The sequence below is a fragment of the Palleronia sp. THAF1 genome, from assembly GCF_009363795.1.
Taxonomy (GTDB): Bacteria; Pseudomonadota; Alphaproteobacteria; order Rhodobacterales; family Rhodobacteraceae; genus Palleronia.
On sequence record NZ_CP045420.1, the window covers coordinates 1 to 56,809 of the forward strand.

53 protein-coding genes, 1 tRNA gene and 1 pseudogene (1 of these 55 cut by a window edge) are annotated in these 56,809 nt (G+C 63.6%); 29 read left to right on the plus strand and 26 right to left on the minus strand.

The features are described from left to right. Positions 1–10: 10 nt before the first annotated feature. The 3 genes and pseudogenes from dnaA to recF all read left to right on the plus strand — a co-directional run. Positions 11–1,386: pseudogene (dnaA, locus tag FIU81_RS00005) on the plus strand (chromosomal replication initiator protein DnaA); the annotation flags it as partial. Positions 1,387–1,500: 114 nt separating this feature from the next. Beyond that, positions 1,501–2,619: a DNA polymerase III subunit beta gene (gene dnaN / locus FIU81_RS00010; protein WP_124110050.1), complete on the plus strand. Its 1,119-nt coding sequence runs from the start codon at positions 1,501–1,503 to the stop codon at positions 2,617–2,619. 68 nt (positions 2,620–2,687) lie between these two features. After that, on the plus strand, positions 2,688–3,755 hold the full coding sequence (gene recF / locus FIU81_RS00015; RefSeq protein ID WP_124110049.1) for a DNA replication/repair protein RecF: 1,068 nt from the start codon (positions 2,688–2,690) through the stop codon (positions 3,753–3,755). On the opposite strand, the gene FIU81_RS00020 is transcribed toward recF, so the two are convergent. Next, on the minus strand, positions 3,745–4,188 hold the full coding sequence (locus FIU81_RS00020; RefSeq protein ID WP_124110048.1) for a pyridoxamine 5'-phosphate oxidase family protein: 444 nt from the start codon (positions 4,186–4,188) through the stop codon (positions 3,745–3,747). The two genes, recF and FIU81_RS00020, sit on opposite strands and share 11 nt — an antisense overlap. A gap of 117 nt (positions 4,189–4,305) precedes the next feature. On the opposite strand from FIU81_RS00020, the gene FIU81_RS00025 reads away from it, so the two are divergent. Continuing rightward, entirely contained in the window at positions 4,306–4,926 is a 621-nt protein-coding gene (locus FIU81_RS00025; protein WP_124110047.1) for a LysE family translocator, read from the plus strand. A 78-nt stretch (positions 4,927–5,004) separates the two neighbouring features. Continuing rightward, complete coding sequence (gyrB, locus tag FIU81_RS00030) at positions 5,005–7,422, plus strand: DNA topoisomerase (ATP-hydrolyzing) subunit B (RefSeq protein ID WP_124110046.1); 2,418 nt, start codon at positions 5,005–5,007, stop codon at positions 7,420–7,422. Positions 7,423–7,549: 127 nt separating this feature from the next. Here gyrB and FIU81_RS00035 read toward each other — a convergent pair whose 3' ends face one another. Continuing rightward, the gene (locus tag FIU81_RS00035; protein WP_124110045.1) at positions 7,550–8,035 is read right to left on the minus strand and encodes a peroxiredoxin; all 486 of its coding nucleotides are present in this window, start codon (positions 8,033–8,035) and stop codon (positions 7,550–7,552) included. Positions 8,036–8,104: 69 nt separating this feature from the next. Between FIU81_RS00035 and FIU81_RS00040 the strand changes: the two genes are divergently transcribed. Together FIU81_RS00040 and rsmD are read left to right on the plus strand one after the other, a co-directional pair. After that, entirely contained in the window at positions 8,105–9,307 is a 1,203-nt protein-coding gene (locus FIU81_RS00040) for an NAD(P)/FAD-dependent oxidoreductase (protein WP_124110044.1), read from the plus strand. Next, complete coding sequence (gene rsmD, locus FIU81_RS00045) at positions 9,304–9,861, plus strand: 16S rRNA (guanine(966)-N(2))-methyltransferase RsmD (RefSeq protein WP_124110043.1); 558 nt, start codon at positions 9,304–9,306, stop codon at positions 9,859–9,861. Before FIU81_RS00040 ends, rsmD begins: the two co-directional genes overlap by 4 nt. Here rsmD and FIU81_RS00050 read toward each other — a convergent pair. From FIU81_RS00050 to sfsA, 3 genes are read right to left on the minus strand one after another with little or no spacing between them, the layout of a single operon-like run. Then, complete coding sequence (locus FIU81_RS00050) at positions 9,848–11,032, minus strand: MFS transporter (protein ID WP_172971354.1); 1,185 nt, start codon at positions 11,030–11,032, stop codon at positions 9,848–9,850. The genes rsmD and FIU81_RS00050 overlap by 14 nt on opposite strands. Next, positions 11,025–11,834: a type I methionyl aminopeptidase gene (gene map, locus FIU81_RS00055; protein WP_124110041.1), complete on the minus strand. Its 810-nt coding sequence runs from the start codon at positions 11,832–11,834 to the stop codon at positions 11,025–11,027. The genes FIU81_RS00050 and map overlap by 8 nt, the downstream gene beginning before the upstream one ends. 57 nt (positions 11,835–11,891) lie before the next feature. Beyond that, positions 11,892–12,605 (minus strand): DNA/RNA nuclease SfsA, encoded by a 714-nt coding sequence (gene sfsA / locus FIU81_RS00060; protein ID WP_124110741.1) that lies wholly within the window; start codon positions 12,603–12,605, stop codon positions 11,892–11,894. 46 nt (positions 12,606–12,651) lie between these two features. Between sfsA and FIU81_RS00065 the strand changes: the two genes are divergently transcribed. From FIU81_RS00065 to FIU81_RS00080, 4 genes are read left to right on the plus strand one after another with little or no spacing between them, the layout of a single operon-like run. After that, positions 12,652–13,383 carry a competence/damage-inducible protein A gene (locus tag FIU81_RS00065; RefSeq protein ID WP_124110040.1) on the plus strand — a complete coding sequence of 244 codons (732 nt, stop codon included), beginning with the start codon at positions 12,652–12,654 and terminating at the stop codon, positions 13,381–13,383. Beyond that, positions 13,380–14,081 carry a GNAT family N-acetyltransferase gene (locus tag FIU81_RS00070; RefSeq protein ID WP_124110039.1) on the plus strand — a complete coding sequence of 234 codons (702 nt, stop codon included), beginning with the start codon at positions 13,380–13,382 and terminating at the stop codon, positions 14,079–14,081. The genes FIU81_RS00065 and FIU81_RS00070 overlap by 4 nt, the downstream gene beginning before the upstream one ends. Continuing rightward, a complete protein-coding gene (locus FIU81_RS00075) occupies positions 14,078–14,644 on the plus strand; it encodes a peroxidase-related enzyme (RefSeq protein ID WP_124110038.1) in 567 nt (188 codons plus the stop codon). Before FIU81_RS00070 ends, FIU81_RS00075 begins: the two co-directional genes overlap by 4 nt. Beyond that, positions 14,641–15,540 (plus strand): OmpA family protein, encoded by a 900-nt coding sequence (locus tag FIU81_RS00080; protein WP_124110037.1) that lies wholly within the window; start codon positions 14,641–14,643, stop codon positions 15,538–15,540. The genes FIU81_RS00075 and FIU81_RS00080 overlap by 4 nt, the downstream gene beginning before the upstream one ends. On the opposite strand, the gene FIU81_RS00085 is transcribed toward FIU81_RS00080, so the two are convergent. The 4 genes from FIU81_RS00085 to ilvD all read right to left on the minus strand — a co-directional run bounded on the left by FIU81_RS00085 (position 15,541) and on the right by ilvD (position 19,532). After that, a complete protein-coding gene (locus FIU81_RS00085) occupies positions 15,541–16,446 on the minus strand; it encodes a LysR family transcriptional regulator (protein ID WP_124110036.1) in 906 nt (301 codons plus the stop codon). A gap of 131 nt (positions 16,447–16,577) precedes the next feature. Then, complete coding sequence (locus tag FIU81_RS00090) at positions 16,578–16,952, minus strand: hypothetical protein (protein ID WP_124110035.1); 375 nt, start codon at positions 16,950–16,952, stop codon at positions 16,578–16,580. 9 nt (positions 16,953–16,961) lie between these two features. Further along, the gene (locus FIU81_RS00095) at positions 16,962–17,726 is read right to left on the minus strand and encodes a DUF6478 family protein (RefSeq protein ID WP_124110034.1); all 765 of its coding nucleotides are present in this window, start codon (positions 17,724–17,726) and stop codon (positions 16,962–16,964) included. Positions 17,727–17,768: 42 nt separating this feature from the next. Further along, a complete protein-coding gene (gene ilvD, locus FIU81_RS00100; protein ID WP_124110033.1) occupies positions 17,769–19,532 on the minus strand; it encodes a dihydroxy-acid dehydratase in 1,764 nt (587 codons plus the stop codon). Positions 19,533–19,654: 122 nt separating this feature from the next. Between ilvD and FIU81_RS00105 the strand changes: the two genes are divergently transcribed. Genes FIU81_RS00105 through FIU81_RS00120 form a run of 4 tightly spaced genes read left to right on the plus strand, consistent with a single transcriptional unit; the run spans position 19,655 to position 23,688 of the window. Continuing rightward, positions 19,655–20,545, plus strand: a complete 891-nt coding sequence (locus tag FIU81_RS00105) for a CPBP family intramembrane glutamic endopeptidase (protein WP_124110032.1) — start codon at positions 19,655–19,657, stop codon at positions 20,543–20,545. Beyond that, entirely contained in the window at positions 20,542–21,417 is an 876-nt protein-coding gene (locus FIU81_RS00110) for a CPBP family intramembrane glutamic endopeptidase (RefSeq protein ID WP_124110031.1), read from the plus strand. The genes FIU81_RS00105 and FIU81_RS00110 overlap by 4 nt, the downstream gene beginning before the upstream one ends. A gap of 55 nt (positions 21,418–21,472) precedes the next feature. Continuing rightward, positions 21,473–22,411: an acetyl-CoA carboxylase, carboxyltransferase subunit beta gene (accD, locus tag FIU81_RS00115; protein ID WP_124110030.1), complete on the plus strand. Its 939-nt coding sequence runs from the start codon at positions 21,473–21,475 to the stop codon at positions 22,409–22,411. Then, a complete protein-coding gene (locus FIU81_RS00120; protein WP_124110029.1) occupies positions 22,411–23,688 on the plus strand; it encodes a bifunctional folylpolyglutamate synthase/dihydrofolate synthase in 1,278 nt (425 codons plus the stop codon). The genes accD and FIU81_RS00120 overlap by 1 nt, the downstream gene beginning before the upstream one ends. On the opposite strand, the gene tsaD is transcribed toward FIU81_RS00120, so the two are convergent. After that, positions 23,685–24,737 (minus strand): tRNA (adenosine(37)-N6)-threonylcarbamoyltransferase complex transferase subunit TsaD, encoded by a 1,053-nt coding sequence (gene tsaD, locus FIU81_RS00125; RefSeq protein ID WP_124110028.1) that lies wholly within the window; start codon positions 24,735–24,737, stop codon positions 23,685–23,687. The two genes, FIU81_RS00120 and tsaD, sit on opposite strands and share 4 nt — an antisense overlap. A gap of 76 nt (positions 24,738–24,813) precedes the next feature. On the opposite strand from tsaD, the gene FIU81_RS00130 reads away from it, so the two are divergent. The 5 genes from FIU81_RS00130 to FIU81_RS00150 all read left to right on the plus strand — a co-directional run bounded on the left by FIU81_RS00130 (position 24,814) and on the right by FIU81_RS00150 (position 29,076). Then, positions 24,814–25,497: a uroporphyrinogen-III synthase gene (locus FIU81_RS00130; protein WP_172971356.1), complete on the plus strand. Its 684-nt coding sequence runs from the start codon at positions 24,814–24,816 to the stop codon at positions 25,495–25,497. A 4-nt stretch (positions 25,498–25,501) separates the two neighbouring features. After that, complete coding sequence (locus FIU81_RS00135) at positions 25,502–26,599, plus strand: COG4223 family protein (RefSeq protein WP_124110026.1); 1,098 nt, start codon at positions 25,502–25,504, stop codon at positions 26,597–26,599. 17 nt (positions 26,600–26,616) lie between these two features. After that, on the plus strand, positions 26,617–28,233 hold the full coding sequence (locus tag FIU81_RS00140; protein ID WP_124110025.1) for a heme biosynthesis protein HemY: 1,617 nt from the start codon (positions 26,617–26,619) through the stop codon (positions 28,231–28,233). A 44-nt stretch (positions 28,234–28,277) separates the two neighbouring features. Further along, positions 28,278–28,353 (plus strand) — tRNA-Thr (locus FIU81_RS00145). Positions 28,354–28,470: 117 nt separating this feature from the next. Further along, entirely contained in the window at positions 28,471–29,076 is a 606-nt protein-coding gene (locus FIU81_RS00150; RefSeq protein WP_254695951.1) for a YrbL family protein, read from the plus strand. Here FIU81_RS00150 and FIU81_RS00155 read toward each other — a convergent pair. Genes FIU81_RS00155 through FIU81_RS00165 form a run of 3 tightly spaced genes read right to left on the minus strand, consistent with a single transcriptional unit; the run spans position 29,073 to position 31,528 of the window. Further along, positions 29,073–29,471, minus strand: coding sequence for a (deoxy)nucleoside triphosphate pyrophosphohydrolase (locus tag FIU81_RS00155; protein ID WP_124110024.1), 399 nt, complete (start codon positions 29,469–29,471; stop codon positions 29,073–29,075). The two genes, FIU81_RS00150 and FIU81_RS00155, sit on opposite strands and share 4 nt — an antisense overlap. Beyond that, entirely contained in the window at positions 29,468–30,682 is a 1,215-nt protein-coding gene (gene argJ / locus FIU81_RS00160) for a bifunctional glutamate N-acetyltransferase/amino-acid acetyltransferase ArgJ (protein ID WP_124110023.1), read from the minus strand. Before argJ ends, FIU81_RS00155 begins: the two co-directional genes overlap by 4 nt. A 6-nt stretch (positions 30,683–30,688) precedes the next feature. Then, entirely contained in the window at positions 30,689–31,528 is an 840-nt protein-coding gene (locus FIU81_RS00165; RefSeq protein ID WP_124110022.1) for a peptidylprolyl isomerase, read from the minus strand. Positions 31,529–31,697: 169 nt separating this feature from the next. Here FIU81_RS00165 and secA point away from each other — a divergent pair, with 169 nt between their 5' ends. Further along, the gene (gene secA, locus FIU81_RS00170; protein WP_124110021.1) at positions 31,698–34,400 is read left to right on the plus strand and encodes a preprotein translocase subunit SecA; all 2,703 of its coding nucleotides are present in this window, start codon (positions 31,698–31,700) and stop codon (positions 34,398–34,400) included. Positions 34,401–34,481: 81 nt separating this feature from the next. Further along, positions 34,482–35,867 (plus strand): phosphate ABC transporter substrate-binding/OmpA family protein, encoded by a 1,386-nt coding sequence (locus FIU81_RS00175; protein ID WP_124110020.1) that lies wholly within the window; start codon positions 34,482–34,484, stop codon positions 35,865–35,867. A 47-nt stretch (positions 35,868–35,914) separates the two neighbouring features. On the opposite strand, the gene radC is transcribed toward FIU81_RS00175, so the two are convergent. From radC to dnaK, 3 genes are all read right to left on the minus strand, one after another. After that, positions 35,915–36,646 carry a RadC family protein gene (gene radC, locus FIU81_RS00180; protein WP_124110019.1) on the minus strand — a complete coding sequence of 244 codons (732 nt, stop codon included), beginning with the start codon at positions 36,644–36,646 and terminating at the stop codon, positions 35,915–35,917. Between the two features lie 64 nt (positions 36,647–36,710). After that, positions 36,711–37,868: a molecular chaperone DnaJ gene (gene dnaJ / locus FIU81_RS00185; RefSeq protein ID WP_124110018.1), complete on the minus strand. Its 1,158-nt coding sequence runs from the start codon at positions 37,866–37,868 to the stop codon at positions 36,711–36,713. 71 nt (positions 37,869–37,939) lie between these two features. Continuing rightward, a complete protein-coding gene (dnaK, locus tag FIU81_RS00190) occupies positions 37,940–39,856 on the minus strand; it encodes a molecular chaperone DnaK (RefSeq protein ID WP_124110017.1) in 1,917 nt (638 codons plus the stop codon). Between the two features lie 174 nt (positions 39,857–40,030). Here dnaK and FIU81_RS00195 point away from each other — a divergent pair, with 174 nt between their 5' ends. Continuing rightward, on the plus strand, positions 40,031–40,657 hold the full coding sequence (locus FIU81_RS00195; protein WP_124110016.1) for an alpha-ketoglutarate-dependent dioxygenase AlkB family protein: 627 nt from the start codon (positions 40,031–40,033) through the stop codon (positions 40,655–40,657). On the opposite strand, the gene FIU81_RS00200 is transcribed toward FIU81_RS00195, so the two are convergent. Continuing rightward, positions 40,654–41,262 (minus strand): COG3650 family protein, encoded by a 609-nt coding sequence (locus FIU81_RS00200; protein WP_152460891.1) that lies wholly within the window; start codon positions 41,260–41,262, stop codon positions 40,654–40,656. The genes FIU81_RS00195 and FIU81_RS00200 overlap by 4 nt on opposite strands. Next, positions 41,259–42,080 (minus strand): ABC transporter permease, encoded by an 822-nt coding sequence (locus FIU81_RS00205; protein ID WP_124110014.1) that lies wholly within the window; start codon positions 42,078–42,080, stop codon positions 41,259–41,261. The genes FIU81_RS00200 and FIU81_RS00205 overlap by 4 nt, the downstream gene beginning before the upstream one ends. Before the next feature lie 130 nt (positions 42,081–42,210). On the opposite strand from FIU81_RS00205, the gene cysQ reads away from it, so the two are divergent. The 6 genes from cysQ to FIU81_RS00235 all read left to right on the plus strand — a co-directional run bounded on the left by cysQ (position 42,211) and on the right by FIU81_RS00235 (position 49,213). Continuing rightward, positions 42,211–42,990 carry a 3'(2'),5'-bisphosphate nucleotidase CysQ gene (cysQ, locus tag FIU81_RS00210; RefSeq protein ID WP_413816241.1) on the plus strand — a complete coding sequence of 260 codons (780 nt, stop codon included), beginning with the start codon at positions 42,211–42,213 and terminating at the stop codon, positions 42,988–42,990. 48 nt (positions 42,991–43,038) lie between these two features. Further along, complete coding sequence (galU, locus tag FIU81_RS00215; RefSeq protein ID WP_124110012.1) at positions 43,039–43,917, plus strand: UTP--glucose-1-phosphate uridylyltransferase GalU; 879 nt, start codon at positions 43,039–43,041, stop codon at positions 43,915–43,917. A gap of 1 nt (position 43,918) precedes the next feature. Further along, a complete protein-coding gene (locus FIU81_RS00220) occupies positions 43,919–44,974 on the plus strand; it encodes a glycosyltransferase family 2 protein (protein ID WP_124110011.1) in 1,056 nt (351 codons plus the stop codon). A gap of 97 nt (positions 44,975–45,071) precedes the next feature. Beyond that, positions 45,072–46,082: a glycosyltransferase family 2 protein gene (locus FIU81_RS00225; RefSeq protein WP_124110010.1), complete on the plus strand. Its 1,011-nt coding sequence runs from the start codon at positions 45,072–45,074 to the stop codon at positions 46,080–46,082. Beyond that, on the plus strand, positions 46,079–47,782 hold the full coding sequence (locus FIU81_RS00230; protein WP_124110009.1) for a beta-1,6-N-acetylglucosaminyltransferase: 1,704 nt from the start codon (positions 46,079–46,081) through the stop codon (positions 47,780–47,782). Before FIU81_RS00225 ends, FIU81_RS00230 begins: the two co-directional genes overlap by 4 nt. Before the next feature lie 9 nt (positions 47,783–47,791). Next, positions 47,792–49,213 (plus strand): nodulation protein NodH, encoded by a 1,422-nt coding sequence (locus tag FIU81_RS00235; RefSeq protein ID WP_124110008.1) that lies wholly within the window; start codon positions 47,792–47,794, stop codon positions 49,211–49,213. Positions 49,214–49,226: 13 nt separating this feature from the next. Here FIU81_RS00235 and FIU81_RS00240 read toward each other — a convergent pair whose 3' ends face one another. The 8 genes from FIU81_RS00240 to FIU81_RS00275 all read right to left on the minus strand — a co-directional run. Further along, the gene (locus FIU81_RS00240; protein WP_124110007.1) at positions 49,227–49,691 is read right to left on the minus strand and encodes a PTS sugar transporter subunit IIA; all 465 of its coding nucleotides are present in this window, start codon (positions 49,689–49,691) and stop codon (positions 49,227–49,229) included. A 39-nt stretch (positions 49,692–49,730) separates the two neighbouring features. Then, the gene (gene hpf, locus FIU81_RS00245; protein ID WP_124110006.1) at positions 49,731–50,309 is read right to left on the minus strand and encodes a ribosome hibernation-promoting factor, HPF/YfiA family; all 579 of its coding nucleotides are present in this window, start codon (positions 50,307–50,309) and stop codon (positions 49,731–49,733) included. A 220-nt stretch (positions 50,310–50,529) separates the two neighbouring features. Continuing rightward, positions 50,530–51,285, minus strand: coding sequence for an LPS export ABC transporter ATP-binding protein (lptB, locus tag FIU81_RS00250; RefSeq protein ID WP_124110005.1), 756 nt, complete (start codon positions 51,283–51,285; stop codon positions 50,530–50,532). Then, positions 51,286–51,768, minus strand: a complete 483-nt coding sequence (gene lptA / locus FIU81_RS00255; protein ID WP_124110004.1) for a lipopolysaccharide transport periplasmic protein LptA — start codon at positions 51,766–51,768, stop codon at positions 51,286–51,288. A 2-nt stretch (positions 51,769–51,770) separates the two neighbouring features. Then, a complete protein-coding gene (gene lptC / locus FIU81_RS00260) occupies positions 51,771–52,409 on the minus strand; it encodes an LPS export ABC transporter periplasmic protein LptC (protein ID WP_124110003.1) in 639 nt (212 codons plus the stop codon). A 38-nt stretch (positions 52,410–52,447) separates the two neighbouring features. Then, positions 52,448–53,059 (minus strand): ribonuclease D, encoded by a 612-nt coding sequence (locus FIU81_RS00265; RefSeq protein WP_124110002.1) that lies wholly within the window; start codon positions 53,057–53,059, stop codon positions 52,448–52,450. A gap of 11 nt (positions 53,060–53,070) precedes the next feature. Beyond that, the gene (locus FIU81_RS00270) at positions 53,071–56,208 is read right to left on the minus strand and encodes an efflux RND transporter permease subunit (RefSeq protein WP_124110001.1); all 3,138 of its coding nucleotides are present in this window, start codon (positions 56,206–56,208) and stop codon (positions 53,071–53,073) included. 3 nt (positions 56,209–56,211) lie between these two features. Beyond that, positions 56,212–56,809, minus strand: partial view of an efflux RND transporter periplasmic adaptor subunit gene (locus tag FIU81_RS00275; protein ID WP_124110000.1) — the 3' end only. 626 nt of this gene lie beyond the right edge of the window; 598 of the gene's 1,224 nt are visible here — the last part of the coding sequence; the start codon falls outside the window, past its right edge; the stop codon is at positions 56,212–56,214.

Consider the following 56,809-nt stretch of genomic DNA (forward strand, 5'->3'; position numbering starts at 1 on the left):
ATGACGAACGATGGCTGGGGGAAGGTCAAGACTGCGCTCAAGAGCAAGGTCGGTGGCAACAATTATTCCATGTGGATCGAGCCTTTGGAATTCCGGGATCTAAGCGGTGGCGTGATGACGTTCGCCGTCCGCTCGCCCTTCGTGGGCACATGGGTGGATCGCTATTTCCGCGATCCGATCCTGCGCGAAGCAGAGGCGGCGGGGTTCGATGTTCATCGGCTGTCTTTTGTGACACAGGATGCCGCCAACACAGGTGCCGCACCGAGCGCGCATACACCGGAAGCACCCGGCGCGCCGGAGGCCCTGCCCGCCGCGCCGACCGCCAACGCCCGCCCCCGATCCGGCGAAGCGCTTCCGTTCGATCAGGAAAAGTCGTTCGACACCTTCGTTGTCGGCAAGCCCAACGAGCTGGCCTACGCCGCCGCGCGCCGGGTCGCCAGCGGTGGCCCCGTCTCGTTCAATCCGCTGTTCCTGTATGGCGGCAGCGGTCTGGGCAAGACGCACCTGATGAACGCCATCGCTTGGGAGCTGCAAGAGCGCGACCCGTCGCTGAAGATCCTGTTCATCTCTGCCGAGATGTTCATGCACCGCTTCGTTCAAGCGCTGCGCGAGAAGGACATGATGGGCTTCAAGGCCCTGTTCCGCGCCGTCGATGTTCTGATGGTCGACGATGTGAAGTTCATCGCGGGCAAGAACAGCACGCAGGAAGAGTTCTTCCACACGTTCAACGCGCTGGTCGGTATGAACAAGCAGATTATCCTGAGTTCGGACACCTCTCCGGGTGAGATCGACGGGCTGGAGAACCGGCTGGTCAGCCGTTTCAACTCGGGCCTTGTGATCGACATTCATCCCACCAGCTACGAGCTGCGTCTGGGCATCCTGCAACGCAAGATGGACATCTACGCCCGCAAGTTCCCCGGTGCCGTCATCGGTGAGGGTGTGATGAAATTCGTCGCCCACCGCGTCACCTCGAACGTGCGCGAGCTTGAGGGTGCGATGACGCGGCTCTTTGCGCATTCCTCGTTCCTGGAGCGGGAAGTCGACACCAACATGGCGCAGGAGTTCCTGCACGATCTGCTGAAGGGAAGCGAGCGCAAGGCGTCCATCGACGCGATCCAGCGCAGCGTGGCCGATCACTATGCCATCCGTCTGGCCGATCTGGTGGGTCCGAAACGCAACCGCGTCTATGCGCGGCCCCGTCAGGTGGCGATGTTCCTGGCCAAGGAGATGACGGATCGCTCGTTGCCTGAAATCGCGCGCAAGTTCGGCAAGCGGGATCATACGACGATCATGTACGGTATCCGCAAGATCGAAGAGCTGATGGTGCAGGATCAGTCCCTGACAGAGGACGTCACCCTGTTGCGCCGGGCACTTTCGGGGCAATAGGCGGCACGGGGGCCACGATTCGCGGAAATCCGCGCGAAAGGCAGTTGCACGGACCGCTCCAGCGGGTAGCGTGGCGATCCGACGACGCCCCACGAGACTGCGCAGGAGATCGAGATGAAATTCAGTATCGAACGCGGTGCCCTTCTGCGCGCCGTGGCACGCGCCCAATCCGTTGTCGAGCGTCGGAATACCATTCCGATCCTGGCGAACGTGCTGATCGAAGCCGAGGGCGACGAGATCCTGTTCCGCGCCACCGACCTTGATATCGAGGTGGTGGACCGCGCACCCGGCAAGGTCGAGCGTGCAGGGGCCACGACGGTCAACGCCGTCACTTTCCACGAGATCGTCCGAAAGCTGCCCGATGGTGCGCTGGTGTCGCTGACTGACGATGGCGCCTCGGGCCGTCTGACGGTGGAGGCTGGGCGATCCAATTTCGCGCTCGCCACGCTGCCCAAGCAGGACTTCCCGGTGATGGCGAGCGCTGAGTACGAGGCCAATTTCGCAGCACCCGCGCCTGTGCTGCGGCGGCTGTTCGACAAGTCGAAATTCGCAATCTCCACCGAAGAGACGCGCTACTATCTGAACGGCGTCTACATGCACGTGGCCGAGGCCGACAGTGGTCGGGTTCTGCGCTGCGTGGCGACCGATGGCCACCGCCTGGCACGGATCGATGCTGGTTTGCCGGAAGGTGCAGAAACGATGCCGGGCGTGATCGTGCCCCGCAAAGCCGTGGGTGAGTTGCGCAAGCTGCTGGAAGACGACGAGACGCAGATCGCGGTGTCCGTCAGCGAAACGAAAATTCGGTTCGCCACGCCGGAGATCACGCTGACGTCCAAGGTGATCGACGGCACGTTCCCAGATTACACGCGCGTCATTCCCCAGAACAACACGCGTCGGCTAGAGGTGGATGCCTCTGACTTTGCCCGCGCTGTCGACCGCGTCGCCACCGTGTCGTCCGAGCGCAGCCGCGCCGTGAAGATGCAGCTGGAGGACGACAAGCTGATCCTGTCGGTCAACGCGCCCGATGCGGGCAACGCCGAGGAAGAGCTTGTCGTCGCCTACCAGGACGAGAAGCTGGAGATTGGCTTCAACGCCAAGTACCTGCTGGAGATCGCCAGCCAGGTGGATCGCGAGAACGCAGTGTTCCTGTTCAATTCTTCCGGCGATCCGACCTTGATGCGCGAAGGTACGGACGAATCGGCGGTCTACGTTGTGATGCCGATGCGTGTGTGATCGGGCGTTGATCGGGGCTCTGCCCCAAACCCCGAGGTATTTTTCGAACAGTGAAGGAGGGCGCGCGGATGTATCTGACGCGCCTTGAGCTATCGCATTTCCGCTCGCACCGCCGATCGGTGTTAGAGGTGGACGCACGTCCCGTGGCGATCCACGGGCCGAATGGGGCGGGCAAGACCAATCTGATAGAGGCGGTGTCTATGCTGTCGCCGGGCCGCGGTCTGCGGCGCGCGGCAGCGGACGATCTGATGCGGCGGCCCCAGCAGGTGGGCTGGCGTGTGGGTGCCGAGGTGGGCGTGCATGAGATCGACACGCGGGCCGAGCCGAACCACGGACGCTCGGTACGGATCGACGGAAAAGCCACGCCGCAATCGGCATTGGCGAGGATCGTTCGGGTGCTCTGGCTGGTGCCGTCCATGGACCGGCTGTGGATCGAAGGCGCGGACGGGCGGCGGCGGTTTCTGGATCGTATGACCATGAGCTTTCTGCCCGCCCACGCCGAAGCCGTCTTGGCCTATGAAAAGGCGATGCGCGAGCGGAACCGACTGTTGAAGGATCAGGTGCGGGATTCGGCTTGGTATCGGGCGCTGGAGGCTCAGATGGCGGATGCGGGCGCCGATATCATCGCTGCACGCACCCATGCCGTGCGTCTGATCGCGGGCGCGCAAGGGGCGGCGCAGACCGCTTTTCCCGTGTCCACTTTGGCCATCGAAGATCCAGAGGGCGCCGCACCATTCAGCCTGGAAGCGTTGGAACAGGGGCGGGGCCGCGACATGGCGGCGGGCCGGACGTTGACCGGACCGCATCGCGCCGATCTATCCGCCGTCTACCGCGAGAAGGGCGTTGCGGCGGCGTTGTGTTCGACCGGCGAGCAGAAAGCGCTTCTGATCTCGCTGATTCTGGCGAACGCGCGCGCGCTGGCGGCGGAGACGGGGGCGCCTCCGATCCTGTTGCTGGACGAGGTGGCGGCGCATCTGGATGCGAACCGCCGCGCCGCGCTGTACGACGAAATCGAGGCACTGGGCGCGCAGGCCTGGATGACGGGAACGGGGCCGGAGTTGTTCGCTGATCTGGGCGATCGCGCCCGCCATCTGGAAGTGACCGAGACAGCGGGCGAAAGCGTCGTTACAGGGTGAATTCACCCTGATCCATGCCGGACCAATACGTCACCCGATCCGCATGCACCTTGATGAGGATCATGCCCGGTGTCTCGATGCCGTCCTTGAACCAATATTCCAGGTCCGGAACCCAGTGTTCCGCGAAGGTGGATTTGTCATCTATAAGTTCCGCCTTGCCCTGAACCGCGACCATGTTGCCCGGCTTGCCGACCAGCCCCATCACACCCCCGGTGCCCTGAAAACTGAGCGAGACGTGGGGATCCGCGCGGATATCGCGTATCTTGCGACTGTTCTCGTAGCTGAAGAAATAGCTGTCACCATCGTAATCCACGTCGCCGTTGCTGGACATCGGACGCGTGGCGATCCGGTCGCCATCGGTTTTCGTTTCCATCATGCAAAAGTCGATGTCGGCCATCATCTCGGCCACATCCTTCATGGTCTTGTCGCTCATCCGGGCTCTCCTGACCGCCGATCCGGTACGGACCTGTGAGCGGACAACACCGGTTGGCCCCGACCGGTTCAGACGGGGTGCTATTTCCTGCGCTGCACAGATGGGGCATTAGGCGGAATGACGCTTTCGGCCCTTGATCTCGCTGTTTACGCCGCAGCCCTTTTCGCGCTGTTCCTGACGCCGGGACCGGTGTGGGTGGCGATGCTGGCGCGCACGTTGTCGGGTGGCTTTCACGCCGCGTGGCCGCTGGCGCTGGGTGTTCTGGTGGGCGATGTCCTCTGGGCGTTGCTGGCGATCCTTGGGGTGGGCTGGCTGGTCTCGGTCTACGGCGGGTTCCTCGACGTCCTGAAGTGGGTCGCTTGCCTTGTGTTTATCGGGATGGGCCTTCTGATCCTGCGCCACCGGGATGCCCAGGTCGGGCGGGACAGCCGCTTGACGCGCCCTGGAATGTGGGCGGGGTTCATTGCCGGTCTGGTTGTCATCATCGGCAATCCGAAGGCGATCCTGTTCTACGCAGGCATGCTGCCGGGCTTCTTCGATCTTGCCGCGCTGACGGTGTGGGATATCGCAGCAATCTGCGGATTGTCCGCCGCCGTGCCCTTGGTCGGCAACCTGATCCTGGCCGGAATGGTGGGGCAGGTGCGCCGTCTTCTGGCCAGTCCGGCGGCGGTACGTCGGACCAATACCATCGCCGGAATTTTGTTGATCGCGGTCGGTCTGGCAATCCCGTTTCTCTGACACCAAATCTGGGGGATTGGCGTGACATTCCCCCCCAGAAGCGGTAAAAATCGCCAACAATAGAAAGTTCAGGCGATCATGGCAGACATCTCGGCGAACGAGCCCGCATATGGCGCGGATTCCATCAAGGTTCTCAAGGGCCTGGAGGCTGTGCGCAAGCGGCCCGGCATGTATATCGGCGACACCGACGACGGGTCCGGCCTGCATCACATGGTCTATGAAGTCGTGGACAACGGCATCGACGAGGCTTTGGCCGGTCATGCTGACCGCGTTGTGGTGACGTTGCACGCCGATGACAGCGTGTCGGTGCGTGACAACGGGCGCGGCATTCCGGTGGATATGCATACGGGCGAAGGCGTGTCGGCGGCGGAAGTCATCATGACCCAGCTGCACGCGGGCGGTAAGTTCGACCAGAACAGCTATAAGGTGTCGGGCGGTCTGCACGGCGTGGGCGTGTCGGTCGTGAACGCGCTGTCCGATTGGCTGGAGCTGCGCATCTGGCGCGATGGCAAGGAGCACACCGCTCGGTTCGAAGGCGGCTTTACCACCCGCTCGCTGGCGGTCGTAGGCGATGCGAACGGCGAGCAGGGGACCGAGGTGCGCTTCATGGCCAGCACCGATACGTTCAGCAATCTGGAATACAGCTTCAAGACGCTGGAGGCGCGTCTGCGCGAGCTAGCGTTCCTGAACTCTGGCGTACGCATCCTGATCCGCGACGAACGCCCCGCCGAACCCATCGAGACGGAGCTTTTCTACGAAGGTGGCGTGAAGGAGTTCGTGAAGTACCTCGATCGTTCGAAGACCGGCCTGATCACCGATCCGATCTTCTTCACTGGAGAGCGGGACGGCATCACCGTCGAAGTCGCGATGTGGTGGAACGACAGCTACAACGAGATGGTGCTGCCCTTCACCAACAACATCCCGCAGCGCGATGGCGGCACGCATTTGGCGGGCTTCCGGGGTGCGCTGACGCGGACACTAAACCTGTACGCGGGCCAATCTGGCATCGCCAAGAAAGAGAAGGTGAACTTCACCGGCGACGACGCACGTGAGGGACTGACAGCGGTTCTGTCCGTGAAGGTGCCCGATCCGAAGTTTTCCAGCCAGACCAAGGACAAGTTGGTCAGCTCTGAGGTGCGCCCTGCTGTCGAAGGCCTGATGAACGAAAAGCTGGCCGAGTGGTTCGAAGAGAACCCGGCCGATGCGCGCACCATCGTCACCAAGATCGTCGAAGCGGCGCTGGCCCGCGAAGCCGCCCGCAAGGCCCGCGAGATGACGCGCAAGAAGTCATCTCTCGATGTGGCGAACCTGCCCGGCAAGCTGGCGGACTGTCAGGTGAAAGACCCCGCCCAGCGCGAAGTTTTCCTGGTCGAGGGCGACTCGGCCGGCGGCTCGGCCAAACAGGGTCGGGCGCGCTTCAATCAGGCTGTGCTGCCGCTGAAGGGTAAGATCCTGAACGTCGAACGCGCACGCTTTGACCGGATGCTGTCCAGCCAAGAGATCGGGACGCTGATCACCGCGCTCGGCACCGGCATCGGGCGGGACGAGTTCGATATCTCGAAGCTGCGTTACCACAAGGTCATCATCATGACCGACGCCGACGTGGACGGCGCGCACATCCGCACGCTGTTGCTGACGCTGTTCTTCCGCCAGATGCCCGAGCTGATCGAGGGCGGGTATCTGTATATCGCGCAACCACCGCTGTACAAAGTCGCGCGGGGCAAGTCCGAGGTTTACCTGAAGGACGAGGCCAGCATGGAAGACTACCTGATTCAACAGGGTGTCGACGGAGCCGTGCTGCGCCTGACCAACGGCGACGAAATCGCAGGCAACGATCTGCTGCGCGTGGTGGAAGAAGCGCGGACCGTGCGCCGGATTCTGAACCAGTTCCCGACCCACTACCAGCACACCATCCTGGAGCAGGCCGCCATCGCCGGAGCCTTCGCGCCGGGCGTGGCCGACAGTGACCTTCAGGGCGCTGCTGACCGCGTCGCCGCCCGGCTCGACCAGATCGCGACAGAATATGAAGTTGGCTGGCAGGGGCGTATCACGCAGGATCACGGTATCCGCCTGTCCCGCGTTCTGCGCGGTGTGGAAGAGTTGCGCACGCTCGATGGTGCGGTCCTGCGCTCGGGCGAAGCGCGGCGGCTTGGCACGGAAACAGAGGCACTGCGCGGGGTCTATACCGATCCTGCGAAGCTGGTGCGCAAGGACCGCGAACAGACGATCCACGGCCCGCTCGACCTGTTGAACGCCATCACCGACGAAGGCCAACGCGGCCTGACGCTTCAGCGCTACAAGGGTCTGGGAGAGATGAACCCCGACCAGTTGTGGGAAACCACGCTGGACCCGGAAGCGCGCACGCTATTGCAGGTAAAAGTGGAAGACGTGGCCGAGGCCGACGACATCTTCACCAAGCTAATGGGCGACGTGGTCGAACCGCGCCGCGACTTCATCCGTGCCAACGCGCTGATGGTCGAGAACCTGGATACCTAAAGATCAGTCGGGCAGAGCGTATGAGTAACAACGCGGATCTGCTGCAGCAGCCTATCGCGCGCCTATCCGAAACCAAACGGCCCCCCGACGCACTGGATCACAAGCGTCCCGCCGGTGTGCCGGTCGGCTACAACGCTTCAAGAATCGCGTCGCCGCCGGACATGTTGCAGGTGCCGGGCTCGTCCTCCTGAACAGTCTCTACCTTGCCGTCCCGGATCACCGCCGCGTAGCGCTTGGATCGATCGAAAAAACCGACGGGAGGCGCGGTGAAGGCCATGTCGGCAGCCTTGGTGAAGTCGGACGCCGGATCGGCCAGCATCGTGATCCCCGCATCATGCGCGCCGGTGCTGTCGCCCCACGCCTGCATGACGAACGGATCGTTGACGGCGACGCAGATCACCTCGTCCACGCCCTTTGCCTTCAGCCCGTCCATCGCGTTGATGAAGGACGGCACATGGGCGGTCGTGCAGGTGCCGGTGAAGGCGCCGGGCAGGCCGAACAGGACGACGGTGCGGCCCTTCAGCCGTTCGGACAGTTTCACCTCTTCGGGGCCGTTTTCGCCCATTCGCAGAAGGGTGGCGTCGGGCATCGTGTCTCCGGGGCGCAGCGGCATGGTGTCGTCCTTTGCATGGGGTCCGAGCCTCGTTATAGCCGCTTCAAGCGGGTTGGACAGGGGGTCGTCATGGCGCATTTCGTGGTCGTCGGAGCAGGGCAAGCCGGGCAAAGCTTGTGCGCCACGCTGCGCGCCGAGGGGTTCGACGGCCTGATCACGCTTGTGGGGGCCGAAGATGTGCCACCCTACCAGCGCCCGCCCTTGAGCAAGGGCTACTTGCTGGGCGAGATGGCGCGAGAACGGCTCTTTCTGCGGCCAGAGGCCTGGTATGCCGACCAGGATATCACCCTGCGGCTTGGGCAGCCCGCGCATGGGATCGACCCGGCAGCCAAGACGGTACGCGTGGGCGATGATGTGCTGCCTTACGATCAACTGGCGATTACCACCGGGTTGGTGGCGCGGCCCCTGCCTGCAGAGGTCGGCGGCGATCTGGACGGCGTCTTCACGATCCGCACTCTGGCCGACATCGACGCGCTGAATGCTCCACTGCGCGCGGCAGGGCGCGTGGTGGTCGTGGGGGGCGGCTACATCGGGTTGGAAGCGGCGGCGGTGGCCCGCAAGTTGGGGGCCGACGTCACGGTCATCGAGGCGGGCGAGCGTATCCTTGGTCGCGTTGCCGCGTCCGAAACAGCGGCCGAGATGCGGGCGATCCACGCAGCACATGGCGTGACGATCCGCGAGAATGAGGCGCTGGAGCGGCTGACCGGAACCGGGTCTGTCGACGGCGCGAAGCTGCAATCGGGCGAGGTTCTGCCCGCCGATCTGGTCATCGTCGGCATCGGAGTCCTGCCGCGTTGCCTGATCGCCGCCGAAGCGGGGCTTGAGGCGGATGGCGGCGTTGTCGTTGACGAACTGGGCCGCACGTCTGACCCCTCGATCTGGGCGGCGGGCGACTGCGCGCTGTTTCCGTTCCGGGGCGCGCATGTGCGCTTGGAGTCTGTGCAGAACGCCATCGACATGGGCGCTGCCGTCGCGCGCAACATGCTGGGAGCGGGCGCGGCCTATGTGCCGGAGCCGTGGTTCTGGTCCGACCAATACGACACGCACCTGCAGATCGCCGGGCTGAACACCGGGTATGACCGTTTGGTCACGCGCGCCGATACGGGCCGCTCGCATTGGTATTTCTGCGGCGAATCCCTGCGCGCGGTGGACGCGATCGACGACGCCCGCGCCTATATGGTCGGCAAGCGGCTGTTGGCAGCGGGCGCGCAGGTCTCTCCCGAAGAGATCGCCGATCCCGACACGGATCTGAAAGCGCTGTTGAAACGATGAGGATCATCGCCGGTCGCCATCGCGGACGGGCCTTGGCCGATGTGGGCAAGGGCGACACCCGCAACCACCTGCGCCCGACCACGGATCGCGTGCGCGAAAGCCTGTTCAACGTGCTGACAGGCGGGCGCTATGGCGATCCCATCACGGATGCGCGCGTGCTCGACCTGTTCGCGGGTACCGGTGCGCTGGGGCTAGAGGCTCTGTCGCGCGGGGCGGATCATGCGACGTTCGTGGATTCGGGGCGGGCGGCGCTGACGTTACTTGGGAAGAATATCGCGCTGTTGGCTGAGGCCGAGCGCTCGCAGGTGTTCAAGACCGACGCGACGCGACTTCCGCCCGCCGCGATGCCTGCGACACTGGTCTTCCTCGATCCGCCCTACGGGCAAGGGTTGGGAGAGCGCGCCATGACATCCGCCTTGGCGCAGGGCTGGATCGCGGAAGATGCGCTGATCGTGTGGGAGGAGTCATCGCAAATCGACGTGCCGCCCACGTTGGAAAAAGTCGACGCGCGCCGCTATGGCGATACGTGGATCACGCTGGCTACTGTCCGCTGATCCGACGCGAGAGCAGGACGTGCGCAAAGGCGAGTGCCGCACCGATGCCCGCGACGGGACCGAGGGCGGTCAGCGACCAGCCTGCCAGCACCAAGCCGCCGATGCCCGATCCAATGGCCGCGCCCACGTAGATCGCCGCGGCGTTCAAGGCCAGCACGACGCCGGGCCGTTCCGGAAGGATCGACAGGATGCGCAGTTGTTGCCCGGCCATGAACGACCAGCCGAAGACGGACCATACGCCCAACAAGCCGAACAGCAGCCAGCCGGGATAGGGCAGGAAGAAGAACAGCGGCATGATCAGAGTTTGTGCGCCCGACAGGATCAGCAGCGTTGTCACCGCGCCCAAGCGGTCCGCCATCCAACCGCCGATGATGTTGCCCGCAACGGCGCCCGCGCCAAAGATCAGAAGTGCGGCTGTGACGCCGTTGCGCCCGTAGCCCATCGTCTCTGACAGCAAGGGCGCGAGGTAGGTGTAGAGAACATAGATCGCGCCAAGGAACGTCGCGGTGAACAGGATCGCCAGCATCGCGGGGCCGTTCGCCAGCGTCTTGCCAAGGTCCGACAGCGATGCGGGCGGAATCTCCAACCCCTTTGGTACGCGAGTCCAGATCAGCCACAGGCAGGGCAGGGCGAGCGCGACCACGATCAGGAAGCCCGCGCGCCATCCGAAGGTGTAGCCGACGAAGCTGCCCATCGGCACACCCGCGACTTGCGCGACGGTCAATCCGATAATCACGGCAGCCAACGCCTTTCCGCGCGTTTCCGGCGGCGACAGGGCGGCGGCGACCGAGGCCGTGACGGGCGTGAACATTCCCGCCCCGGCGGCGGCGATAATGCGGCTGAGGTGAACGATCAGTTCCGATGGCGCGAGGGCGGTGCCAAGGCTGCCCAGCGCGAAGATGCCCATGGCAATGGCCAACAGGCGCCGCCGCCCCAGTGCGCCGGTCAGTGCGACCAGCACGGGGGACATCAGGGCATAAGCGATGGCGTATGTCGTCATCGCTGTGCCGATCGCGGCGGGAGTCGTGCCGAAGTCTTCGGCCATCGGGTTTACAAGGCCGATCAGCACGAACGCCCCCATGCCGATCACGAAATTCGACGCCGAGAGGGACCAGATGACGATGCGTGCGCCGTGTGCGGGGGCGGTGCCGGTGGCCGCCGCGTCAACCATAAGTGGGGTGGAAACGCCCAGCGGGCGACAGCGTGAAGATTTGCACGCCATCTGCCGTGACGCCCACCGAATGCTCGAACTGCGCGGACAGGGACTTGTCGCGCGTCACCGCCGTCCAGTCATCGGCAAGCACCTTTGTCTCTGGACGGCCAAGGTTCACCATCGGCTCGATGGTGAAGAACATACCCTCTTCCAGCACGGGCCCGGTCTTGGGGCGACCGTAGTGCAGCACGTTGGGCGGCGCATGAAAGACGCGGCCCAGACCGTGTCCGCAGAAATCGCGCACGACGGACATGCGTTGCGCCTCGACGTAAGATTGAATCGCGTAGCCGATGTCACCGAAGGTGGCGCCGGGCTTCACGGCCTCGATCCCCTTCATCAGGGCGTCATGCGTGACCTCGATCAGACGTTCGGCTTTGCGGGGCAGTTTTCCGGCGACATACATCCGCGATGTGTCGCCGAACCAGCCATCGACGATGACGGTCACGTCGATGTTCAGGATATCGCCGTCCTTCAGCGTCTTCGGCCCCGGAATGCCGTGGCAGACCACGTGGTTCACGCTGATGCAGGACGCGTGCTGATAGCCGCGATATCCGATGGTGGCGGATGTCGCGCCCGCCTCAGTCACCCAGGTTTCGATCAAGCGATCCAGTTCGGCGGTGGACTGGCCCGGGACCACATGCTCGGCGATACGATCCAGGATCGTCGCGGCGAGTTCGCCAGCAACCATCATGCCGTCGAAATCCGCCGCGTCGTGCAGGCGAATGCCGTCTTTCGTCAGATGTCCGGTCGAGCGGTCCACGGTCTTTCCTTTCGTGGTCTTTCTGCGCCGCAGTATAGCGAGCGCGCTAACAAAAGGCTACTCACCCGCGTGGATCGGCAAGGGGCGGCGCAACGTCACACCGCTTGTGTCGATGGCGGTGTCATAGGCGATAGCCTCGACCCCGGCGGCACGGGCGCGTGCGAAGGCCGTCGCGTAACCGGGATCAAGGTCTTTCGCCAGCCGAAACCGGGCGCAATCGGTGCGTTGGATCAGATACAGCATCACCGCGCGATGGCCTTGGCGCACCATGTCCGACAGTTCGTCCAAGTGACGCGCGCCGCGCAGGGTGACGCAATCTGGAAACTCGGCCCAGTCATCGGTGCGGCGCAGGTGGACGTTCTTCACCTCGACATAGGCATCCCGAAGGCCCGGTTCTGTCAGCAGGAAATCGACGCGGCTTTTCTGGCCATACTTCACTTCTGGCCGCACCGTTCCGTAGTCGGCCAATTCGGGAATGGCCCGCGCCCGCAGTGCTTCGCCCACCACGCGGTTCGGCACGGCGGTGTCGATCCCGGCCCATTCGTCGCCCGGCAGTTCAACCAATCGCCAGCCGTAGCGCAGCTTGCGCTTGGGGTCGTCGTTTGGCTCGACCCAGACCGGCGTGCCAAGCGCATTCAGACCCATCATCGTGCCGGGGTTGGGGCAATGGGCGCGCACGGTCTCTCCGGTGTCGTCCAGCGTGACCTCGGACAGAAAGCGGTTCCAGCGGCGGACAAGGCGGCCACGGATCAGGGGCGATTGAAAGCGCATGGCGTGGGGGTATGTTGCGGGGCAACCGCTTGCAAGGAATGCCGTCATGACCAACCCCACCGCCGCGATGCTGGTCATCGGCGACGAGATCCTGTCGGGCCGCACCCGCGACTCGAACAGTCACCATCTGGCGGGTCGTTTGACCGAGCATGGAATCGACCTTCGGGAAGTCCGTTTCATCGGGGACGACGCGGCCACGATCACGGCAACGACGCGCGAGTTGTCCGCGAAGTATGGCCACGTCTTCACCTCTGGCGGGATCGGTCCGACCCATGACGACATCACGGCCGACTGCATCGCTGCCGCCTTCGACACGCCTATCGACGTACGCGACGACGCCCGCGCGATCCTTGCCGCCCATTACGACGCACGCGGGGTAGAGATGAACGACGCCCGCCTGCGTATGGCCCGCATCCCCGATGGGGCGACGCTGATCGACAATCCGGTCTCTGCCGCGCCGGGCTTTTCCCTGCAGAACGTCCACGTCATGGCGGGTGTGCCGAAGATATTCGAGGCGATGCTGGAAAGCCTGTTGCCCACTCTGACCGGGGGCGCGCGGTTGCAGAGCCGGTCGTTGATGGTGGACCGGGGAGAAGGCGATATCGCCGAAGGGCTATCCCAGGTGGTGGCCGCGCATCCCGGCGTCTCGGTCGGCAGCTATCCGGCCTGGGGCGGTGCGGGCTACAAGGTCAGCATCGTGCTGCGCGCGGCGGATGAAAGCGCGCTGGAGGCCGCGATGGCGCAGTTGCGCGCGCTATTTCCGGAAGGCCGAGAGTGACCGACTACGATCTTCTGCACGCCACCTGGCCTCCGGCGTCCTTGCGATCTCTCGGCCCGTTTACGCTGCGCGACGGCGGGGGTGGCGGCAAACGTGTGAGCGCGGCAAGCGTCGAGGGTACTCCGACTGACCCCGAACTGGATACGGCGGAAAAGCACACAGACCTGTTCGCAGTGCGCCCCGATCAGACGGACTTCGACATGGTGCTGGCCGATCGGGGGTATGAATTGGTTGATCCGACGCTGATCCTGTCCTGCGACGTTGCCGCTCTGACTACGCCAGAGCCCTCACCCGTCAGCGGTTTCACTGTTTGGCCGCCCTTGCAGGTGCAGCGCGACATCTGGGCCGAGGGTGGGATCGGACCCGCTCGTCTCGCCGTCATGGATCGCGTCACCGGCCCCAAGACCAGCATCCTTGGACGTGCGCAGGACAAGCCTGCCGGGGCCGCTTTCGTTGCGATCCACGGCGGCACCGTGATGGTCCATGCGGTCGAGGTGCGCGCGGGACTGCGCCGCTTCGGTCTTGCCACCCATATGATGCGCCACGCCGCGCGCTGGGCGCAGGTCAGGGCCGCGACCCGGATCGCGGTGCTGGTGACGGAAGCCAACACCGCCGCCATCGCGCTTTACCGGGGCTTGGGACTGACCGGTGGCCGGTGCTATCACTATCGTAGCAAACCGAAGGACACCCGCCCATGACCGATGCCCCCACCGCGCTGGACCTGCCGCCGGTCGATCCGTTGCCCGACGCGACACAGAAATACTTCGACGTCTGCCAAGAGAAGCTGGGCATGGTGCCGAACGTGCTGCGCGCCCATGCCTTCGATATCGACAAGCTGAACACCTTCACCGCGCTGTACAATGAGCTGATGCTGGCCGACTCTGGCCTGACCAAGCTGGAGCGTGAGATGATCGCGGTGGTCGTCTCATCCTGCAATCGCTGCTGGTATTGCCTTGTGGCGCACGGTGCCGCCGTGCGGCAGCTCTCAGGCGATCCAATGCTGGGCGAACAGCTGGTGATGAACTGGCGTGTCGCTAACCTAGATGCGCGTCAGCATGCGATGCTGGCCTTCGCTTGGAAGCTGACGGAAGCCGTGTCCGAGGTGGTCGAGGCTGATCGGCAGGCCTTGCGCGATGCGGGCTTCACGGACCGGGACATCTGGGACATCGCCAACGTCGCAGGCTTCTTCAACATGACCAACCGCGTCGCCACCGCGACGGAAATGCAGCCCAACGCCGACTATCACGCGCAGGCGCGGTGATACGCGCGGCGCTGATTTTCGCCGTCTGGGGGGCGAGCGCGCAGGCTTTGACGCTGGAACTGCCCGCGCCCGCTAGAAAGGTCGAGACGGTGTCGCAGTCCGGCTCGGCTTCTTTGCCAACGGGCGCGTGGTCCGGCGGTTCGGTGCCCACGCAGCGGGCCGAGGGACAGGTGACGCGAACGGCGTGGCGTTTGCCGGGACAGACGCGGACCGTGCAGCAGATCCTTGCACCCGCTCGGGATGCGCTGCGCGAGGCGGGATACGAGATCGGGTTCGACTGCGCGGATGCAGAGTGCGGCGGGTTCGATTTTCGCTTCGCGCTCGACCTGCTTCCGCCGCCTTCGATGTATGTCGATCTGGGCAACTACCGATATGTTCTGGCGCGCGGCGTGGATGGGGCCGTCGTCTCGCTGGTAGCCAGCCGTGCCGCTTCGGCCGGATACCTGCATGTGACTGAGGTGCTGCCCGAAGGCACAATGCCATCTCAGGCCGTGACCATAGCCGCCCCGTCCGCTGCAAGCGGCCCGGTCTGGGACAGTCTGCGCAGAAACGGACGCGCGGTTCTGGATGATCTGGTCTTCGCGACCGGATCGTCCGCGTTGGCGGGCGGGCCGTTCGGGTCGCTTGGGGCGTTGGCAGAGGGGTTGCGCAGCGATCCAGGCACAAAGATCACGTTGGTCGGCCACAGCGATACGGAAGGCGGGCTGGAGCCGAATATCGCGATCTCGCGCGCGCGGGCACGCGCGGTGCGCAAGACGTTGATCGGCGAATACGACATCGCCCCTGACCGTATCGCGGCAGAGGGCGTCGCCTACCTAGCGCCCCGCGCCTCTAACCTGACAGCAGAGGGGCGCGAGGCGAACAGGCGGGTCGAAGTCGTTCTGACGCCCGATTGATTACCAGATGTCGGGGCCTTTGTCGGCGTAGGCATGGGCCAGGAAGTCGATGAAGGCGCGCACCTTGGGCTGCGTGAAGCGGCCCGGCGGATAGACGGCGTAGATGCCCTGGGTCTCACCCGGAAGATCGGGGATGGCCTCTTCCACGAGGCCTTGCTTCATCGCGTCCGCGTACAGGAACGACGGCAGGTAGGCAATTCCAAGGCCAGAGATCGCGGCGTTCAGCAGCGACTGCCCGTCATTCACCGACAGCCAGCCAGAGGTACGAACCTGTCGCTTCTCGCCCGACGGCGCGGTCAGCTTCCAGACGGACCCGTTGGCCTGACTGGAGTAGTGCAGCAGCTTGTGTTCGTTCAGGTCATCGATCCGCTGCGGACGGCCGAACTTTTCGAAGTAGCCTGGTGAAGCGACCATTCGCTTCGTCGTGTCGGTCAGCTTGCGGGCGCGCAGCGTGCTGTCTTCAAGCTCGCCGATGCGGATCGCCAGATCGAACCCTTCCGAGATCAGCTCGACGTAGCGGTTGTTCAGGATCATGTTGACCGTGATTTCCGGGTATTCGCCCAGAAACTCGCCCAGGATCGGTGACAGATGATTGACCCCGAAATCGGTCGCGACGCTGATGCGCAGCAAGCCCGACGGCGCGGATTGCATCGAAGTTACAAGACTGTCGGCCTCTCCGGCGTCGTTCAGAACGCGGCGGGCGCGGTCGTAATAGGCCAATCCGATCTCTGTTGGGGACACGCGGCGCGTGGTGCGATTCAGCAGCCGTGCGCCAAGACGCGCTTCCAGCGACGAGACATGCTTCGACACGGCGGACTTCGAGATGCCCATTTTCTTGGCGGCATCGGTGAAGCCGCCCTGATCGACGACCGTCGCGAAGGCCTCCATTTCCGTAAGTCTATCCATTGTCTGCCCTATTCATTCACGACACCCCTCGTTGTTTCCAAGGTATGCCGGTCGATCTGGGCAGGAATGCGGAGCGGGCCGGACAATGTCGCGACGCTTCCGGGATCGTATCGTGAAACGAAACGGGCCGGTTACTCGGCCATCAGGGCGCGCAGGCTGCGTTTGAGCAGGTCAAGCTCGTCCCGCAGCAGCGCGAGCTCGGCGGTCATGTCGGCAGAGACTTGTTTGCCCGACGCGATGTGCAGCGACGCCAGCGTGGTGCCGCTGGCTTTGTCCAGCAGGTGCACGCTTTGCAGCCCATCCGACAGAACGGCGCGCGGCAGCTTCACCGTGATTTGCAGCGCAGAGTCGTCTTCCGCGACCTGCGTGTCCGGGATGGTGCGGTGCAGGTGGCTGGCCTCTAGCTTTGGCGGGTCGCCACTGCCCTCCAGCCGCACGGTCCAGACGCCGTCTTGCAGGTCGCTGCCGATTGCGGTCCAGCCATTTGTGATCCGATCATGTTTCATGGTGCGACCTTACATTTCCGCCCGAAGGTGCCGACTGACGATCAGATCGCGCAGCACCACGCGGTTCATCCGGGGGTTGCCGAAGATGATATCGAGCCACGCGCTTTCGATGCGCGGCTCGGCGATATCGGTGTAGGCCAGATCGAAATCGACTTCCGGTGTGCTGTGGCGCATGTCGAGTTCCCGCACGACCTGTTCGGTGTTCGGGCCGTGCTTGACGTTCAGACGGGCGTACACCTCGATCTCGCTTTCGGCTTCGATCTGAACCAAAGCGTGGACAACGTGGCTAAGCGTCAGGCCTTCCACCGCCTCTTTCGGCAGTTCGACCACGAGGCTTAGGAAAGAGCCCGCGAAGTTCAGCACATCGAAGGCGATGCCATAAGGCGCGGACGCGGAATAGGCGCGCCCGGCGGTCTGGCGCAGGCTGATTTCCGACACGGGGCAGTCGTGGAACATCTTCACGCTGTCGCCCAGCGCAGTGCCAGAGGCGATGCCCGCGTGGCCCGGCGCCGTCATTCGGCTGCTGAACACGTCAGGCCGCCAGACCCAGTCGGAATCACGCGGTGCCTGCGGAGCCGTGTTCGTCACGCTTCCCGCAAGACGGCCGTCCATCTTTGCAATTGCGCGGTCCAGAACGGCGCGATCGTGACTGGCCTGATCGCGCAGGTTGGCCAAAGTGGCGGGGTCCATCGCCTCGGCAGACTCCGTCACACGCGTCCAGCGCCGCAAGGTACGCTGCCGTGCAAGATCGTCGAGGCCGCCAATCATGTTCATCACTCCGTCATGCCACGCTTGGATTACCGCAAAGTGAACGTATCACAGATCCATGTAGATGTGCGTCTCTGCAGCGGCGCCCGGATGGGTGACGGCGCCCTTGTAGGTCGGCCCCACCAGCTGCGAGAACTTCCACAGGGCACCGCTTGCGTAGTTGGTGGGCTTCGCCCCGGTCCAGTCTGCACGGCGTGCATCCAGCGTCGCGTCGTCCAGATCGACGGAAATTTCGCCCTTCACGGCGTCGATGGTGATCATGTCGCCATTCTGCAGAAGCGCGATGGGGCCGCCCTGTGCCGCTTCGGGGCCGACATGGCCCACGCAGAAGCCGCGCGTCGCACCTGAGAATCGGCCATCGGTGATCAGCGCGACCTTCTTGCCCATGCCCTGACCGGACAGGGCGGCAGTGGTCGACAGCATCTCGCGCATGCCCGGCCCACCAGCGGGGCCTTCGTTGCGGATGACGATCACTTCGCCTTCCTTGTAGGTGCGGGCCTTTACGGCTTCGAACGCTTCTTCCTCGGACTCGAACACGCGGGCGGGGCCGGTGAACACCTGTTCCTCGGCGCTCATGCCCGCGACTTTCACGATGGCACCTTCGGGGGCCAGGTTGCCTTTCAGACCAACGACGCCGCCGGTCTTGGTGATGGGCGTATCGATGGAGTAGATCACCTTGCCGTCGGCCTCGCGGTCGATCAGGTCCAACTCCTCGCCGATGGAGCGGCCCGAGGCGGTTACGCAATCCTCGTGGATCAGGCCCGCCTTGCGCAGTTCTTTCATCACGACGGGGATGCCGCCCGCGTCGTACAAGTCCTTTGCGACGTAGGCGCCGCCCGGCTTCAGGTCGACGAAGTAAGGCGTATCGCGGAAGATTTCGCAGACGTCTTCCAGGAAGAAGTCGATCCCGGCCTCATGCGCGATGGCGGGCAGATGGAGGCCTGCGTTGGTCGAGCCACCGGTGCAGGCGACGACGCGCGCGGCGTTTTCCATCGCCTTGCGGGTCACGACATCGCGGGCTCGGATGTTCTGCTCCAGCAGGTTCATCACAGCTTCGCCAGACGCCGACGCGAACTGGTCGCGGCTCTCGTAAGGGGCGGGCGCGCCGGAGGAGTTGAAGAGCGCAAGGCCGATGGCCTCGGACACGCAGGCCATGGTGTTGGCGGTGAACTGGCCGCCGCAGGCCCCGGCGCTGGGGCAGGCGACGCGCTCCAGGATCGCCAACGCCTCGTCAGACAGTTCGCCATTCTGGTGACGGCCGACGGCTTCGAACATGTCCTGCACGGTCAGGTCGCGGCTGGCGAAGTCGGCGGGCACATCGGCACCGGCGGGCACCTTGCCCGGCAGGATCGAGCCGCCGTAGATGAAGACCGACGGCACGTTCAGCCGCACCATCGCCATCATCATGCCCGGCAGCGACTTGTCGCAGCCCGCAAGACCCACCAGCGCGTCGTAGCAGTGGCCGCGCATGGTCAGCTCGACCGTGTCGGCGATGGCCTCGCGCGATGCGAGGGACGATCGCATGCCCTCGTGGCCCATTGCGATGCCGTCGGTCACGGTGATCGTGGTGAACTCACGCGGGGTGCCCGATGCGGCCTTCACGCCCAGCTTGACCGCCTGGGCCTGACGCGACAGGGCGATATTGCAGGGGGCGGCTTCGTTCCAGCAGGTCGCGACGCCGACGAGCGGCTGCGCGATCTCGGCTTCGGTCATGCCCATTGCGTAGTAATACGAGCGGTGCGGTGCCCGTGCGGGGCCTTCGGTGACATGCCGGCTTGGCAGTTTCGACTTGTCCGTTTTGCCTTTCAACATGGCACTTTCCCCCGCTGGTTCGTTTGCGTCGGAATAGGCGAGCAAAGGCGCGGCGACAAGGCCGTTCCCCTTGGGTGCCGTGACCGATAGAGGTGACGCCGACCGTTGCCGGAGTCTATCCAATGTCCCTTTCTGCCGCCTTCGACCGCTTTGTCGATCCCGCCCGCAAACGCCCGGCCCTGTGGCGGGTTCTGCTGGGGCTGGTTGTCGTGGCCGTGGTGATGACGATCTGGTTCGCGGCGATCTTCGGCGGTGTGTGGTTGGCGGGGGGCTTTCCGCTGATGGATGCGGTGATGCCCGAACTGGTTGAAGCGGACACCTCGCGCGGCACCCTGCTTTTGCTCGGCACCTTCGTTGGCATGATGCTGGGCACGATGCTGGCGGCGCGGTGGCTGCACAAACGCGGCCCCGGAACGCTGTTTGGGCCACGGCACATGGTTCTGCGGGATTTCGCTTGGGGCGCGGGGGCCATCGCTCTGGTGGTCGTGGTGTCCACGCTGCTGCTGGGTTCGATAGGCCCGCAGCCGATGCCGAACCTGTCGTTGGGGCTTTGGCTGCAATTGCTGATCCCGGCGCTGGTGTTGGTGCTGATCCAGACCGGCGCGGAAGAGGTGCTGTTTCGCGGCTACCTGATGCAACAGCTTGCCGCGCGCTTTCCGGTCGCGCCCGTCTATCTGGCCCTGCCCGCCGTCCTGTTCGGCGTGTTGCACTACGATCCCGTCACGGGCGGAGACAACGCGTGGCTGATTGCCGCCTCTGCCACATTGTTCGGTCTGATCGCGGGCGACCTGACGCGCGTGACGGGTAATCTGGGCGCGGCTTGGGGGCTGCACTTCGCGAACAACGTGGCTGCGATCCTGCTGGTCGGGACGACGGGGACAATCACTGGGCTAGCGCTGTATGTCACACCGTTTCCCGCGGATGACATCGCGACACTGCGGCCTCTGATCCTGCTGGACAGCGCGGTTCTGATTGCTGTGTGGGCCGCCCTGCGCTGGCGGCTGAAACGGTGAGCACCTACGCGCCCATGCAGCAGTTCGCTGCGGCCTTCCGAGGGCAATCCGGGGGTGCGATCATGGGTGGTGTGATCTGTGCGATGGCGGCCTTTGCGGTTCTGGGCGTTGTGATCAGCAGTGTTGGGCTCGCGCCCGGCACTGATCCGGTGTCGATCACGCTGATCCTGTGCAGCTATGCGCTTCCCGCAGTGGCGCTTCTATTCTGGGCGGGGCGCAAACAGGGGATCGAGCCGGGCGCTCTGTTCGGCCCGTCGCCGCAGGTCCGGATGGACGCGGCCATCGCGGCGCGACGGGTTCTGGCGAGCCTTGGCGCGATTTTCGCCCTGACGATCCTGGCCATCGGCCTGTCCGGAGCGATCGAGCCACCCGATGCCGCAGAGGCCGGGCGCATGCGCGACGCCGCGCCGTGGCTGGCCGCACTGCCCTTCGCGGCGGTCGCCGTTCTGCTTCAATCTGGTAGCGAAGAGGTGTTGTTCCGCGGCTATCTGATGCCCGCCCTGCGCGCGCGATCCGCCAATCCGTGGGTCTGGTTGGCCGGTCCCGCCATCCTGTTCGGAATGGCCCATGTGCCCTACGCCGAGACGTGGCAGGACGGTGCGTTCCTGTTCATCGTGACGGGCCTGCTGGGCCTTGCGCTGGGCGATCTGACGGCGCGCACCGGATCCATCGGCGCGGCGGTCGGCCTGCATTGGGCGTGGAACGTCTGGCAATTCATTCTGTTCGCGGAAGAGGGCAGCCCGATGAGCGGCTACGCCCTTTTCCTGCAACCCACCGCCCCAAGGGCGGACTTTGGCCCGTTGACCCTGCTGGCGGTCGCGCTGACGATCCTGATCCCGTGGCTGGCGATCCGGTTGGGGCTGCGCCGTTGATTGCATTCCGGCGCCGTGCGACCTAACTCCCTGCGTGTACCAAGCGGGATCGCCCATGAACTGGATCACCAATTACGTCCGCCCCAAGATCGGCTCGCTGTTCAATCGGCAGGAGACGCCGGATAACCTTTGGACCAAATGCGGCGAATGCGGCTCTATGCTGTTTCACCGCGAGTTGTCGGAAAATTTGCAGGTCTGCACCCATTGCGGCCACCATATGCAGATTAGTCCGCGCGACCGGTTCACGGCGCTGTTCGACGGTGGTGCGTTCTCGGAGATCGAGGTCGAAAAGCCGATCGCCGATCCGCTGCAGTTCCGCGATCAGAAGAAATACCCTGACCGTCTGCGCGCGGCGCAGCGCGCCACCTCGGAAAAAGAGGCGATGCTGGTCGTCGAGGGTGATGTCGGCGGCGTGCCCATCGTGGCCACCGCGCAGGACTTTTCCTTCATGGGCGGGTCCATGGGGATGTATGTCGGCAACGCCATCCTTGCCGCCGCGACCCGCGCCGTAGAGACGAACCGCCCCTTGGTGCTGTTCTCCGCCGCCGGTGGCGCGCGCATGCAAGAGGGCATCCTGAGCCTTATGCAGATGCCGCGTACGACCGTGGCGGTGGAAATGCTGCGAGAGGCCAACTTGCCCTACATCGTCGTGCTGACCCACCCCACGACCGGCGGCGTCACCGCGTCCTACGCGATGCTGGGCGACGTGCAGATTGCCGAACCCAACGCGCTGATCTGCTTTGCCGGACCGCGCGTGATCGAACAGACGATCCGCGAAAAGCTGCCCGAAGGCTTCCAGCGGGCAGAGTATCTTCTGGACCACGGGATGCTCGACCGCGTGACCGACCGGCGCAAAATGCGTGACGAACTGACGGTGATCCTGCGGATGCTGCTGGGCATGGACGCACCCGTCGCCGCCGACCTGCCGCCACCGCCAGCGGTTTCGACCGAAGGCGCCGTCGCCACCCAGCCGCCCGCGACCGCTGAAAGCTGATGGCCGCGCCTGAACGGGGATCGGACGTCATCCTCGACCGCCTGATGGCGCTGCACCCGAAGATCATCGACCTGTCGTTGGATCGGATGCGGCGGCTGCTCGCTGCGTTGGACCATCCCGAAAAGCGCCTGTCGCCTGTGATCCATATCGCCGGGACGAACGGCAAGGGCTCGACGCAGGCCATGATTCGCGCGGGTCTAGAGGCCGATGGGAAGGCGGTTCACGCCTACACCTCGCCCCACCTTGCGCGCTTCCACGAACGCATTCGTGTGGCGGGAGAGCTGGTCACCGAGGACGCCCTGTCCGGCCTTCTGGACCGTTGCGAAGCGGCGAACGGCGGTGAGGCGATCACCTTCTTCGAAGTCACGACCGCCGCCGCTTTATTGGCATTCGCGGAAACGCCTGCTGATTACACGCTGTTGGAAGTGGGTCTCGGCGGTCGTCTCGACGCGACCAATGTGATCGACCCTGCGCTGTGCGTGATCACGCCGGTCTCCATCGACCATCAGCAATATCTGGGCGACACGCTGGCGCAGATCGCGGGGGAGAAGGCGGGCATCCTGAAGCGTGGTGTGCCCTGCATCGTCGGCCCGCAAGAGGACGACGCGCTGGACGTGATCGAGGCGCGCGCCGAACGGCTGGGTGCGCCGCTTCGCGCCTATGGCCAGCACTGGCACGTGTCCGAGGAACGCGACCGGTTGGTCTATCAGGATGAACGCGGCCTTCTCGACCTGCCGCTGCCCATTCTGCCAGGCGCGCATCAGATCGCGAACGCGGGCGCGGCGCTGGCTGTGCTGCGGGAGTTGGGCGCCTCCGAAGAGGCTTGCGAAGCCGCCGTCACCCGCGCCGTCTGGCCCGCCAGGATGCAGCGGTTGATGCAGGGGCCGTTGGTGGATGCGGCCCCTGATGCGCAGATCATCTTGGACGGCGGCCACAATCCGGCGGCGGGCGTGGCCATTTCCGCGACGCTGGCACGGATGCCCAAACGGCCGACGCACCTGGTCTGCGGGATGCTGAACACGAAGGATGTGTCGGGCTATCTGCGCCCCTTGGCCGCCCATGCCGAAAGCCTGACGGCTGTTTCGATCCCCGGTGAGGCCAACACTCTGCCCGCAGAGACAACGGCTGACGCGGCGCGCGGTGTCGGAATGAAGGCACAAGTGGCCGAAGATGTGCTGGAGGCAGTGAAGGCCATCGCCCGCGATACGCCCAACGCGCGCATCCTGATTTGCGGTTCGCTGTACCTTGCCGGCCGCGTGCTGCGCGAAAACGGCTAGGCCTTCGCGCCGCGCTTGCCCGATCCCAGCATCGGTGCCGCGTCCTCGTCCAGCGGCCATCGGGGGCGAGCAGGAAGGTCCATGCCATCTCGGCGGCCCAAGGCGAACAACTCCGACCCCACCCAGGCGATCATCGCGGCGTTGTCGGTGCACAGGGCCAATGGCGGGGCGAGGAAGGGGATCGGCGTGACCTGTTCCAGCGCCGTGCGAACAGCGCCGTTCGCCGCAACGCCGCCCGCGACCGCGAAAGCCGTTGCATCGGGGCACAGAAGCAGCGCGCGGCGCGCCTTCTCGGCCAGAACATCGGCGACCGCTGCTTGGAACCCCGCGCAGATGTCGGCACGAACGGATGAGGGTAGGGCGCCATTGACCAACGCCCCGTCCCGCGCGCGCAGAACGGCGGTCTTCAGGCCAGAGAACGACAGATCGCAGCCGTCGCGGTCCAGCAGGGGGCGCGGGAAGCGAAAGGCTGTTGGATCGCCGTCGCGCGCGGCCGCTTCGACCGCGGGGCCGCCGGGCTGGGGCAAGCCCAGCAGCTTTGCAACCTTGTCGAAGGCCTCTCCCGGTGCATCGTCGATGGTTCCGCCGAGCCGCGTGAAGCGTTCTGCGCTGTCGACGCGCAGGAATTGGCAGTGCCCGCCGGAGACCAGAAGCATCAGGTAGGGATAGGCGACGTTATCGGTCAGGCGCGGTGTCAGCGCGTGGCCTGCAAGGTGATTCACCCCGATCAGCGGCAGTCCCGTCGCGGCGGCAATGCCCTTGGCGCACATGACGCCCGACATCACGCCACCGATCAGCCCCGGTCCGGCCGTCACCGCCACGGCATCCAGATCGTGCAGTCCGACACCCGCCTGCGCCAGTGCAGACTCCACGCACAGGTCCAGCTTTTCCACATGCGCCCGCGCCGCGATCTCTGGCACGACACCGCCGAAATCGGCGTGCAGGTCGGTTTGCGAAGATACGACGGTCGACAGGATATCCCGACCGCGCAGGACGGCAGCGGCGGTATCGTCGCAACTGGATTCGATGCCTAGGATCAAAGGGGTCATGGGGCAGCCGTTCGGAAGGGTCGGATGGGCCTATCACTCGGGCCCTCGTCCGTCCATAAAGCTTGCCATGATCGTGTTGACCCGCCCTCTTCCTGCCGCGCAGCGATTCGCGCGGATGTTGCGTCGGGCGGGTGCGACGGACCCGATCCTGTTTTCGCCCATCATTCGGATCGAATTGACCGGACAGGGCGCGCTGCCCGCTGGCACGCTGGTGTTCACCTCGGAAAATGGCGTCCACGCGGCGGCTGCGATGGGCGCTTTGGTGGGGCGGGACGTGATCGCCGTCGGCCCGCGCACCGCCGCTTCCGCCCGCGCGCAGGGGGCGCGGGTTACGGTTGGAAGCGGTGACGTGCAAACGCTGGCCGAAATGCTGATCGCCCAAGCAGGCGGGCCTTTCGTCCACCTGCACGGCGCGCATGTTACCGGCGATCTCGTCGGAAATCTGCGGGCCGCAGGACTTCAGGCCGCCGCCCGTGTGATCTACAACCAAACGCCGCATGCGCTGACAGAAGCTGCCCGCAACGCGCTTAAGTCCGACCGTCCCAGCGTCTTGCCGTTGTTCTCGGCAAAGTCCGCTGAATGGGTTGCGCAGGACCTTGCAGAGCAGCCTTCGAAAACGCTCATGGTTGCGCTGAGCGCGCAGGTGCGGGAAAGCTGGCCATGGTCAGGTGCGGCACTAGTTGCTGAAAGAACCGAAATCGGCGGTATGTGCGCTGCCGTGATGCAGGCCGTCAGCGGCCGAACGGGTGAAGGGGAATGATATCGTGAGCGAGACCGAGACCACCGAAACGTCGCAGGATACGCCCAGCCAGGCGTCCGAACCGACGGCTACGAAGTCTTCTGGCGGCGGAGGGTCCGTTCTGGCCGTCTTGCTCGGCGGCGTTCTGGCGGGCGGGATCGGCTATCTTGCCGCCTATTATACAGAGTTCGGCCTGTTCCAAACCGGCGACGCCGACGGATCGGACGAGATCTCGACCCTGATCGAAGAGCAGATCGCGCGTCTGAACGATGTCGAATCGCGTCTGGAAGGTGTCGGCGACACCAGCGCCGTCGATGCCGTGCAGTCCGAAGTGCAAAGCGTGAATGAACAACTTGGTGGTCTTGCGTCGCGCCTTGAGGGGATCGAAGGCGCATCCGGTCCCGATCTAACGCCGCTGGATGAGCGGCTTTCTTCGCTGGAAGAGCAGATCGGTCAACTCAGCCAGCAGATCGGCAACCCCGAAGCGACCGAGACGGACGCGACTCAATCGCAGCAGCTGGCAGACCTGACTTCGGAGCTTGATGCGCTGAGCGCCCGGATCGAGGAGCAGTCCGCCACTCTGGAAGAGCAGACCGCCGCCATCGAAGAGGCGCGCACCGCCGCGCAAAGCGAAGCGAACCGCATCGCCGCCCAAAGTGCCATCGCAGGCATTCGAACGGCCATCGAAAGCGGCGAAAGCTACGCTGACTCGATCGGCGCGCTGGAGTCCTCTTCCGACATGACCGCGCCCGAAGCGCTGTCTGCGTCGGCTGCTGATGGCGTTGCGACGCTGGCGTCGCTGCAGGATAGCTTCCCCGCTGCATCCCGCGATGCACTCTCCGCATCGGTGGCTGAAACCGCCGGTGACAGCCCGGTGGATCGCTTTGGCGCCTTTTTGCGCGCGCAGACCAACGCCCGTTCTTTGGGCGAGCGCGAGGGCGACGATCCCGACGCGATCCTGTCCCGCGCCGAAGCGCGCCTGTCCGAAGGCGACCTGCAGGCAACACTGACCGAACTGCAGGCTCTGCCCGAAGAGGGCCGCGCCGCCATGTCGGACTGGATCGAGCGTGCGCAGACACGTGAAGCCGCCAAGTCCGCCCTGTCCGAACTTTCCGCATCCTGAATATCCGAGGACACTCCATGCTCTGGTCTCTCATCAAGGTCGTCGTCTTCTTTGCCATCATCGGTCTTCTGGCCGTAGGTGCGGGACAGCTGCTGAACGCCGACGGCTCGATCCGTATTGCTGTGGCAAATACCGAAGTCACGCTTGGGCCGCTTCAGGCCGCCATTGCAGCGATCCTTTTGATCGTTGCGGTCTGGATCACGCTGAAGGTTTTGGCGCTGATCTGGGCTCTGATTCGCTTCCTCAATGGGGATGAGACGGCCGTATCGCGCTATTTCTCACGCAACCGCGAGAAAAAGGGCCTGAACGCCTTGGCCGAAGCAATGCTGGCGCTGGCCGCGGGTGAGGGCAAGGAAGCGCAAGCCAAGGCAGAGCGTGCTGAAAAGTACCTCGACCGTCCCGATCTGACGAATCTGCTGATCGCGCAGGGTGCCGAGATGACGGGTGACACGTCGAAGGCCGAGGGCGTCTACAAGCGTCTTGTGCAGGACGACCGAACCAAGTTCGTCGGCGTGCGTGGCTTGATGAAGCAGCAATTACAGGCAGGCAATTCCGAGACAGCGCTGGCGCTGGCGGAGAAAGCGTTCGAACTGAAGCCCAAGCACGAAGAGACGCAGGACACCTTGCTGAAACTCCAGGCCGCCAAGCACGACTGGGCGGGTGCACGTCAGACCTTGGGCGCCAAGCTGAAGTACGGCACCCTGCCGCGCGATGTGCACAAGCGCCGCGATGCTGTGCTGGCGCTGTCAGAGGCAAAGGATGTCGTTGCCGAAGATTCCTCGATCGATGTGCGCGAGAAAGCGATCGAGGCGAACCGCAAGTCGCCGGACCTGATCCCGGCTGCCGTGATGGCCGCGCGCGGCTACATCCGCAACAACCAGGAACGCTACGCCACCCGCGTTTTGAAGAAAGCATGGGAAGCGCAGCCGCATCCAGACCTCGCCGCAGCATACGCCGACATCGCGCCGAACGAGACCCCTGCACAGCGCGTGCGCCGGTTCAGCACTTTGACGCGGCTCAAGCCCGATCACCCCGAAACCAAGATGCTTCTGGCCGAACTGCAGATCGCGAACGAAGATTTCCCCGCAGCACGTCGCGCGCTGGGCGATCTGGCAACGGCGCAGCCGACCGCGCGGGCGGTCACTATCATGGCCGCCATCGAGCGTGGCGAAGGTGCGGACGACGCAGTGGTACGCGGGTGGTTGACCCGTGCGCTGACCGTGTCGCGCGGCCCGCAATGGGTCTGCGACAACTGCCACACCGTGCATTCGGAATGGGGACCGATCTGCGGTAACTGCGGCGCGTTCGACACCCTGTCGTGGACGGAGCCGTCCGAGGGCACGGTCGCCATGCCCAAACAGACAGAGATGCTGCCGTTGATCGTCGGTCAGGTCGAAGACAAGCGCACCGAAGTCGAGGATGCAGAGCCGGTGGTTGTCGAGGAACCGAAGCCCGACCAGACGCCCGCCGCCGCACCGGTGAAGCACGAGGAACCCGCGCCCGATCCCGCCGAGGAAGGGGTGCAGACCCCGCCTGTCAGCGAGGACACGCATCAGGATGCCGTCAGCGTTCCCGAGGCGGAAGTGATTGTTCCGCAAGATCAGCGAAAAGAGGCGAACTCCAAGGCAAAGTAGCCCTTTCCCTCCGGAGCGGGCCTTGTTACAGACCGCGCCGGTAGGCCGCTGTAGCTCAGCTGGTAGAGCACGTCATTCGTAATGATGGGGTCGGGGGTTCGAGTCCCTTCAGCGGCACCACTTATCACTCAAGGCCTTTGGGGGATGAGTAACGGCATGGAAAGTAGGCTTCTGCGAAAAACTTTCGACTTGTCCGGTCTCTCGCCACTCACGTCCGGAACTCGCCGACAAGTCTACATGCTGGACGATGTGAGTCCGCCTTTGGTTCTTAAGGTCATTGATCTGGAATATGAGATCGCTCGGCTATCGCCCGCCAAACGCTTCATTCGGAAGTGGATGCCCCTGTCACATCATCGAATGATGATCCGGGAAGCGTCTCACCAAGGTCGGGTCGCGATTAAGGCTGGGCCGTGCGCGCCAAAGATTCCACTGCCCCAGTTCCGCGGGCTGGTTCAGACCAGTCGGGGGCCAGGAGCAGTCTGGGAGGCCCTTACGGCCGATAATGGAACCTTGGCGCCAACGCTGAGCGAAGAAATCACCCGGCTCGGCTCGGTCGAGACATTTCTTCCGCAGATCAATCGTCTTCTCGAACAGATACTGGCGTTCGGCATTCTTGTGCTCGATTTCCATCCGGGCAACGTTGTGGTGAGCGGCTGGGAGGATGGACCGGAATTAGTCCTGATCGACGGTTTCGGTCGGCAACACCTTGTTCCCATCCGCGAAGTGTTTCCACGCCTGGGTCGGAAAAGGCTGTTTGCGCAGTGCGAAATCTTCGCACGCAAGACGGGGTGTAAATGGGATCCCGTGGCGCGAAAGTTCGTCGGCAAGGCTTCTTCTGGCTAAAGCCAGTCGCGCAAAATCGGGATCAGGGGCAGATCGGCAGGCGGCATAGGATAATCGCGCATGTCGCGCGGGTGAACCCACTTCAGTGCTTGGCCTTCTTGCGGCTGGGGTGTGCCTTCCCATTTGCGACAGGCGAAAAGAGGCATAAGCAGGTGGAAGTCATCGTAGGCGTGGCTGGCGAAGGTCAGCGGGGCAAGGCAAGAGGCCCAGGTGTCGATTCCCAGCTCTTCCTGCAACTCGCGGATCAGAGCGTCTTCGGGGCGTTCATCGGGTTCGACCTTGCCGCCTGGAAACTCCCACAGGCCCGCCATCGACTTGCCTTCGGGGCGCTGCGCCAGAAGCACGCGACCATCGCGGTCGATCAGGGCGACGGCAGAAACGAGTACGATCTTCACGAGCGGTAGTCCGCGTTGATCTGGATATAGGCATGGGTCAGATCGCAGGTCCACATGGTCGCTGTACCGTCGCCCAGCCCCATGTCCACGCAGATCACTAGGTCCTGCGCCTTCATGTAGGCCGCGCCTTTTTCCTCGGCGTAGTCCGGGCTGACCCAACCGTCGCGCGCGACTTCTATGTCGCCGAAGCGGATCGACAGGCGGTCGCGGTCGGCCTTTGCGCCGGACTTGCCGACGGCCATGACGATCCGACCCCAGTTGGGATCCTCTCCGGCAATAGCGGTCTTCACCAATGGTGAATTGGCGATGGAACTGGCCACCTTGCGCGCATCGGCGTCGCTATCCGCACCCGTCACGGCGACTTCGACGAACTTCGTCGCCCCTTCGCCGTCGCGCACGACCTGATGCGACAGGTCCAGCATGACGGCGTGCAGCGCATCCTCAAAAGCGCCGCCGCGCGCCGTCACAGCAGCGCTGCGCCCGGTGGCGGCCATGAGAAGAGTGTCAGAGGTAGAGGTGTCGCCGTCCACCGTAATGCAGTTGAACGTCCGGTCATTCAGCGCCGATACCATGTCCTGCAATAGCGCGCGCTCGATCTTCGCGTCGGTGAAGATGTAGACCAGCATCGTTGCCATATCTGGCGCGATCATGCCGGACCCCTTGGCGATGCCCGCGATGCGCACGGTCTGACCGTCGATCTGCACCTCTTGGACAGATCCCTTGGGGAAGGTGTCCGTCGTCATGATAGCCTGTGCTGCGCCGCTGATGCCGTTCGGTGCCAGCCCATTCATCAGGTCGTCCAGCGCGCCCGTGATGCGGTCGTCGGGCAAACGCTCGCCGATCACGCCGGTGGAGGAGGTGAAGACGCGATTGCGATCCAATCCCGTGCGGCCCGCAACGGCGGCGCAGATCCGCGCCACCGACTCGTCGCCCGCTTTGCCGGTGAAGGCATTGGAGTTGCCGCTGTTCACGATGATCGCAGCGCCGTCTCCGTCGCCACCGATCTTCGCCTCGCAATCCAGCACGTTGGCGGAACGGGTTGACGAACGTGTGAAGACGCCCGCCACCACGGTTCCCGGATCGCACAGGGCCAGCATCACATCGGTGCGGCCCTTGTAGCGCACGCCCGCCGCGACACTGGCGAAGCGCACCCCGTCGATGACCGGCAGGTCGGGGAAGGAGGCGGGCGCCAGCGGCGAGAGGGTGGGCATTGGCGCTTAGTCCAGAAGGGCGTCGTTACGGATGATCGCCGGGTCGATCTCTGTCTCGGCCTCGGTCATCTCGGCATCCTCGACGGCGCTGGTGGCCAGGCCTTCGATGGCTTCGATCTGCAACTGCCCTTCGATGTCGGCGCGCACTTCTTCCAGCGACGGCACGGCTTCTTCACGCGTATCGTTCAGCTTGATCACATGCCAGCCGAACTGCGTCTCGACCGGACCGGCAACCGCGCCGACTTCCATCTCTTGCACGGCAGCATCGAACGGGCCGACCATCGCGCCAGCGCCGAACCAGCCCAGCTCGCCACCCGAGGGGCCTGAGGGGCCAGTGGAGTTCGCGATCGCCAGTTCGGCGAAGTCTGCGCCGCCGTCCAACTCTTCGATCAACGCCTGCGCCTCTTCCTCTGTCTCCACCAGGATGTGGCTGGCGTTGTATTCGGTCGTCGGCTCCACGCCGCCATATTCGGCGTCATAGGCGGCCTGCACCTGCTCTTCGGTCACGGCGTCTGCAGCCAAACGCTGGATCACTTCCCCGGCAACCAGCGCGCGACGCTCGTTCTCGATCGTCAGCTCACCGCGGGTGGACAGGCCGTCGGCCTGCGCACCAAGGGCGGTCTGCTGCACCAACTGCTCCAAAATACCGTCGTACAGGACCTGATCCTCCAGCCCCTGATACTGCTGCGGCAAGCGGGCGCGCATGGCGATCATGTGGCCCAGCGTGATGTCGGTGCCGTTGACGGTGGCAACGACGGTGCTGGCGTCCTGCGTCGCATCTTGGGCGAAGGCCGGCATGGCGGTGGACAGCGCCAGTAGGGCGGCGAGCGTGCGGAGTTTCGGCATCGTTGTGGTCCTTTCCAGCAAGGGCACACGGCACCTTGCGTTGACAGTCGTATAGGCGGCCCTTACATCGCCTGCAGCCTGTGCAGGGGCCTTGGTCTTGCCGTCTTCCTAGTCGGCGCCGACAGGCCGGGCAAGCAATCCCCCTCACACGATGATGTCAGGAGAAATGATGCTTGGTCTGGGTTCCGTCGCGCGCAAGATGTTCGGCACGCCGAACGACCGCAAGGTCAAATCGACCCGAGCGGTCATCGATCAGATCAACGCGTTGGAGCCCGAATTCGAGGCGATGTCCGACGACGCGCTGATCCGCAAGACGCATGAGCTTCGCGACGAGCTGCGCGCCGGCAAAACGCTGGACGACGTGCTGCCGCAAGCCTTCGCCAACTGCCGTGAGGGCGCGCGCCGCGCACTTGGTTTGCGCGCTTTCGACGTTCAGCTCATGGGCGGCATCTTTATGCACCAGGGCAACATCGCCGAGATGAAGACCGGCGAGGGAAAGACGCTGGTCGCGACCTTCCCGGCCTACCTGAACGCCCTGTCCGAAAAGGGCGTGCATATCGTTACCGTCAACGACTACTTGGCTCGTCGCGATGCGGAATGGATGGGCAAGGTCTTCGCCGCACTGGGCATGACCACCGGCGTCATCTACCCCCAGCAGCCCGAAGAAGAGAAGCGCGCCGCCTACGCCTGCGATGTGACCTACGCCACGAACAACGAACTCGGCTTCGACTACCTTCGCGACAACATGAAGGCCGAGCTGAACCAGATGATGCAGCGCGGGCACAACTTCGCCATCGTGGACGAGGTCGACAGCATCCTGATCGACGAGGCGCGCACTCCGCTGATCATTTCCGGCCCATCGGATGACCGCTCGGAGTTGTATCGCACCATTGATGCTGTAATCCCGCATCTGACCGAAGAGCACTACACGCTCGACGAAAAGACCCGGAACGTCACTTACACCGACGAGGGCAACGAGTTTCTTGAAGATCACTTGCTGAAGGCTGGCATTCTGCCAGAGGGCCAGACGCTCTATGACCCCGAGTCTACGACAATCGTCCACCACGTGAACCAGGGCCTGCGCGCCCACAAGCTGTTCACCAAGGACAAGGACTACATCGTCCGCGACGGCGACGTTGTGCTGATCGACGAATTCACCGGCCGCATGATGGCCGGGCGTCGCCTGTCCGACGGCCTGCATCAGGCCATCGAGGCGAAAGAGGGCGCGGACATCCAGCCCGAGAACGTCACGCTCGCCTCCGTCACGTTCCAAAACTACTTCCGTCTTTACAACAAGCTGTCCGGCATGACCGGCACCGCGCTGACCGAAGTCGAAGAGTTCGCGACCATCTACGGCCTGGGCGTCGTGGAAATCCCCACGAACCGCCCCATCGCCCGCGTGGACGAGCACGATGCCGTCTATCGCACCGCGCAGGAAAAATACGCGGCCATCGTCGAAGAGATCAAGGATGCGAACGCCAAGGGCCAGCCGGTTCTGGTCGGCACCACATCCATCGAAAAGTCCGAGTTCCTGTCGCAACTGCTCGAAAAAGACGGCGTGCCGCACAACGTTCTGAACGCGCGCCAGCACGAGCAGGAAGCCCAGATCGTCGCCGATGCGGGCAAGCCCGGTGCCGTCACGATCGCCACGAACATGGCCGGTCGCGGCACCGATATCAAACTGGGTGGCAACCTTGATTACAAGGTGATGGAAGCGCTCGCCGCCGATCCCGACGGTGACGCCGATGCCATCCGTGCCCGGATCGAGGCCGAGACCGCTGCGGACGAAGAGAAGGTGAAAGAGGCCGGCGGCCTTTACGTGCTGGCCACCGAGCGCCACGAGAGCCGCCGGATCGACAACCAATTGCGCGGCCGCTCTGGCCGTCAGGGCGATCCCGGTCGCTCGGCCTTCTTCCTGTCTTTGGAAGACGATCTGATGCGTATCTTCGGGTCCGAGCGTCTGGATAACGTGCTTCAAAAGCTGGGCATGAAAGAAGGCGAAGCCATCGTTCATCCTTGGGTGAACAAGTCGCTGGAGCGTGCGCAGGCCAAGGTCGAAGGCCGCAATTTCGACATACGCAAGCAGCTTTTGAAATTCGACGACGTGATGAACGACCAGCGCAAGGTGATCTTCGCCCAGCGTCGCGAGATCATGGAGACCGACGATCTGGGAGAGATCGCGCAGGATATGCGCCATCAGGTCGTGGACGATCTGGTCGATCAATACGTGCCCGCGAAGACCTACGCCGATCAATGGGACGGCGAGGGGCTTTATGTTGCCGTGCTGGAAGGGCTGAACCTTGACCTGCCGATCAAGGCGTGGATCGAAGAGGACGGCGTGGACGATCAGGTTATCCGTGAGCGTCTTTACGAAGCCTCGGACAAGATGATGGACGAGAAGGCCGCTGGCTTTGGCCCCGAAAACATGCGGCAGATCGAAAAACAGGTCCTGCTGCAGACCATTGATGGAAAGTGGCGCGAGCACCTGCTGACACTTGAACATCTGCGATCGGTCGTGGGCTTCCGCGGTTACGCGCAACGCGATCCATTGAACGAATACAAGAACGAAAGCTTCCAGCTGTTCGAGACAATGCTGGATAGCCTGCGGTCGGACGTGACGCAGAAGCTGGCCCAGATCCGTCCGCTAACGGAAGAAGAGCAGCAGAAGATGATCGCCCAGATTCAGGCGCAGCGCAGCCAGGTTCAGGCGGCGGCGGAACCGCAGCCTGAACAAGGCGTGGCGCAAGCCGAAGCTGCAGCACCCGGTTTCGTGGAGGCCGATCCGGAAACCTGGGGCAATCCGGGCCGCAACGACCTCTGCCCTTGCGGTTCGGGCAAGAAGTTCAAGCACTGCCACGGCCAACTGGCCTAAGGGCTGTACGGCTTGCGCAGGGTCCTAAGTCTGGTGGCTGTGCTGCTCTTGAGCGGCCCAGCCGCCGCGCAGACAATTCGATTGAGCGACGACACGGGGCAGGTGGCCGAAGGCGAACTTCTGGATTTTGACGGTCGGTATTACCGCCTTCTTGGCCCGTACGGCGAGATCACGTTGGATGGGTCCTCCCTGACCTGCGCGGGTGATGACTGCCCTAGGCCCGATGTGGCGGCGCGGCTGCGCATCTCGGGGGCCGCCTCTGTGGTGTCCACGGTCTTGCCCGCTCTGCTCGAAACCTACGCGCGCAGGCGCGAATTGGACCTTGCGATTGTGGAGGAAGGTGTCACGCGTGAGTATACGCTGTCGCAGAGTGGAGCGGCTGTGTTGAAGGTCGCGTTGGCGGCTACGTCTTCGGCGGAAGGTTTGGCTGACCTGATTGCCGATGCGGCGGACCTCGCTGTAACTACGCGGCTTCCGAACGCGACCGAGCAGATTTTGGCGCGCGAGGCTGGGCGAGGCGACCTGTCCCGCGCGCGCCAGCGCACGATAATCGGTCTCGACGCGGCTGTTGCCGTGATCGGAGACACGAGTACCCGGCGGTCGGTGGCGCCAGCCGATATGGACAATGCGATCTCGGTCCATGTGCCGACCGGGGACGCACAAGAGGCGATCTTGTCGATCCTGCCTGGCGGACGGCCGGCCTTGGTCGTCCCGCATCCGGATCGGCCTGCCCTTGATACGGCATTGGATGCGGACCCGGAGGCGGTTGGCCTTGTTCTGTTTTCTGAACTGGGTGGGCTGCAAGCGATCCCGATCGCCGGAGCTTGCGGTGCTGGGGCCGACGCAAGTCAGATGAGTATCAAGACCGAAGACTACCCGCTGGTTCTGCCGGTCTACCTGTTTTCGCCCGGTCGCCGACTGGCACCCGCCGCCCGAGACTTCGTCGACTACGTCACGTCTCCGATTGCGCAGCCGGTGATCCGGCGCGCTGGCTTGGTAGACCAGTTCCCGCAAACCATTCCGTTCGGACAGCAGGGCGACAGGATCGGACTGGCCGTCGTTTCGGCTGAAGAAGAGATTGGATTGTCCGCGCTGCGCCGTATGGTTCAGGCGCTGGACGACCGAACGCGGCTGACCCTGACATTCCGCTTCCGGAACGGGTCGTCCGCGTTGGATGCGCAGTCGATGGGGAATGTTGAACGACTGGCGGAAACGCTGCGCGATGGGATATTCCAAGCCCGGCGGCTTGTGTTCGTTGGGTTCACCGATCGTGAAGGTTCTGCTGCCGCAAATCAGAGAGTGTCTCTGGAACGCGCCACCGCAGTGCGTGATGCCGTTGCCGCGCTTGCGCCGGGTGGCAGCGCCGAGTTGGCTGTCGAGGCCTATGGTGAGGCTTTGCCGATGGCTTGCGACGACACCGACTGGGGCAAGCGCGTAAACCGCCGGGTGGAATTGTGGCTGGAATAGCGATGCGAGCCAAGCGAATCCAGCTTTTACCCAGACCAAGATCCACATCACAGATAACCCTGCCCGCGAAAGCTCGTCTCGGTGCCGTGTCCGATAATGATATGGTCGTGCAAAGTCAGACCGAGAACGGTGCAGGCTTCGGCGATCTGCCAGGTCATGGAGATGTCGGCGTCTGACGGTGTCGGATCGCCGGATGGGTGGTTATGCACCAGTATCAGGGCTTTGGCGTCCAACTCCAATGCGCGTTTCACGACCTCCCTGGGATAGACGGGCACGTGATCGACGGTCCCGCGCGCCTGCTCTTCATCCGCGATCAAGGTGTTCTTGGTATCCAGAAACAGGATGCGGAAACGCTCGGTCGTTTCGCGGGACATCGTGGCGTGACAGTAGTCGATCAAGGCCTGCCATGATGACACGATGGGCCGGTTCAACGCGCGGGTGCGCAGGCAGCGGCGGACGACGGCCTCGGTGACTTTCAATTCTGACGCGACGGCGGGGCCGATGCCGGGGGTCTTGGCTAAATTGTCAGCCGACGCCGCCAGAACGCCGCCCACGTCAGCGAAGCGGTCGATCAGGGCCCGCGCGAGAGGCTTCACATCGCGGCGGGGTACGATGCGGAACAGAAGCAACTCCAGCAGTTCGTAGTCCGGCATCGCATCCGCGCCGCCTTCGGCGAACCGCGCACGCAAACGGCTGCGGTGGTCGGCCAGATAGGACGGCGCACCCTTCTGGGCGGGTGCTTCATCGAAAAGAAGGGGGTGTTCTGCAAAGGATGACATGACCGCAGCCTGTCACGCAAAGCTGAACGAAACGTAAAAGGGCGACCCGAGGGCCGCCCGTTTTTCAGTTTTTCATGCCATCCCAGAAGGATTTGACTTTCCGGAAAAAGCCCGAGCTTTCGGGGTTGTTCTCTTCCGACAGCGCCTCGAACTCTCGCAGCAACTCGCGCTGCTTGGAGGTCAGATTGACCGGGGTCTCGACGGCTAATTCGATGTACATGTCCCCCGTCGCGGCGGATCGCAGGCCCGGCATACCCTTGCCACGCAAGCGCATCTGCTTGCCCGATTGTGCACCGGCGGGGATCTTCACCCGGCTGCGGCCGCCGTCGATGGTGGGCACTTCGATATCACCACCGAGAGAGGCCGAGATCATCGATACCGGAACGCGGCAGAACAGGTTTTCCGCCTCGCGTTGAAAGATCGGATGATCCTGTACTTCGATGAAGATGTACAGATCGCCCGATGGCCCGCCGCGCAGACCAGCCTCGCCCTCACCGCCAAGACGGATGCGGGTGCCTGTTTCGACGCCTTTCGGGATATTCACCGAAAGCGCGCGCTCTTTCTCGACCCGGCCCGCGCCGCCACAGGAATGGCAGGGGTTCTTGACGATTTGCCCCGCACCCGAACATGTCGGGCAGGTACGTTCCACGGTGAAGAAGCCCTGTTGTGCGCGTACCTTGCCCATACCCGAACAGGTGGGGCAGGTCGTAGGCTCTGCTCCGCCCTCGGCGCCCGACCCGTTGCAGGTGTCGCAAGCGACGGACGTGGGTACAGTGATCGTTTTCTGCAGGCCGACGTAGGCGTCTTCCAGCGAAACACGCAGGTTATAGCGCAGGTCAGAGCCGCGCGTGGCACGTTGACCGCCGCCGCCGCGTCGCTGTCCCATGAAATCGCCGAACAGGTCGTCGAACACGTCGGAGAAGGCAGAGGCGAAGTCGCCTTGGCCCCCGCCGCCGCCCGGATAGCCACCGGGTCGCCCGCCGCCGCCCATGCCACCTTCGAAGGCCGCGTGGCCGTAGCGGTCGTAAGCGGCTTTCTTTTCAGGGTCTTTCAGAATGTCATGCGCTTCGTTCGCTTCCTTGAACTGCGCTTCGGCATTCGGATTGTCAGAGTTGCGGTCGGGGTGCAGCTCTTTCGCCTTCTGGCGATACGCTTTCTTGATGTCGTCGGCGGACGCCCCCTTCGACAGCCCGAGGACGTCGTAATAGTCGCGTTTGGCCATGATGGTGTCCCTTCACGTCAAGGGGCCGGCCCAATGGATCAGGCCGGCCCCCGGTTGTGCGCGTCAGGCGCTTAGGAGGCGCGCTTGTCGTCGTCGAGATCTTCGAAGTCGGCGTCCACGACACCGTCATCGTCCGATCCACGATCCGTTTCCGGGACGTCCATGTCGTCGCCGTTCTCGGCAGCGCTGGCCTTGTAGATCGCTTCGCCCAGCTTCATCGACGCCTCGGTTACGTTCTGGATGCCCGACTTGATCTTGGCCGAGTCATCCGTCTCCAGCTGCTCTTGCAGATTGGCGACGGCCAGTTCGATGGCTTCGACCGTGGTCGGATCGACCTTGTCCTTGTGCTCTTCCAGCGACTTTTCGGTCGAGTGGATCAGCGACTCGGCCTGATTGCGGGCCTCGACCAGCTCACGCCGCTCTTTGTCGGCGTCCGCGTTGGCTTCGGCGTCCTTCACCATCTTCTCGATATCCTCGTCGGACAGACCGCCAGAGGCTTGGATGGTGATGTTCTGCTCTTTGCCGGTGCCCTTGTCCTTGGCGCTGACCGACACGATGCCGTTGGCGTCGATGTCGAACGTCACCTCGATCTGGGGCATGCCGCGCGGTGCGGGCGGGATGTCTTCCAGATTGAACTGGCCGAGCATCTTGTTGTCCGCCGCCATCTCACGCTCACCTTGGAAGACGCGGATCGTCACCGCGTTCTGGTTGTCTTCCGCGGTCGAGAAGATCTGGCTCTTCTTCGTCGGGATCGTGGTGTTGCGGTCGATCAGGCGGGTGAACACGCCGCCCAGCGTTTCAATACCCAGCGACAGCGGGGTCACATCGAGCAGGACCACGTCTTTCACGTCACCTTGCAGAACACCGGCCTGAATGGCGGCACCCATGGCGACGACCTCGTCGGGGTTCACACCCTTGTTCGGCTCACGTCCGAAGAACTTGGTGACCTCTTCCACGACCTTTGGCATGCGGGTCTGACCGCCGACGAGCACAACTTCGTCGATCTCGGAGGCAGACAGTCCGGCATCCTTCAGAGCGGCCTGACATGGCTTGATCGAACGCTTGATCAGGTCGGACACCAGCGATTCCAGCTTGGCGCGGGTCAGCTTCATGACCATGTGCAGCGGCTGGCCGTTTGCACCCATGGTGATGAACGGCTGGTTGATCTCTGTCTGGGAGGACGACGACAGCTCAATCTTGGCCTTCTCGGCGGCTTCCTTCAGGCGCTGAAGCGCCATCTTGTCGGCGCGCAGGTCGGCGCCGTGCTCTTTCTTGAACTGATCGGCGAGGTAGTCGACGATCGCCATGTCGAAGTCTTCACCGCCAAGGAATGTGTCGCCATTGGTGGACTTCACTTCGAACAGACCGTCGTCGATCTCCAGGATGGTGATGTCGAACGTGCCGCCGCCAAGGTCATAGACCGCGATGGTCTTCGATTCCTTGCGGTCGAGGCCGTAGGCCAGCGCCGCCGCCGTGGGCTCGTTGATGATGCGCAGCACTTCGAGACCGGCGATCTTGCCGGCGTCCTTGGTGGCCTGACGCTGCTGGTCGTTGAAGTAGGCCGGAACCGTGATGACGGCCTGCGTGACCTCTTCGCCCAGATAGCTTTCGGCGGTTTCCTTCATCTTCTGCAGCGTGAAGGCAGAGATCTGGCTGGGCGAATACTTCTCGCCGCGCGCTTGAACCCATGCGTCGCCCTGACCGCCATCGACGATTGTGTAGGACAGGTTCTTCTTGTCCTTCTCCAGTCCTTCGTCGCTGAACCGGCGGCCCACAAGGCGCTTGACGGCAAAGATGGTGTTTTCAGAGTTGGTCACGGCCTGGCGCTTGGCAGCCTGACCGACCAGACGCTCGTCTTCCGTGAAAGCGACGATCGACGGCGTCGTGCGCGCGCCTTCCGAGTTCTCGATCACGCGGGGTTGGCTGCCGTCCATGATCGCGACGCAGCTGTTGGTGGTTCCAAGGTCGATACCGATGACTTTAGCCATGCTCTCAAGTGTCCTCTTCTTAGGCGATATGTTTGCGGTCAGACCCGTTTGCGCGGCATCTGCCCGCTGATCCCGATGTTGATTTGACCGATGATACAGGACCACGCTGGCCCCATCACGGTGACGGGAGGTATATAGGGAGCGTACTTTTGGGCTGCAACGGTGCCGGGCGAGATGAATCGCAGTGATTTTTCGGATGTGTCGCGCGTCGATCTGCGTGGCGTCGGTGTTTATTCCGGCGCGATGGGTCTGGATGCGCAACGTGCGGTGCTGGAAGACCTGCGCGGCGTGATCGAAAAAGCGCCCCTGTTTCACCCCGAAACAGCGCGCGGTCGGAAGATGAGCGTGCGGATGACATCGGCAGGTCATGTGGGGTGGGTCAGTGACCGTCGCGGCTATCGGTATGAGCCACAGCACCCGCGCGGCATGGATTGGCCGCCGATCCCTACGCGGTTGCTGGCGCTATGGGACGCCTTCGCGGGCGCGGACCGTGCGCCCGACACCTGCTTGATCAACTTCTACGGCGAGGGCGCAAAGATGGGGCTGCATCAGGACCGGGACGAGGCCGATCTGCGCCAGCCCGTCCTGTCATTGTCGCTGGGGGACGATGCGCTGTTCCGGGTCGGCAATGTAGAGAAAGGCGGCAAGACCGAAAGCCTGTGGCTGCATTCGGGGGATGTGGCGGTGATCGGCGGCGCGGCGCGCTTGGTGTATCACGGAATCGACCGCGTGCGGTTCGGGTCAAGTGCGCTGATGCCGAAGGGCGGGCGCGTGAACGTGACGATGCGCGTGGCAGGCTAGGGGGCCAGCGAACAGCATCCGGCGTAGTGGTCGTGGCTTGTGTCGGTCGAGATCAGGACAGTCGCGCGGAGGCCATAGGCGCGATCCGACATGCCATCGTTGCAAGCTTCGGTTCCGACCACGACGGTCAGGTTGCGTCCGTCGCGGAACGCTCGGGCGGACCACTGGTCGCGCCTGCCGATAGCTGTCTCGCGATTGCCTGCTGTGAAGTCTGCGACGCCTTCGTCCAGTCGGTCAAAGCGCAGGGCGTCGTCTGAAATGTTGAGGGTCCAGAAAGGCTCTGTCCCGAAGCAGGAAGCGGGCGACGGGAACCGACCCTGATACTGTCCGCCGTAGGCCGACAGGAAGCGCATCGCGACCCAGCCCGACTGTTCGCCGGCATTCACACGACCCCAGCGGCTGTTTCCCGAAAGGGCGACGACTTCGATTCCGTCCGCGTCGGGCGCGAGTTCCGCGATAATAGCGGCCCCGGCTTCCGGGTCTTGCCGCACGTTCAGCACATCGTTCGCTGCGACGCCCTGCACGGCATAAAGGCCGGGCACCGCATTCTGCGTTGCCATTGCGGGAGCGGCCAGAAGGCCAAGCACCAGCGCGATGCGGATCACCGCCGCGCCGACCACGAGATCGAGGCGTTCTGACGTGTATAGAACTCTCCCATCAGGCCGATGGTGATCAGCACCGCTGAGACGGTCAGAGGGTAGGTGATGTTCGAATTATGCGGAAAATAGTTGATGAAGACGTAGCCGCGCGCCTGATCGATCGAATGGAACAGCGGATTCCAGTCGAACCACGCGACCATGTATCCCGGCAGCGCATTCGCCACGAACATCTTGCCCGATGCGATCATGCTGGCGCGGTTGTAGATCATCTGCAGGTTGCCCGCGATATCGGGGATCCAGGGCTTCAGCGCCAGAAAGCACAGGCCCACGCCTATGCCCGACACCCACGCCAGAAGCACCATCGCGTATGCGCCGGGCCAGTAGTGAATGTGGATCGGGCCCCATCCCACGTGGTAGACGTAAAGAACGCAGAACAGCGACAGGGACTGAACATAAAGCGTGGACAGCGCCGCCGAAGTGATCGTGACGGCGGTCGTCATCGGCGCGTGGTTCATCATCGCCGATGCTGGCCCTTCCGAGCCGTAGACGGCCCCGACGGTCTTCGTGTGGGTCAGGAACAGGAAGATGCCCGACATGATGTACAGCAGGAAGTCGCCCCGGATCGCCGATCCGCGCATGCCCAGTACGACGAACAGAAGGTAGAACGACAGGACAAGGATCACCGTCTGCAGGATCGACAGCAGGATCGCGAACACGGCGCTGGCGTGGCTTTTGCGCACCTGCCGAACGGTGTTGTGGAAGATCAGCTCCAGGATCGACAGTGCCGATCCGGTGCGGGTCTGGGGTTTGCGTTCCTGAAACATGGTCTCTCCAGCGCGGATGCCGCCGGTTGTGGCACACAATAATGTTGTTTTCTTGGCGACCCACTGTAAGCCCGAATTGTCTCTGTTCGGAAGGAAAAAACTGTTGGATCACGCAACCCTGACCACCGTCATGCGCCGCCTCGCCATCGAAGCCGGTGCGGCGATCATGGAAATCTACGGCGAAGACGACTTCGACGTGCGCGCCAAGGATGATGAAAGCCCGGTCACAGCGGCGGATGAGGCGGCGGATGCGTTGATCTCTGCCGGTCTGCGCGCGGCGTTCCCTGACATGGCGCTTGTGACCGAAGAACAGGCGGCCAGCCATGAACAGGAGGTTTCGACTTTTTTGATCGTCGACCCGCTCGACGGCACCAAGGAATTCGTGAAGCGTCGTGGCGATTTCACGGTCAACATCGCCTACGTCGAAAATGGCGTGCCGGTACGGGGCATCGTTTACGCGCCCGCCAAAGAGCGGCTGTTCTACACGCAAGCCGACGGCCAATCGGTCGAAGAGACCGGCGCGTTCGACTTGGATACGCCGGGTGACACAAAGCCCATTCGCGTGAAGATGCCCGACAACGATGCGCTGCTGGTCGTCGCGTCGAAATCGCACCGGGATCAGGCGACCGACGACTACATCGCGCAATACAACGTGGAGGACATGCGCTCTGCCGGGTCGTCGCTGAAGTTCTGCCTTGTCGCCACCGGAGAGGCCGATCTTTACCCCCGTGTGGGCCGCACGATGGAATGGGACACCGCCGCTGGCCATGCCGTGCTGACGGGGGCGGGCGGAAAAGTCGTGCGCTTCGACGATCTTTCGCCGCTTTCCTATGGTAAGCCCGGTTTCGAGAACCCGTTCTTCATCGCCCATACGCCAGGCGTGTCTTTGAAAAAGGGCGCCGCGCGCTAGAATTCCAGCGGAACCATATTCCTCCGCCCGACCCGAAAGGTTATCCGTATGACGCAGAAAGTCACCAAGGCCGTCCTTCCCATTGCTGGGCTAGGAACGCGCTTCCTTCCGGCCACCAAGTCGATGCCGAAAGAGATGATGACCCTCGTGGATCGTCCCTTGATCCAATACGCCATGGACGAGGCGCGCGCCGCCGGGATCACAGACTTCATCTTCGTCACCGCCAAGGGAAAAGGCGCGCTGGTCGATTACTTCGACAAGTCGCCCGACTTGGAGCGGTCTTTGAAAGAGAAGGGCAAGACCGATCTCATGGAAGAGCTGGCGCGCAGTGACATGCCGTCCGGCGCGATCTCGACCATCCGTCAACAGGAAGCTTTGGGCCTTGGCCACGCCGTCTGGTGCGCAAGGCGGCTGATCGGCGATGAACCCTTTGCCGTCATCCTTCCCGACGACGTCATTATGTCCGACAAGCCTTGCCTGCAGCAGATGACCGAAGCCCATCGCGAAACAGGCGGCTGTGTCATAGCTGCGATGGAGGTCGATCCGGATCAGACCGACAAGTACGGCATCCTGTCCGTGGCCGACACCGGCGGGCGTGCGGTAAAGGTCAACGGTATGGTCGAAAAACCAGATCCCAAGGACGCGCCTTCCAACCTTGCCGTCATCGGTCGCTATATCCTGACCCCCCGCGTGCTCGATGCGCTGGACACGCAAGACCCCGGCAAGGGCGGTGAGATCCAGTTGACCGACGCCATCGCGAAACAGATCGACGGCGCGCTGGGCGTCTGGGGACTGAAGTTCGACGGGCAGCGCTTTGACTGCGGATCGAAGGCCGGGTTCTTGCAGGCCACTGTGGCCTTCGGATTGGCGCGCCCCGAACTACGGGACGATCTGGCAGGTTTCCTCAAGACCCTGAAGCTGGGCTAACATGGCGCGGCGGGCGGGGCTAACGGCGAACGCGCCCCGTCCCCTGTTGCCACCCGATCTCTGGCCCGCCTACCGCCTGCGCTGGATGCGCCGCAGGTTGCTTCTGCGGGCGCTGCGCAAGCGCCGCCAACTGACGCCGGTGATCGACCGCACAGACGCGATCCAACCCGGTGCCATCCTGATGTTCCTGTGTGTGCGCAACGAGGCGGTTCGCCTGCCGTTCTTTCTGCAGCATCACCGTGCGCTGGGCGTTGATCACGTCATCGCGGTGGACAACGGCTCGACCGACGGGACCGCGCAGATACTGGCCGATGCGCCGGATGTCTCTGTGTGGCGCACCGATGCGTCCTACCGACTGTCGCGCTTCGGCCTTGATTGGATTACGTGGCTGATGATCCAGCACGGGCATGGGCATTGGTGCCTGACGCTCGATGCGGACGAGCTGTTCGTCTACCCCAACTGGCAAACGCGCCCTTTGCCCGCGCTGACCGACTGGCTGGACCGCTCTGGCCGCGCCTCCATGGGCGCGCTGATGCTGGACATGTATCCCGAAGGCGCGCTGGAGGATGTGCCCTACATCGCGGGCACCGATCCGACGCAGGTGCTTACCCACTTCGATGCCGGCAACTATGTGATCCAGCGCCAGCAGCCGATGGGCAACCTGTGGGTGCAGGGTGGGCCGCGCGCCCGGAAGTTCTTCGCAGCGGAGCCGCGCCGCGCGCCGACGTTGCAGAAAGTGCCACTGGTGCGCTGGAATCGGCGCTACGTTTACGTCAACTCCACCCATGCCGCCCTGCCGCGCCACCTGAACGACATCTACGACGACGGAGAGTGTCTGACCGGCGCGCTGCTCCATACGAAATTCTTGGACGGCATCGCTGAGCGCTCTGCCGAAGAGTTGAAGCGGCGCGAGCATTTCGCCAACGCCGCGCTGTATGACGACTATTACAGACAGCTGATCGACGGTGCGACGCTGCATACATCGCGTTCCACCCGCTACCGCGGCTGGCGCCATCTGGAAGCGCTGGGATTGATATCGCGGGGCGGATGGCTGTGATCACCCCACGATTATGTTCAATACGTAAAAGTTGTGTTAAGGAATCCGCGACAATAAACGGCATGAAGACCGGAACAGGCACGACAGGGGTTCAGCCTTGAATATCCGAAACGTGATCCGTCGCGGTTTGCGAAGGCGTCGGTGGTATATCCGCGCGATCCGCAAGCGGCGCGACCTGCGGTCCGTATCGGTGCATCGTAAGGCCATTCGGTCCGCGCCCTGTGTCGTGATCTGCGTTCTGCGTGACGAGCGCATCCGCCTTCCCTACTTCCTGCAATACTACCGCGATATGGGGATCCAGCACTTCCTGTTCGTCGATAACGACAGCAGCGATGGCTCGCGCGAGTATCTGGCCGAACAGAAGGATTGCTCGGTCTGGACGACGCAGGCCAGCTACGCCCGCTCGCGCTTCGGGATCGATTGGGTCAATTGGCTGGGGCGACGGTGGTGCCTTGGCAAATGGGTGCTCTGCGTCGATGTGGACGAATTCTTCGTCTATCCGTTCTGCGATACCCGCCCCATCGGCGCACTGACCGACTGGCTCGACGGCTCGCAATTGAAGTCCTTCGGCACGATGTTGCTGGATATGTATCCCAAGGGGCCGATCAACGCAGAGCCCTATACTGCCGGTCAGAATCCGCTGGAGATCGCCAACTGGTTCGACAGTGGCAACTACACGGTCAGCCGCAACTGGGATTACAATTCCCTTTGGATACAGGGCGGCCCGCGCGCCCGGATGTTCTTCGCCGACGCGCCCAAAACCGCGCCTGCGCTGAACAAGGTGCCGCTGGTGAAATGGCGACGCGGCGTCGTTTTCGCGTCGTCGACGCATATGGTCCTGCCGCGCGGCCTGAACCTCGTCTTCGACGATCTGGGCGGAGAGAAAGCCTGCGGCGTCCTGCTGCACACCAAGTTTCTGTCGACGTTCGAGGCCCGCGCCAAGGCAGAGGCCGCGCGGCTGGAACACTACAAGGAAGCGCGCGAATACCACGTCTATGCCGAAGGACTGGAAGACGCCCCGGACCTGTGGTGCAAGTGGAGCGAGAAATATATCAACTGGCGACAGCTTGAGATTTTGGGGCTGATGTCGAAGGGGAACTGGGCGTGAGCGTCGGCCTTGTCATGCTGTGTCACGAGGCGCTGGAACGCGCGACACAGGTGGCGCGCCACTGGTCCGATCACGGCTGTCCCATTGTCATCCATCTGGACGCGCGGGTGCCCAAGCGCGATGCCGACGCGTTCGAGGCGTCACTGTCGGATCGCCCGAATATACGGTTTTCACGGCGCTACCCCTGCGATTGGGGCCGGTGGTCTTTGGTGAGGGCCACGCAAGAGGCTGCGACGCTTCTGCTGCAAGCGTTCCCCGATGTTTCGCACGTGTTTCTGGCGTCTGGCGCGTGTCTGCCGCTGCGCCCCGTGGAAGAGATGCGCGACTATCTTGCCGAGCGTCCCGGAACCGATTTCATCGAAAGCGCCACCACGGAAGACGTGCCGTGGACAAAGGGTGGCCTTGATTACGAACGGTTCACGCTGCGCTTCCCGTTCTCGTGGCGCAAGAACCGTCGCCTGTTCGACGCCTACGTTCGTTTGCAGCGCCGCGTGGGCTATCGCCGCCGCATCCCCGAAGGCATGGTGCCGCACATGGGATCGCAGTGGTGGTGCCTGACACGCGCGACCCTGGCTGCGATCCTCAACCACCCGCGCCGGGCAGAATTCGACCGCTACTTCCAGCGTGTGTGGATTCCCGATGAAAGCTACTTTCAGACCTTGGTGCGGCTGGTATCCGCGAATGTAGAAAGCCGCTCGCTAACGCTGTCGAAGTTTGATTTTCAAGGCAAACCGCACGTCTTCTACGACGATCACCTGCAACTTCTGCGCCGGTCCGACTGTTTCGTCGCGCGCAAGATCTGGCCCCGCGCGGACCGACTGTACGCGACGTTCCTGTCGGGCCACGCCGACGCGATGAGTGCTGCAGAGCCGAATCCCGGCAAGATCGACCGCATCTTCTCTAAAGCGATCGAGCGCCGGATCGAGGGACGGCCAGGGCTTTACATGACCGGGCGCTTCCCGCGCATCCAACGAGACAGCGCGCTGACCTGCGCGCGCTACACCGTGTTCGAAGGGTTCGGCGACCTGTTCCCCGAGTTTCAGGATTGGCTGCGGCGAACCACCGGGCTGCGCGCGCACGGGCATCTTTATGCGCCGGACCGGGCCGAGTTCGCGGAAGACCAGACCATCTTCACCGGCGCCCTGTCCGACAGCGCGACCCTGCGCGACTATAACCCGAAGGCGTTTCTGACCAGTCTGATCTGGAACACGCGCGGAGAACGGCAAGCCTTCCTGTACGGCTCGCGTGACACCGTGCCCATCGGCAGCTTCATCGCGTCGGATCCCAATGCCGAGATCATGGTGATTTCCGGCGCATGGGCCATTCCGCTGATGCGTGCTCAAATGGCTTTCCCCGATATCCGCAAGGAAGCCGCACGCCTGCAACGGATCGAGAATGAACACCTGATGGAGCTTCGTTCGGGCCACACCAAAGCGCGGGTGCAGATCTGGACGCTGGCGGATTTCGTCGAAAGCCCAGCAGAGCCATTGCAAGGCATCGTGGATGACGTTGCCGTGCGCCGGACGGGACCGATGACGGAAATGCCGCGCATGGCCGATCTGACCGGGTTCGGACAGTTCCTGCAAAACCTGCGCAACGAGGGCATGCATCCCTACCTGATGGGGGATTTCCCATCGGGCGCGGCACTCCGACGCGAAGACGCTCCGGCGAAGCCCTATATCGCGCGCGAAAACCGGTAACGAGGCACCATGGCCCAGACCTTCGATAGCTTTATCCTGCTGGCAGAGATGCGCACGGGAAGCAATTTCCTGGAAGAGAATCTGAACGCGATCCCCGGCCTGCGCTGCTGGGGCGAAGCGTTCAATCCGCACTTTATGGGGAACGCCGGGAAGACCGAATTGGCGGGACTGTCGTTGACGGAACGCGAGCGCGATCCGCTGGTGTTGCTGGACGCCATGCGTGCCAAGACCGATGGGCTGGCGGGGTTCCGCTTTTTTCACGACCATGACGCTCGCGTGCTCGAACACTGCCTGCCCGATCCGCGCTGCGCCAAGATCGTGCTGACCCGCAATCCGCTGGAGTCTTTCGTGAGCCTGCAGATTGCGCGGGCGACGAACCAGTGGCGCCTGAACGATATGAAGAATGCGAAGTCGGCCCAGATCACCTTCGACCCTGCCGCCTTCGCCGCCCATACAGAGGCGCTTCGGGCCTTTCAGGTGCGTGTTATGCGGGCACTGCAGACCTCAGGGCAGACGGCATTCTACATTGACTACGAAGATATCGGCGATCTCGATGTTCTGAACGGCTTGGCCACTTGGTTGGGCTGCGATGGGCGGATCGAGAAGCTGACGCAGAAGACAAAGGTGCAGAACCCCGATGGACTGCGCCGGAAGGTCGTGAACTACGACGACATGGTCGCCGCCCTTGGTCCGCTGGACCACTTCAACCTAAGCCGCACCCCGAACTTCGAGCCTCGGCGCGGACCGGCGGTGCCCAGTTTCGTCACACCCCCCAGTGCGCCGGTGATGTTCCTGCCGATGCCTGGCGGCCCGGTCGATGCGGTGCAGGCTTGGCTGCAGGGGATAGAGGCTGGCGATCTGGTTTCGGGACGAACGCAGAAAGACCTGCGAAAGTGGAAGCGGCAGGCTGTCGAGCATCGCAGCTTCACTGTACTGCGCCACCCGGTTGCGCGCCTGCACCACGCCTTCTGCACCCATATCCTGATGCCGGGGCCGGAGTGTCTTACGGAAATTCGCGAAACGCTGCGCAGTCAGTACGCCTTGCCGATTCCGGCTGACGCGCCAGGCGCTGGATACGACGCCAACGCGCATCGCGCCGCGTTTCTAGACTTTGCGTCCTTCGTGAAGGGCAATCTGGGAGGGCAGACGAGCCTGCGGGTCGACCCGTCATGGGCCAGCCAAAGCACAATTCTGCAAGGCATGGGGCAGGTGATCCTGCCGGATTTGGTCATTCGCGAAGACGAGGCTGTAGACCGGTTGGCAGAACTGGCCGATGCGCTGGGCTTAGACGCACCCGCCTACTTTCCTGCACCGCCGCCTGCGCCAATGCCCCTGTCAGCGATCTACGATGCAAAGGTCGAGGCTGCCGTAAAGGCGGCGTATCAAAGGGACTACATGATGTTCGGCTGGGGAGCATGGGCGGCCAGCTAGGCTCGACGCGCGATCAAGCCGCGTGAGATGCCGTGCGCTGAGTCAGAAGTGCGTGGATCGCACTTGGATCGTCATTCGCGCGTAGTGTGGTGCAAAGCTCGGGGTCACGCAGGGTGCGGCTGACCGACGCGAGTGCCTTCAGATGATCGACGCCTGCGTCTTCGGGCGCAAACAGCCCGAAGATCAGATCGACGGGCTGACGGTCGACGGCACCGAATTCCAGCGGCTTATCCAGACGTAAGAACGCGCCGTGCACACGGGCAATACCGGCCATCCGCGCGTGGGGCAGGGCAACGCCCTGTCCCACTGCTGTGGGGCCAAGTGCTTCGCGATCCATCAAGGCTTCCGATACAGCGACAGGGTCAAGACCGTAGACCTGCTCGGCCACGTCCGACAGCGTATGAAACAAGCGCTTCTTGCTCGATATAGCCGAAAGAACCCGTATCGCCTCAGGGGCGAGCAGTTGCGATAGAATCATGACTTAACCCTGAGCGCTGTGGCGGCGCTTACTGCCGCTCTATCCTGCTGAATTGGGGTCGATCCACCCGATGTTGCCATCATCGCGCCGGTAGACCACGTTGACCCCGCCTGCCTGCTTCTCGTTGCGGAACACCAGGACAGGGGCCCCGGCCAGTTCCATCTGCATCACTGCCTCTCCGACCGACAGGGACGGTATGCGCGTCTCCATCTCGGCCACGATAACGGGCGTCAGGTCGTCCGGTTCGGAATCGTCCGTCTGCTCTGTTGCGGCAAGGATATACGAGGCCGCGCCGGAAAGTTCAACGGGCTGCGACCGTTCCTTGTGGTGATCCTTCAACCGGCGCTTGTAACGGCGCAATTGCTTTTCCATCTTGGCGACCGCCGCATCGCAGGCGGCATAGATGTCATGCTCTTTCGCGCTGGCCTGCACCGTCAGGCCGGTGGACAGGTGAATGACCGTTTCACAGGCGAACGCGGGCCCGTCCTTTGAGAACACTACCAAGCTGTCTGTCGGACGGCCGGGATACTTCGCGACGACCTCGTCGATCTCGGTCTGAACATGGGCGCGCAGCGCCTCGCCGATGTCGATCTGTTTGCCGCTGATCTGGTAGCGCATGGGTCATCTCCTTCTGGATGGGGTATCCATGCCCGCAGGACCGCAAAGAGACGGTAAAGCGAACGGGCGAGGATATTGGAGTTAAACAGCTTTCAAGCTCATTCGTTCCGCCCAAGGGCTTGGAAACGATGGCCTTTTCGATGCGATCCGGGATCGGCAATACGGCTGTCATCGCATCATTTGGCGTCAGGATGTGGTGGACTGTCAAGCACTGCCGGGCTTACGACAGGCGGAAACTGTCACCAAGGTAAACGCGGCGAACATCCGGATCGGCGATCACCTCGTCCGGCGTGCCGCTCATCAGCACGCCGCCTTCGTGCAGGATGTAGGCGCGGTCCACGATCGACAGGGTCTCGCGCACGTTGTGATCGGTGATCAAAACGCCAAGCCCCCGTTCGGTCAGGTTCGCGACCAGCGACCGGATATCGCCCACTGCGATGGGATCGACGCCTGCGAAGGGTTCGTCTAGCAAAAGATAAGCGGGATCAGCGGCCAGGCAGCGCGCAATCTCTGCCCGCCTGCGTTCGCCACCGGAAAGGGCCAGTGCGGGCGTTTGGCGCAGATGCTCTATCGAAAATTCAGACAAGAGCGATTCGAGCTTGTCACGCCGCGCGTTGCGATCCGTTTCCGACAGCTCGAGGATGGCGCTGATGTTGTCTTCGACCGTCAGGCCGCGAAAGATCGACATTTCCTGCGGTAGATAACCGATCCCCATGCGCGCGCGGCGATACATGGGCAGAGTCGTGACCTCTTTTCCGTCGATGCTGACGTGCCCGCCGTCGGGAACGACAAGTCCCGCGATGGAATAAAAGCAGGTGGTCTTGCCCGAGCCGTTCGGACCCAGAAGAGCCGCGACCTCTCCACGTTGCAATTCCAGCGATACGTCACGGATCACTGGACGCTTGCGATAGCTTTTGGCCAGCCGCTCGACGACAAGGCCCGAACGGGCCTGTGGGTCGCGTCCATTCAGGGCCATCTACTGGCCGCTGGGCTCGAAGATGGTGCGCACGCGGCCTTCCATCCGACCGGTTCCTGTTTCCAGGTCAATCACCAGCCGGTTACCTGACAAGGCTGTCTGGCCTTGGGTCAGCAGCACTTCGCCGGTCATGACGACTTCGCCGCTGTCGATATCGTAAACGGCCTCTTGCGACTCGGCGGCCTCTGCGCCGTTTACCAGCGTTACGCCGCCGGTGGCATTCAGCGTCTGGATGCGCCCCAGATCCTGACCGGCATAGTTCACGAGGATGCGCTGGGCGGTCAGGCGCATTTCACCCTGGGTCACCAGCACGTTGCCGTTGAAGACCGCGGACCCGTCGTTCTGGTTTACATCCAGCTGGTCCGCCGTGACCTCGACCGGAAGTGACGTGTCTTGCGTCAAACCGCCGAAATCAACCTGCCCCTGCGCGATAGCGGGTCCAGTCAACAGAAGCAGAAGGGCGATGGGGCGGATCAGGTTCATGGTTACTCGCTTTCCGGCGTTGCGGGATCGTATACCACGCGCACCCCGTTCGTGAAGCGCATCGTTGGCGTATCGTCATTCTGGCTTAACGCCATTGCGCCCGCTTCGATCCGCCCGACCGGACCGACGCCGGTTACGGGACCGGGAGAGGCAATATCGTTCGTGGTGCCATCCACTTCCAGCGCGTCGCTTTCGACCGTGTAGCCTTGCGCATCGACGACCCGCACATCGCCCTCGACCCGGATGTCGTCATTCGCACGGCTCAGGGTGCCGCGCTCCGAGGTCAGCGTAACTTCGGCCCCGGACCGCGACGTCCAGCTGCCCGACACGGTTGTGGCGCGAGAGGTGTCTTGATCGGAAGTTCCCGGCTGTGCTTCGGCGGCGCGCAGGGTCACTGCGGCCCCGTCAGACCCGAGGCCCGCGTAATCGGGGTTCGCAATACGGCCTTCGGTCAGGATGCGGTCGATCTCGACGTCAGTGAAAGGGATGGAGTCGCCACTGCCGCGACGGTCGGCAACAAGGAACAACGTCGACAGGATCGCCAATGCCGCGAGTGGAAGCGCAACTTTCAGGCGCGCCACCCACCGAGAGTGGCGGTTGTCGAAGTGGCCTGTGCGTTTGGGGATGGAAGAGCGGCTCATGCGATCTGATGTAGCCTGCGCAGCCGCCCCGTTGAAGACTAGTGCGAGAAAATGTCGGTTTCCGCATAGCCCATCAGGTCCAGCTGGGCGCGGGTGGGCAGGAAATCGAAGCACGATTGCGCCAGCGTGGTGCGGCCCTCACGGGCAAGCCTTTGGTCCAGCACGTCGCGCAGCGCATGAAGGTGCAGCACGTCCGAGGCGGCGTAGGCGATCTGCGCGTCCGTCAGTTCGGGCGCGCCCCAGTCGGATTGCTGTTGAAACTTCGAAATATCCACGTCCACAAGTTCCTGCAGGAGCTGCCGCAGACCGTGTCTGTCGGTGTAGGTCCGCACCAGTTTTGATGCGATCTTGGTACAGTAGACCGGGGCGGCCAGCGCGCCGAAGGCATGATACATCGCTGCGATGTCGAACCGGCCGAAGTGGAACAGCTTAAGGACCAAAGGATCGGTCAGCAGACGTTCCAGATTGGGGGCGCTGGTCTGTCTGTGCGCCACCTGCACCAGATGCGCGTCGCCATCCCCCGCAGAAAGCTGCACGACGCACAGACGGTCGCGGTGCGGGTTCAGACCCATCGTCTCGCAGTCGATGGCGACGAAGCGGCCCAGGTCCAGATCGTCGGGCAGGTCGCCCTTGTGCAGATGATTGGTCATACGTTTTCCCTTCAGGCCGGCAATGGATCCTTGTTGCGCCACTTGCGCACCCGCCGTCGCCCGCCTGCGTACAGAGAGGCATAAGCCGGCACCAGCACCATCTGCAGGATGCTGGCGAACAGAATACCGAAGCCCAGCGCGACGGCGGTCGGGATCAGGAACTGCGCCTGAACGCTGGTCTCAAGGATCAACGGTGCGATACCGAAGAAAGTGGTCAGCGTCGTCAGCATCACGGCACGGAAGCGGTCCAGCGTGGCGCGGACGATGGCCTCGAACGGGTCCATGCCATCTTCCTCGTAGCTTTGAATGAAGTCCACGATCAGCAGGGCCGCGTTCACGATCACGCCAGACAGGCCGATAATTCCGAACAGCGACAGGAGGGTCAGGTTCAGACCAAGGGCTGCGTGGCCCAGCACCGCGCCGAAAAAGCCGAAGGGGATGACGCCCAGTACGATCAGCGGACGCAGGTAAGAGCCGAAGGCCAGCGCCAGCGTGGCGTAGATCGCGAACAGCGCGAGGCCGAAATTACGCCCCAGCGCGGCACCGAAGCGCGCGCTTTCCTCTTGCTCGCCGCCGGTCGAGACGCGCAGCCCGGTGTAGTCCTGTTCCAATTGCGGCACGACCTGCTGCAACAGATAGCTGGTCTCCGCGCCGCCGGTCGTGACCGCCTCGTCCACATCGGCCTGCAACTGCGTGATCGCGCGCCCGTCGATGCGGGTGATCGAGGTGGGCGCAGGCTGGAACGTCAGGTCCGCCAGCAGCGTGATGGGCACGAAGCCGCGCTCTTCGCCCTCTCCCACCGGGACCTGTAGCGCCAGAAGATCGGCGACTGAATCGCGCTGGTTCGGGGCAAGGCGCAACCGTATATCGACCTCTTCGCGGTTACGGGCGATCTGGTCCACCACGGTGCCGAAGAACGCCGCGCGTACCTCGTTGGCCAGCGACTCCAGCGTCACCCCGTAGCTGCGGGCGGCAGGCTTCAACGACAGCGCGATCTCTTGCGCGGCAGAGGTGGCATCGTCGCGGATGTCGAACACGCCGGCACGCGATTGGAGTGCGCCGCGCAGCCGGGCCGTGGCTTCGTCCCGCACCTCTTCCGTGTCCGCCGCGATCTGAAGCGTGACGGCGGCACCGACACCGACGACAGAGGATGAGAAGATCACTTCCTTCGCGCCCGGCACTTCGCCCACCGCCTGACGCCACGCGTTCTTGAACGCCTCGGCGGTCAGGTCGCGCGTCTGCGCATCGGCCAACCGCGCTTCGATGGTGGCGGCCGAGCTGGAGCTGGACCCACCTTCGCCTGCAGAAAAGCCGATTGTGACGGCGACCGTTTCCAGCACATCCGGTGCGCCAAGGTCTTCCGCCGCTTGCTCTGCAGCGTCCGAGAATTGCAGTGCGCGCGCGCGGGTTTCCACCTCGCTCGTGCCTTCGGGCAGTTGCAGTTGTGCGGTAACGAAGTTCCCCTCGATCGACGGGAAGAAGATGAAGCGCACCACGCCGCCAGAGATCAGACCGACGGTCGCCACGGCCACCGCGACGCAGCACACTATGGCGAAGATCGGGTGCCGAACCGATCCGGTGACGATCGTGTTCAAAGGGCCGTCGCGGAAGCGGGTGAACCCCCGGTCGACCCACTTGCGCAACGCTTCCGTCACGCGGCGCGGGGAATAGCGGCGCGGTTTCGTAAGACGGATACGCTTGAGGTGATGTGGCAGGATGAAGAAGCACTCGACCAGCGACATGAACAAGATGAAAATGACCACCGCCGCGATGGGCGAGATGAAAGAGCCGGAAGAGCCGGGCAGAACCAAAAGCGGCGTAAAGGCCAGGATCGTCGTCGTCACGGAAAAGGCGATGGGCCGCCAGACCCGCAGGATGCCCCGCTTGGCGGCCCCCGATGGATCGGCGTCCTTTTCCAATTCCGCATAGGCGTTTTCGCCCACGACGATGGCGTCATCGACCACGATCCCCAGCGCCAGAACGAAGCCGAACAGCGACAACTGGTTGATGGTTGTCCCGAAGAATTGCATGGGGATGAAGGCGCCCACGAAGGACACGGCAACGCCGAACGCGACCCAGAACGCCACGCGCAGGTCAAGGAACAGCATCAGGATCAGGACGATCAACGCGGCCCCGATGGCGCCGTTCTTCGCCAGAAGGTCGATCCGGCCCTGCAAGCTGGCCGCCTCGTCCCGCCACAGCTCTGCGGTGACGCCGGGGGGAAGGGTGGGGCGCAATTGGTTGTCCACGTAGCTTTTCGCGGCATCCGCGACCGTCAGCACTTGCTCTGCGCCCGAACGCCGGACGGTGATGAACACACCCGGCTGGCCCGCGACGGTGGCCGAGATGTTATCTTCCGCCAAAGTGTCCGTAATCGCCGCGATGTCTTCCAGCGTAACGCGCCCGCCAGAGGGACTGGAGAACAGCACCTTGCTGCGCAGCGCGTCGGCGGTTTCGGCCTCTCCGATGGTCCGCACCTGAATGTCGGCGGTGCCGGTGTCGATGCTGCCACCCGACAGGGACACCGACTCGGACGCGATGATCTGCCCCAACTCGGTCAGCCCAAGTCCGTAGCTGCGCAGCGTGGCGCGATCTACCGTCACTTCGATCAGATCGGTGGGGATGCCGGATATTTCGACCTGGCTGATTTCGGGCAGGCGCGTCAGGTCATCGCGCGCGACTTCGGCGAGCGATTTCAACGCAGTGCGTGACACGTCTCCGTAAAGCACGAATTGCACAGCGGTCTCTGGCGTGTCGCGCTCGGACACACGGGGCGTTTCGGCCTGCGACGGAAAGGTCGTGATGCGGGAGACTTCGGTTTCGATGTCATCCTTGACGGTCTGCACCGACGCCCCGCTGGTCAGCTCGGCAGTGACGGTGCCTAGGCTGGGAGAGGCTGTGCCGGTCAGCTTGCGCACGCCTTCCAGCCCCTGCAGGCGTCCTTCGATGGGGATCAGGATCGCGTCAGAGACTTCGGTGGGTGTGGCGCCGGGGTAGGCGACCTCTACCGTGACCGCATTCGTTGCGATCTCTGGAAAGGTCCGGATCGTGGTGGACAGTGCTGCGGCGATGCCGGCGACGATCATCACGATCATCAACAGGTTCGCGGCGACCGAATTGCGGATGAACCACGCGATGATGCCCTGCATCGCCTAGTTTTCCCCGTTTTCGCCGGAATCGTCGCGGTTGCGCTCCAGCCGCACTTCCGTGCCGTCGACGGCGGCTGCGATTTCCGACGTCAGCACTAGCGCATCAGAGGACAGGTCTGCCGCTTCGACGACGACGCTGTCGTCCTGCCGGGTCAAGACAGTCACCTCGTGGCCGACCAAGGCTCCGTCGCGGACTTCCCAGATGCGGTTATCGCCTTTCAACGCCTGTGCCGGAAGCCGCAGCGCGGTGCGGCGCGATACGTCGATGGGCAACTCCAATTCGACCAGTTCGCCCACGCGCAAGGGACGGCCGTCGCGCTCCATGCTGAACGGGTCGGGCACCTGCACCAGCAACGGCACGGTGCGGGTATTCTCCGAGATTTCGGGGCCGATAGCGTCGACCACGCCGATGGCGATCACCGGGCGGTCCGTATCGCCCACCGCCGCCTGCCCGGTGCCGCGCAGAAGAACGCGGCCACCCAGGGCCAGTTCGGGCGTGCCCAGCAGAGCTATGTCGCGCGGCGTCAGTCCCAGTTCGACCTCAACGGCGGCACGAGCGACCAAGGTGCCCAGCTCCATTCCCGCAGTCGCCAGATCGCCG

Bases quoted from the DNA above. Each gene is read 5' to 3' on its own strand.
- FIU81_RS00235 (WP_124110008.1), top strand. From the start codon at position 47,792: ATGGCCCAGACCTTCGATAGCTTTATCCTGCTGGCAGAGATGCGCACG.
- lptA (WP_124110004.1), bottom strand. From the start codon at position 51,768: ATGAACCTGATCCGCCCCATCGCCCTTCTGCTTCTGTTGACTGGACCC.
- FIU81_RS00240 (WP_124110007.1), bottom strand. From the start codon at position 49,691: ATGATTCTATCGCAACTGCTCGCCCCTGAGGCGATACGGGTTCTTTCG.
- lptC (WP_124110003.1), bottom strand. From the start codon at position 52,409: ATGAGCCGCTCTTCCATCCCCAAACGCACAGGCCACTTCGACAACCGC.
- gyrB (WP_124110046.1), top strand. From the start codon at position 5,005: ATGGCAGACATCTCGGCGAACGAGCCCGCATATGGCGCGGATTCCATC.
- FIU81_RS00120 (WP_124110029.1), top strand. From the start codon at position 22,411: ATGGCCGCGCCTGAACGGGGATCGGACGTCATCCTCGACCGCCTGATG.
- FIU81_RS00040 (WP_124110044.1), top strand. From the start codon at position 8,105: ATGGCGCATTTCGTGGTCGTCGGAGCAGGGCAAGCCGGGCAAAGCTTG.
- FIU81_RS00270 (WP_124110001.1), bottom strand. From the start codon at position 56,208: ATGCAGGGCATCATCGCGTGGTTCATCCGCAATTCGGTCGCCGCGAAC.
- recF (WP_124110049.1), top strand. From the start codon at position 2,688: ATGTATCTGACGCGCCTTGAGCTATCGCATTTCCGCTCGCACCGCCGA.
- dnaJ (WP_124110018.1), bottom strand. From the start codon at position 37,868: ATGGCCAAACGCGACTATTACGACGTCCTCGGGCTGTCGAAGGGGGCG.
- ilvD (WP_124110033.1), bottom strand. From the start codon at position 19,532: ATGTTGAAAGGCAAAACGGACAAGTCGAAACTGCCAAGCCGGCATGTC.
- dnaN (WP_124110050.1), top strand. From the start codon at position 1,501: ATGAAATTCAGTATCGAACGCGGTGCCCTTCTGCGCGCCGTGGCACGC.
- FIU81_RS00065 (WP_124110040.1), top strand. From the start codon at position 12,652: ATGACCAACCCCACCGCCGCGATGCTGGTCATCGGCGACGAGATCCTG.
- argJ (WP_124110023.1), bottom strand. From the start codon at position 30,682: ATGCCCACCCTCTCGCCGCTGGCGCCCGCCTCCTTCCCCGACCTGCCG.
- accD (WP_124110030.1), top strand. From the start codon at position 21,473: ATGAACTGGATCACCAATTACGTCCGCCCCAAGATCGGCTCGCTGTTC.
- hpf (WP_124110006.1), bottom strand. From the start codon at position 50,309: ATGCGCTACCAGATCAGCGGCAAACAGATCGACATCGGCGAGGCGCTG.
- FIU81_RS00090 (WP_124110035.1), bottom strand. From the start codon at position 16,952: ATGAAACATGATCGGATCACAAATGGCTGGACCGCAATCGGCAGCGAC.
- tsaD (WP_124110028.1), bottom strand. From the start codon at position 24,737: ATGACCCCTTTGATCCTAGGCATCGAATCCAGTTGCGACGATACCGCC.
- FIU81_RS00025 (WP_124110047.1), top strand. From the start codon at position 4,306: ATGACGCTTTCGGCCCTTGATCTCGCTGTTTACGCCGCAGCCCTTTTC.
- FIU81_RS00205 (WP_124110014.1), bottom strand. From the start codon at position 42,080: ATGTTTCAGGAACGCAAACCCCAGACCCGCACCGGATCGGCACTGTCG.
- lptB (WP_124110005.1), bottom strand. From the start codon at position 51,285: ATGGCCCTGAATGGACGCGACCCACAGGCCCGTTCGGGCCTTGTCGTC.
- FIU81_RS00050 (WP_172971354.1), bottom strand. From the start codon at position 11,032: ATGGTTGACGCGGCGGCCACCGGCACCGCCCCCGCACACGGCGCACGC.
- FIU81_RS00265 (WP_124110002.1), bottom strand. From the start codon at position 53,059: ATGACCAATCATCTGCACAAGGGCGACCTGCCCGACGATCTGGACCTG.
- FIU81_RS00085 (WP_124110036.1), bottom strand. From the start codon at position 16,446: ATGGATAGACTTACGGAAATGGAGGCCTTCGCGACGGTCGTCGATCAG.
- FIU81_RS00105 (WP_124110032.1), top strand. From the start codon at position 19,655: ATGTCCCTTTCTGCCGCCTTCGACCGCTTTGTCGATCCCGCCCGCAAA.
- cysQ (WP_413816241.1), top strand. From the start codon at position 42,211: ATGCGCCGCCTCGCCATCGAAGCCGGTGCGGCGATCATGGAAATCTAC.
- radC (WP_124110019.1), bottom strand. From the start codon at position 36,646: ATGTCATCCTTTGCAGAACACCCCCTTCTTTTCGATGAAGCACCCGCC.
- dnaK (WP_124110017.1), bottom strand. From the start codon at position 39,856: ATGGCTAAAGTCATCGGTATCGACCTTGGAACCACCAACAGCTGCGTC.
- FIU81_RS00165 (WP_124110022.1), bottom strand. From the start codon at position 31,528: ATGCCGAAACTCCGCACGCTCGCCGCCCTACTGGCGCTGTCCACCGCC.
- FIU81_RS00035 (WP_124110045.1), bottom strand. From the start codon at position 8,035: ATGCCGCTGCGCCCCGGAGACACGATGCCCGACGCCACCCTTCTGCGA.
- FIU81_RS00195 (WP_124110016.1), top strand. From the start codon at position 40,031: ATGAATCGCAGTGATTTTTCGGATGTGTCGCGCGTCGATCTGCGTGGC.
- FIU81_RS00220 (WP_124110011.1), top strand. From the start codon at position 43,919: ATGGCGCGGCGGGCGGGGCTAACGGCGAACGCGCCCCGTCCCCTGTTG.
- FIU81_RS00140 (WP_124110025.1), top strand. From the start codon at position 26,617: ATGCTCTGGTCTCTCATCAAGGTCGTCGTCTTCTTTGCCATCATCGGT.
- rsmD (WP_124110043.1), top strand. From the start codon at position 9,304: ATGAGGATCATCGCCGGTCGCCATCGCGGACGGGCCTTGGCCGATGTG.
- secA (WP_124110021.1), top strand. From the start codon at position 31,698: ATGCTTGGTCTGGGTTCCGTCGCGCGCAAGATGTTCGGCACGCCGAAC.
- FIU81_RS00095 (WP_124110034.1), bottom strand. From the start codon at position 17,726: ATGAACATGATTGGCGGCCTCGACGATCTTGCACGGCAGCGTACCTTG.
- FIU81_RS00075 (WP_124110038.1), top strand. From the start codon at position 14,078: ATGACCGATGCCCCCACCGCGCTGGACCTGCCGCCGGTCGATCCGTTG.
- FIU81_RS00020 (WP_124110048.1), bottom strand. From the start codon at position 4,188: ATGAGCGACAAGACCATGAAGGATGTGGCCGAGATGATGGCCGACATC.
- sfsA (WP_124110741.1), bottom strand. From the start codon at position 12,605: ATGCGCTTTCAATCGCCCCTGATCCGTGGCCGCCTTGTCCGCCGCTGG.
- galU (WP_124110012.1), top strand. From the start codon at position 43,039: ATGACGCAGAAAGTCACCAAGGCCGTCCTTCCCATTGCTGGGCTAGGA.
- FIU81_RS00150 (WP_254695951.1), top strand. From the start codon at position 28,471: ATGCTGGACGATGTGAGTCCGCCTTTGGTTCTTAAGGTCATTGATCTG.